General features: G+C 49.6%; 37 protein-coding genes and 1 pseudogene (2 of these 38 running past the window's edge). 5 read left to right on the top strand and 33 right to left on the bottom strand.

Going from position 1 to position 57,671, the window contains the following annotated elements:
- Positions 1 to 855, top strand: the final stretch of a protein-coding gene (locus tag MHI37_RS10595; RefSeq protein WP_076334940.1) for an FtsX-like permease family protein. 1,557 nt of this gene lie to the left of the window's left edge; only the last 855 of its 2,412 coding nucleotides appear in the window; its start codon lies off the left edge, out of view; it ends in the stop codon at positions 853 to 855.
- Positions 856 to 1,513: 658 nt separating this feature from the next.
- On the opposite strand, the gene MHI37_RS10590 is transcribed toward MHI37_RS10595, so the two are convergent.
- The 22 genes and pseudogenes from MHI37_RS10590 to MHI37_RS10485 all read right to left on the bottom strand — a co-directional run bounded on the left by MHI37_RS10590 (position 1,514) and on the right by MHI37_RS10485 (position 35,057).
- Complete coding sequence (locus tag MHI37_RS10590; protein ID WP_076334939.1) at positions 1,514 to 3,325, bottom strand: alpha-L-fucosidase; 1,812 nt, start codon at positions 3,323 to 3,325, stop codon at positions 1,514 to 1,516.
- Positions 3,326 to 3,378: 53 nt separating this feature from the next.
- Positions 3,379 to 4,542 carry a glycoside hydrolase family 88 protein gene (locus MHI37_RS10585; RefSeq protein WP_076334938.1) on the bottom strand — a complete coding sequence of 388 codons (1,164 nt, stop codon included), beginning with the start codon at positions 4,540 to 4,542 and terminating at the stop codon, positions 3,379 to 3,381.
- Between the two features lie 47 nt (positions 4,543 to 4,589).
- Entirely contained in the window at positions 4,590 to 5,621 is a 1,032-nt protein-coding gene (locus MHI37_RS10580) for a glycoside hydrolase family protein (RefSeq protein WP_179090130.1), read from the bottom strand.
- A 16-nt stretch (positions 5,622 to 5,637) separates the two neighbouring features.
- Positions 5,638 to 6,837, bottom strand: a complete 1,200-nt coding sequence (locus MHI37_RS10575; RefSeq protein ID WP_076334937.1) for a glucuronate isomerase — start codon at positions 6,835 to 6,837, stop codon at positions 5,638 to 5,640.
- Positions 6,838 to 6,900: 63 nt separating this feature from the next.
- Positions 6,901 to 8,460, bottom strand: a complete 1,560-nt coding sequence (locus MHI37_RS10570) for an extracellular solute-binding protein (protein ID WP_076334936.1) — start codon at positions 8,458 to 8,460, stop codon at positions 6,901 to 6,903.
- Between the two features lie 210 nt (positions 8,461 to 8,670).
- The gene (locus tag MHI37_RS10565) at positions 8,671 to 10,539 is read right to left on the bottom strand and encodes a sensor histidine kinase (protein ID WP_076334935.1); all 1,869 of its coding nucleotides are present in this window, start codon (positions 10,537 to 10,539) and stop codon (positions 8,671 to 8,673) included.
- The gene (locus MHI37_RS10560; RefSeq protein WP_076334934.1) at positions 10,539 to 11,564 is read right to left on the bottom strand and encodes a response regulator; all 1,026 of its coding nucleotides are present in this window, start codon (positions 11,562 to 11,564) and stop codon (positions 10,539 to 10,541) included. Before MHI37_RS10560 ends, MHI37_RS10565 begins: the two co-directional genes overlap by 1 nt.
- A 150-nt stretch (positions 11,565 to 11,714) precedes the next feature.
- A complete protein-coding gene (locus tag MHI37_RS10555; RefSeq protein ID WP_076334933.1) occupies positions 11,715 to 12,578 on the bottom strand; it encodes a carbohydrate ABC transporter permease in 864 nt (287 codons plus the stop codon).
- Positions 12,579 to 12,595: 17 nt separating this feature from the next.
- Entirely contained in the window at positions 12,596 to 13,489 is an 894-nt protein-coding gene (locus MHI37_RS10550) for an ABC transporter permease subunit (protein WP_076335028.1), read from the bottom strand.
- 179 nt (positions 13,490 to 13,668) lie between these two features.
- Positions 13,669 to 16,062: a glycoside hydrolase family 95 protein gene (locus MHI37_RS10545; RefSeq protein ID WP_076334932.1), complete on the bottom strand. Its 2,394-nt coding sequence runs from the start codon at positions 16,060 to 16,062 to the stop codon at positions 13,669 to 13,671.
- 1,768 nt (positions 16,063 to 17,830) lie between these two features.
- On the bottom strand, positions 17,831 to 19,261 hold the full coding sequence (locus tag MHI37_RS10540; protein WP_076334931.1) for a sulfatase-like hydrolase/transferase: 1,431 nt from the start codon (positions 19,259 to 19,261) through the stop codon (positions 17,831 to 17,833).
- A 3-nt stretch (positions 19,262 to 19,264) separates the two neighbouring features.
- Positions 19,265 to 20,173, bottom strand: a complete 909-nt coding sequence (locus tag MHI37_RS10535; protein WP_076334930.1) for an AraC family transcriptional regulator — start codon at positions 20,171 to 20,173, stop codon at positions 19,265 to 19,267.
- A gap of 27 nt (positions 20,174 to 20,200) precedes the next feature.
- A complete protein-coding gene (locus MHI37_RS10530) occupies positions 20,201 to 21,637 on the bottom strand; it encodes a sulfatase (RefSeq protein ID WP_076334929.1) in 1,437 nt (478 codons plus the stop codon).
- Positions 21,638 to 21,700: 63 nt separating this feature from the next.
- Positions 21,701 to 22,288, bottom strand: coding sequence for an adenylyl-sulfate kinase (cysC, locus tag MHI37_RS10525; protein WP_306010654.1), 588 nt, complete (start codon positions 22,286 to 22,288; stop codon positions 21,701 to 21,703).
- On the bottom strand, positions 22,285 to 23,289 hold the full coding sequence (locus tag MHI37_RS10520; RefSeq protein WP_076334927.1) for a Gfo/Idh/MocA family oxidoreductase: 1,005 nt from the start codon (positions 23,287 to 23,289) through the stop codon (positions 22,285 to 22,287). The genes cysC and MHI37_RS10520 overlap by 4 nt, the downstream gene beginning before the upstream one ends.
- Positions 23,286 to 24,680: a sulfatase gene (locus MHI37_RS10515; protein ID WP_076334926.1), complete on the bottom strand. Its 1,395-nt coding sequence runs from the start codon at positions 24,678 to 24,680 to the stop codon at positions 23,286 to 23,288. Before MHI37_RS10515 ends, MHI37_RS10520 begins: the two co-directional genes overlap by 4 nt.
- Positions 24,681 to 24,714: 34 nt before the next feature.
- Positions 24,715 to 25,518 (bottom strand): sugar phosphate isomerase/epimerase, encoded by an 804-nt coding sequence (locus MHI37_RS10510; RefSeq protein WP_076334925.1) that lies wholly within the window; start codon positions 25,516 to 25,518, stop codon positions 24,715 to 24,717.
- A 43-nt stretch (positions 25,519 to 25,561) separates the two neighbouring features.
- Positions 25,562 to 26,668: a Gfo/Idh/MocA family oxidoreductase gene (locus tag MHI37_RS10505; protein ID WP_076334924.1), complete on the bottom strand. Its 1,107-nt coding sequence runs from the start codon at positions 26,666 to 26,668 to the stop codon at positions 25,562 to 25,564.
- 189 nt (positions 26,669 to 26,857) lie between these two features.
- Positions 26,858 to 27,193 (bottom strand): annotated as a pseudogene (locus MHI37_RS10500) (ABC transporter permease subunit); the annotation flags it as partial.
- Positions 27,194 to 28,429: 1,236 nt separating this feature from the next.
- Positions 28,430 to 29,413: a LacI family DNA-binding transcriptional regulator gene (locus MHI37_RS10495; protein ID WP_076335027.1), complete on the bottom strand. Its 984-nt coding sequence runs from the start codon at positions 29,411 to 29,413 to the stop codon at positions 28,430 to 28,432.
- 78 nt (positions 29,414 to 29,491) lie between these two features.
- Complete coding sequence (locus MHI37_RS10490) at positions 29,492 to 32,884, bottom strand: cellobiose phosphorylase (RefSeq protein WP_076334923.1); 3,393 nt, start codon at positions 32,882 to 32,884, stop codon at positions 29,492 to 29,494.
- A gap of 16 nt (positions 32,885 to 32,900) precedes the next feature.
- Positions 32,901 to 35,057, bottom strand: coding sequence for a glycoside hydrolase family 3 N-terminal domain-containing protein (locus tag MHI37_RS10485; RefSeq protein ID WP_076334922.1), 2,157 nt, complete (start codon positions 35,055 to 35,057; stop codon positions 32,901 to 32,903).
- A 531-nt stretch (positions 35,058 to 35,588) separates the two neighbouring features.
- Here MHI37_RS10485 and MHI37_RS10480 point away from each other — a divergent pair.
- The 3 genes from MHI37_RS10480 (at position 35,589) to MHI37_RS10470 (ending at position 38,686) form a co-directional block, all read left to right on the top strand.
- Positions 35,589 to 36,833, top strand: a complete 1,245-nt coding sequence (locus MHI37_RS10480; protein ID WP_076334921.1) for a sugar ABC transporter substrate-binding protein — start codon at positions 35,589 to 35,591, stop codon at positions 36,831 to 36,833.
- A gap of 97 nt (positions 36,834 to 36,930) precedes the next feature.
- On the top strand, positions 36,931 to 37,818 hold the full coding sequence (locus MHI37_RS10475) for a sugar ABC transporter permease (protein WP_076334920.1): 888 nt from the start codon (positions 36,931 to 36,933) through the stop codon (positions 37,816 to 37,818).
- 19 nt (positions 37,819 to 37,837) lie between these two features.
- Entirely contained in the window at positions 37,838 to 38,686 is an 849-nt protein-coding gene (locus MHI37_RS10470; RefSeq protein ID WP_076334919.1) for a carbohydrate ABC transporter permease, read from the top strand.
- A 115-nt stretch (positions 38,687 to 38,801) separates the two neighbouring features.
- Here MHI37_RS10470 and MHI37_RS10465 read toward each other — a convergent pair whose 3' ends face one another.
- Complete coding sequence (locus MHI37_RS10465) at positions 38,802 to 39,920, bottom strand: cellulase family glycosylhydrolase (RefSeq protein ID WP_076334918.1); 1,119 nt, start codon at positions 39,918 to 39,920, stop codon at positions 38,802 to 38,804.
- Between the two features lie 14 nt (positions 39,921 to 39,934).
- Complete coding sequence (locus MHI37_RS10460) at positions 39,935 to 41,704, bottom strand: DUF5605 domain-containing protein (protein WP_076334917.1); 1,770 nt, start codon at positions 41,702 to 41,704, stop codon at positions 39,935 to 39,937.
- A gap of 260 nt (positions 41,705 to 41,964) precedes the next feature.
- On the opposite strand from MHI37_RS10460, the gene MHI37_RS10455 reads away from it, so the two are divergent.
- Entirely contained in the window at positions 41,965 to 44,340 is a 2,376-nt protein-coding gene (locus tag MHI37_RS10455; RefSeq protein WP_076334916.1) for an alpha-L-arabinofuranosidase C-terminal domain-containing protein, read from the top strand.
- 253 nt (positions 44,341 to 44,593) lie between these two features.
- Here the strand turns inward: MHI37_RS10455 and MHI37_RS10450 are convergent, their stop codons facing one another.
- The 9 genes from MHI37_RS10450 to MHI37_RS10410 all read right to left on the bottom strand — a co-directional run.
- Positions 44,594 to 46,132, bottom strand: coding sequence for an ABC transporter substrate-binding protein (locus MHI37_RS10450; protein ID WP_076334915.1), 1,539 nt, complete (start codon positions 46,130 to 46,132; stop codon positions 44,594 to 44,596).
- An 85-nt stretch (positions 46,133 to 46,217) separates the two neighbouring features.
- Entirely contained in the window at positions 46,218 to 47,096 is an 879-nt protein-coding gene (locus tag MHI37_RS10445; RefSeq protein ID WP_144023589.1) for a carbohydrate ABC transporter permease, read from the bottom strand.
- 21 nt (positions 47,097 to 47,117) lie between these two features.
- The gene (locus MHI37_RS10440; protein ID WP_076334914.1) at positions 47,118 to 48,050 is read right to left on the bottom strand and encodes an ABC transporter permease subunit; all 933 of its coding nucleotides are present in this window, start codon (positions 48,048 to 48,050) and stop codon (positions 47,118 to 47,120) included.
- A gap of 161 nt (positions 48,051 to 48,211) precedes the next feature.
- Positions 48,212 to 49,819, bottom strand: a complete 1,608-nt coding sequence (locus tag MHI37_RS10435; RefSeq protein ID WP_076334913.1) for a helix-turn-helix domain-containing protein — start codon at positions 49,817 to 49,819, stop codon at positions 48,212 to 48,214.
- An 11-nt stretch (positions 49,820 to 49,830) separates the two neighbouring features.
- Positions 49,831 to 51,570 carry a histidine kinase gene (locus tag MHI37_RS10430; RefSeq protein WP_179090129.1) on the bottom strand — a complete coding sequence of 580 codons (1,740 nt, stop codon included), beginning with the start codon at positions 51,568 to 51,570 and terminating at the stop codon, positions 49,831 to 49,833.
- Between the two features lie 98 nt (positions 51,571 to 51,668).
- Positions 51,669 to 54,554 carry an alpha-L-rhamnosidase gene (locus tag MHI37_RS10425; protein ID WP_076334911.1) on the bottom strand — a complete coding sequence of 962 codons (2,886 nt, stop codon included), beginning with the start codon at positions 54,552 to 54,554 and terminating at the stop codon, positions 51,669 to 51,671.
- A 726-nt stretch (positions 54,555 to 55,280) separates the two neighbouring features.
- Entirely contained in the window at positions 55,281 to 56,159 is an 879-nt protein-coding gene (locus MHI37_RS10420) for a nicotianamine synthase family protein (protein ID WP_076334910.1), read from the bottom strand.
- A gap of 168 nt (positions 56,160 to 56,327) precedes the next feature.
- Positions 56,328 to 57,338 carry a Gfo/Idh/MocA family oxidoreductase gene (locus MHI37_RS10415; RefSeq protein ID WP_076334909.1) on the bottom strand — a complete coding sequence of 337 codons (1,011 nt, stop codon included), beginning with the start codon at positions 57,336 to 57,338 and terminating at the stop codon, positions 56,328 to 56,330.
- A 26-nt stretch (positions 57,339 to 57,364) separates the two neighbouring features.
- Positions 57,365 to 57,671: the final stretch of a sugar phosphate isomerase/epimerase family protein gene (locus MHI37_RS10410; protein ID WP_076334908.1), read on the bottom strand. The gene runs 542 nt beyond the window's last position; 307 of the gene's 849 nt are visible here — the last part of the coding sequence; its start codon lies off the right edge, out of view; it ends in the stop codon at positions 57,365 to 57,367.

The following is a 57,671-nucleotide window of genomic DNA, read 5'->3' as shown; positions in this document are numbered from 1 at the left end:
GTACTGAATAAGTCGAATGAAAATACTCCTACTCTCAGCATCTATTTAAGCGTACTGGATGGAGGTTATGATGAGCTTGGTTTTGAGACATTGACGGGCCATAACCCGCGCCAAAAGAATGAAATTGCTATCGGAGTCAATGTTGCGAAGAGCTTGAATAAAGATCTTGGCGATGTTATCGAGGTGTATATCGAAGGCAAGAAACAATTTCTGATCATTACTGGTATCTATCAGGCAATCTCGAATATGTCCAATTCCGCTCGAATGACCATCGAAGGGGTAAAAACAGTTAGCCCTAACTTCAATAACATGGATGTTGCCTTAATTAACGTGAACGATTTGTCACAAGCAGATGCAGTCGTCAGTGATTTGAATGAACAATTCAAGGAGTCAACCTCAGTCGTAACGCAGCAGACTCTTCTCGATTCCGTGTTCAAGGAAGCCGCCAACATACTCATTTACCCGATGAGTCTGATGGGACTGCTTTTTATTATTGTGACCTTCATCATTATTTACAGTACCTGCCGTATCAATATTCGAATGGAGAGCAAAACTTACGGTATTTATAAATCGATAGGCATGACCTCCAATCGAATCCGTTTGTCTATCGTTCTAGGCATCAGCGCACTAGCAGCCTTAGGTGCCCTGCTCGGCATAGCTGCAGGAGTTTATCTGCTCCCGCTCCTTTTAGAGAACATTCTCTCAAGCTACGGTATTGTTCAATTGCCAGTCATTCTCAACTGGGGCGGTATTATCCTCATGGCCTGCATAAGTGTTTTGTCAGCAGCGACCGGCTCATGGGCTTCATCTAAAGTCATTCAAAAAGCATCGCCACGAATTCTCGTGGTGGAATGACAGCTGGAACAGCTAACGAAGGAGGATGGAATTCGCAAAATATGTATAAGAAATTGCTGCTTGCGACCGTTGGCTCAGTAAGCCTTCTGGCTGGCTGCTCTAATTTGGCAAGTCCGTCCGATTCCAATAATGTATCATCGTTATTAGACTAGAGTGAGCAGGTTAGAAACGTAGGTGTCAAGGGAGATCTGGGAAAAGTGATGTCAACGGCGGCGGCCCCCTTATTACACTAACAGCTTCTGTCGGGATGATTACGGTCAATACTGAATAATAGCTATCCCAAAAACGCTATGCTCACTGATAACATAAATTTTTAAAAAAATGGCAGTACAGGAGTCTATTCCTGTACCGCCATTTTCCTTTGTTTATCTACCTCTTAAGCACACATAGGTGCTTATCGCCTGAAAAAAAAGCTGTTTTTCTGCCATAAGCACCTATGTGGTCTTATCGCGCCCGAATGAACGCAGCCCGCCACTAATTCGACCTCATAAGCACATATAGGTGCTTATTGCCCGAGAAAACAAGCTATTTGGCTGCCATAAGCACCTATATGGTCTTATCGCGTCCGAATGAACGTATCCCTCCACTAATTGGAACCAATAAGAGGATGCCCTAGCCAAATTCATGGCTTTTGGAACACCCTCTCTTAAGAAAAGCTTCACACCAGTTTTATACATCTAGGCTGCATCAGATAAGCACCTGTAATTTGTTCTGCCTGAAGATGAATTGTATATTCTCCTGCTGCAGGAAATTGCAGCTCTCCCATATGAAAACATTGGAAGCCAGAGGCTCCTCCGGTAGACTGCACCTTTGCCTGCAGTTTTTGTCCCGCTGCCGTGATCAGGAAGGTTCCACCGCCCCCATTCGTTCCTTCTTCGCTGCGATATTCGATATAGACCTGAAATTTCATCGGTCCTAATGTCCGGACTCTCCAGACCGCTTCATCCTCCTGATCCGTCCAGTCCAGCAAATTATCTCGATCTTTTTTCCCCGTATCATAACGAAGGGTGGGACCGGCGATCTCGCTTTCAAATACCCCCAATTCAAGCGAATCATGTCCTCCCGAATCCAGCAGTTTGACTGGATTGCCTTCTACAGGACCCGTGCAGACGACAGCGATGACCAGCGGCTTGGCGTTAGAAGAATTGCCAGATTCCGTCAAGGCAGGCAGTTCAACCTCCAAATCCTGATCTGACACCTGAGAAAAAACCAATTCCTTGCCGCCATCCAAAACAAACACCCTTTGAACCTCGGTTTTCAATCCGGGAACAATCAGTTTGGAACCCAAGGGACGGTCGAACACATGTAGAAACAGCGTATTTCCTTTCAAGGTGCATCTTCCCCAGAAAGGTCTGGCCGTTGGCGCCGCGCCGGCACCATAAATGCTGTCTCCATTAGCAGTTAGCCAACTGCCAATTTCAAGTAAAATCGATTCGGATACTGGATCCCATTCACCTGACGCCATCGGACCGATATTGATGACCAAATTTCCGTTTTTGCTCACGACATCGATCATCTGCTTGATGATCGCTAGGGGTGATTTCCAGTTATGATCAGATTTTTTGTAGCCCCATGAGTCGTTTAATGTAATAATATTTTCCCAATCCCGCCTAAGTGTACGAGTTGTAAGCTGGTTATCGGAGCTATTGGAATAGTCCCCGAGAGGAGCCTTCCAAACCCGGCTATTGACTAAGCAATCTGGCTGAACGCCGTGAACGGCCGCCAAAAACTGCTCTCCCTGCTCCCGTGTCAGCTTGCCACCGCAGTCAAACCACATTAGACCAACCTTCCCGTAGTCCGTTAGCAGTTCACGGACCTGAGGGATTGATTTATCGTGCAAATAGCGTTCAAAGCGCGTCCGTTTATCCGAATCTTGTATCCATGTTTCAACTTCGTCATAAGCACCGATATTTCCTGGGTAATCCCAAGTATTACCTTGTGAATCCGGATCATGCCAATCCATCGCATGGGAATAGTAAATTCCAAAAACAATTCCTTCTGCGCTGCACGCTTCAGCTAGTTCTCTAAGCGGGTCTCGACCAAATGAATTATGCTTGACGATTGAATAATCGGATACTTTCGAATCGTATAATGCAAAGCCGTCATGATGCTTGGCTGTAAGAATGATATATTTCATGCCTGCCTGCTTAGCCGTCCGCACCCACCTCACCGCATCAAAGGCTGACGGATAGAAGTCCTTTGCCATTTCCTCATATTCGGCAACCGAGATTTGTGCGCGAAGCATAATATGCTCGCTGTAGGAAGCTTGTATTTCTTTCCCCTTCCACTCGCCCGCAGTCAGAGAATAAGGTCCCCAGTGAATGAATAAGCCCAGCCGCGCCTGTCTCCACCACTCCATACGTCGATTTTGTTCATCATCTAGCGGGATTTCGGCGCTTTGTATATTAAACGGATCATCTAGCAAATTTTCAGTCTCCACTTTTGCTTGATCCAAGCTTTTTTTTATCATCGTTTATCTCCATTTCAATTATTGGACGTTAGATTGTCTTCCCGGTCCACCCCTTACCACAGCTGCAGATCTGTTCCCCGTAGCTTGGATACGGCTTCTACGAAGAAAAAATCACCATAGATCAGCGGCGTGTCAATATGCACGCCTCCCGGCAGATTGGATGTGCCGGATAAAATCAAAGCTTCTTCCGGCTGATCCCAGGCGCCATAATTTTCATGAATGGATCGAATTATTTTTTCTGCTGCGCTTAAGTACATCGAAGCTTCTGACTGTGGGACAATCCTTGCCAGCTCGATCAAACCACATGCCGCACAGGCACCTGCCGATGTATCGCGAGGCTTGCCGCCTTCTTCCGGCGCCCTGAAATCCCAATGAGGCACATGGTCTTCAGGTAGATTCGCTAGAAAGAAATGAGCTGCCCTTTTGGCACCCGTCAGGAATCGATGATCTCCGGTATAATGATAAGACAAAACAAGTCCATAAATCATCCAGGCGCTGCCCCTCGCCCAAGCGGATTCTTCCGCATAACCTTGGCCAGACATGGCACCGATTCTCGCTCCCGATTCCGAGTCGAAATTAACAATATGGTAGCTGGATCCATCCGGGCGGAGAAAATGCTCCAACACCGTTTCCGCATGAGCTTCAGCGATATGCCGAAAACGCGGATCATCCGTCACTTCTGATGCCCAGTAAAGCAAGGGCAGGTTCATTACGGTATCAATGATCGACCAGCCAGAGCGGTTCACATTCGCAGTATCATGCCAGGCTCTAATAAATTTCCCCTTCAAGTTAAAACGGCTGGCTAACTGAGAAGCCGCCATCACTCCTCTTTGCTTGGAACTCTCGCTGCCGGTCACACGGTAATTCGCCACAGCCGAGAGCGTCCAAATAAAACCGGAATCATGATGGACGGCAAGAGCATATAGCGGTTCATCTAGTTTTTCCTCAATCCGCTCGGCAATCTCCTGAAGAGCTGCATGATTTCCATCAGCGGAAATCTGCCACAAAATACCCGGCCAGAATCCTGCCGTCCACCACGATGTCCGCATATTGTCGTATACTCCATCGACAGAAGCATGCGGAAAACTGACGCCAATCCGCTTGCTGGTCCGCTCTACTTTATTTACAATTTGCTCCCATGCTTGTTCAGCCCATTCCTGAATGGAATCTGATATTTCCAATCCACGAGCGTTTTGTTTAACTACTGTCTCTCTCATTTGGTTCACTCCTACTTATTTTATTTATATTTATAAAATTTTCTTTTTCAGTTCGTTGTCCTCAGCGGAATGACCATATTCCAAGTGTTTTCCGCATTTCGAAATCCTCCGGAACCATCTGCTACCGCTGCGAATAAATGCGTAGGAACACCATCTTGAAAAAGCAGAAATGGTCGCTCGAAGCTGCCCATCCACTGCTCTGTGCCGTCCTCCCAGCGGACTAGCCTTGAATACGACTTGAGGGATTCGGCCAATCGCCAATCCGTCCCGTCATCGGAAACAGCCAAAATCCCGCCATGCTTTTCTCCGCATAAATGGCCGTCCATATCCTTGGCGATCATACGGTATCCCTCTGCGGTATGCCAAATAAACGGGTCCTCTATATGAAATTGTTCTGGCGGAAAGAGTGGAGAGTCATGAATGACGCGGTACGGTCCTTCAATTCCCGAGGCCTCGGCAACGCCTAGAGTCATCTGTCCATGCCCATTGCTCTCGTATTTGCGAGCTTTATAAATCAGCAGTACGCTGCCGTCTTCCCGGATATGAGGAGCGGGATTAGACGTCAGGAAGCTGTCGAACTTGCCCGGCCTCGTAGGCAAAATAGGCGCGTCAAGCCTTGACCATGGCCCGTAAACGCTATCGGCAACGGCTAACCCAACGCGCTTGTTAGCACGAGCAGCAATGACGCGGTAGTCGCCCTCATCCACCGTGTCACCGGGCTTCGGCTCAGCGAAAGGATGCGTGGTGCCCATATAATACAACAGAAACTTATTTCCATAACGAATGATATGCGGATTATGAGTACTTAGCCCGTCCCAATATTCCGCACCGCGAGCCGGAAAAACCGTTTCCTCGTAAGTATAGGGGCCTTCCGGGGTATCGGACGATGCGCGGACAATCTCAGAGCGGAGCAGCCATCCCGGATGCATCGGCAGCCACTTTGGAAAGCGGGATGCGAAAAGATGAAAGCGCGAGTCCTCTCCGCGCACAACCGACCCGCACCATACCCACCAGTCATCCATGCGGAATCCTCCATTCATCGGAGCCGGAAGCATTCGGTCCATCAGTGAAAAAGTCATCTTCTCCCTCATTCCTTCATCGCGTCGAATTCGTTAACCCATACCGTTTAGCAGCACTTCCATGCAGCCATTCCGAAGCGCTATACAGCGCATCCTCTCGACTAATCCAACCGTTCTCAACCTGTTTATCCAAAAAGTGTGCAAGCAGCTCCTTGACGAGAAGCAGCTTGCCATACGTCCATTCGATGCAGCGCGCATCCGATACAACAAGCGAGCTCTTAAGCGGGGCAATCGCCTCCAGCCGATATTGCATGCTCTGCAAGTAAGTGCTCGGCCGGAAGTTATACCACCACATGCCTCCCACATGCACGTTGGGGAAATTCCATGCCGCCTGTACGATGTCCATATTATTTAATTCAGAAGCCACTACCAGTTCAAACGCAATGGAATAACTTTCGAATAGACCATACAGCTTAACGATCCGCAATGAATTGTTCACAGGAGCCGCCGAGTCTGTTCCCCAGCCTCGTTCGATGCCTAGAAACAGCTGCAGAAACATTCCCCGCTCTTGCAGCTCGGAACAAATCTCATGAAGCAGCATCATCGTGATTTCATCTATACTTGAATTGTCGCTAAGCTCATATGCCTCGTGAGCCGAAGCCTCATAGGCAGACAACGTCGTCATTATTCCGGGCGAGCCCATCGCTTGATAGGACTGCAATTGGTCCGAAATGGTTCTCTTCGTATATTCGAATGCTGACTGCCTGCTTGCGCCGGAGGAATCGGCGATTTTTCGGGCTAGCTCCGGCAGCCACGAATCGATTCGCGGCAGCAATAAGGCATCCTCCCTCATTCCTGCAAAGGCTGCATGATCAGGATGGTTAACGACAAAACGCACGACATTCAAGCGGTCTGCAACATGCTGTGCCCAATCAGCAGTGTTTCTCTTCTGCTTTACCGTTTCATTCGCCTTTAGCACCGACTCTGCATCGGTAAGGGCGATTTCGTATAAATTTTTCATGATCGCTGTAAAGGCTCGGTTCATCATCGTATTGCGGGATCCGTGATAAGCACTCACAAATGCTGCAGCGCGTTCCTCTTGCGGAAGCCGATCCGCGTCGGCAGGGTAACCTGCTGACTGCAGCTCGCGGTTCAACCAGAAATAATCGGAAATTTCCCAAAAATCGTTCGCGCATAGCTTATTTCCCACTAGATGGGTATGCGTATCGATGACTGGCATCTGCATGATCTCGTTATATAATGAGGGTTGACTCATCCTTCTCACTCCTTAATAAGGAGGAAGCACTTCGCACGAAGATGCTTCCCCAGAATACTCCTATTAACGATTTTGCTGCTCAATGATTCCTTCTTTGCTGTTGTAGCGCTCGGTCGCTTCTTTTACGATCTCATCGCCGCCTTTTTGCTTGTATTCTTCGATGACTTTAGGGAAATCACTAATAGGCTCTTTTCCATAAATCATTTTGACCATATGATCGACAACCAGCTTAGGCGCTTGATCCGGACGTTTGGAAGCAAGATCAGGGAATATGCTGAATGATTCCAGATCCGGCACAAATCCGATGCCGCCTATTCCTTCTGTGCTCAGCGTTTCATCCAGCGCTTTCAGAACATCAACGCCGTTCGGAAGTAGTTCAGTCCGTTCGCGGTTGATCGTTCCGTCTCCAACCCAGCGCATTTGATTACGAAATTTCTCTTCGTCTTGAGCAGCTTTGCCTTCAGGCATCTTATAATCGATTTTCCCGTCTTTTTCAGTGTAATTCTCGCCTTCAATACCAAAACTGTAGAATTTTTTCGCTTCATCCGTTTGCATCCATTCAAACATTTGGATTATCCGGACAGCCTTTTCCTTGCTAACCTTGTTGTTGATATACAAAGAGGTATTAACTGAACTGTACAAGCCATAGCCTTTTTGCCCATTGTCACCGATCGGCGACGGAATAATATCCACTTTCGCCTCGGGGTTTGATGCGGCTACTTGAGTACGAAGATCTAACAGGTTTTGTGCGTTAGCCGTCCATATCCCCGCATTGCCCGCAGCAATATTTTCGCCGTACTGTGAAGCTTGAATCGTTGCAAAGTCCTTCTGAATGAGACCTTCGTCATACATCGTTTTGTACACGTTTAAAGCTTTCTCCATATTTTCGCTATTATAAAATTTCGGTACGATTTGTCCGTCCATTTCGGTAAACTGATATCCAAGCGCGTCATACGCACCAAAGACAATATCCGCATATTTAAAATTTTCCCGCATCTGATATGGAGCGCTTAATCCGAGCTTTTTAAATTCGCGCAAAACATTTAAGAAATCTTCTATCGTTTCTGGTACCGGTAGACCGGTTTTTTCCAGCAAGTCAGTACGAATAAAAGTGGCACGGCGGGACGGATTGCTGAGCCAGGTAGGAATGCCGTATATTTTGCCTTCGTAGCTTACCTCATCCCATGCTTCCTTCGGAACGAGCTTCATCAGCTCGGGGGCATGCTCCTTTAACAAATCGTCAAGCGGCATAAAGATGCCTGCCTGCACCGACCCGGCCATCGATTTATCCGTAGCCCCTCCGACATTCTGAACAACATCCGGAATTTCTCCGCCAGCAAACTTGACCGCCATTTTGGAATCAAAATCTTTCAGAGGAATCAGTTGAATATCCAAATCGATATTCGCTCTTTTCTCAAGCTCCTTTATCCACTTGTCGTTATTAATGTCCTTGGAGCTTTCAGCGTAAGCGTTTCCACTTGTGTTCAATGAAATACTGAATTTCAGCGGTTTGGAAGCGTCCGCCGCATCGGCATTTCCACCTGATGTTTCATTACTGCCGCATCCTGCAGAGAGGCCTGCAACTAGCGCCACTGACATCATTACACTAAACCATTTCTTCATCTGAATAATCCCCCTTCATTTGTGAAAAAAAGGTATTTGCTGTACCTGTAATCATCATAAGCCTTTGTTTATGCAACTCCCATGGGGCGGATTATTGTCGTTATGTGTTTTTTTGTGATCGGTTGCTTACAAACAAGAAGGCCATCCTAACAGGGTCATAATCTGACCCCTAGGACAGCCTCAATCCTCTCTTCAGAGGAAAGCAGCTCACTAGCTGCTCTCCGGCTCAGGAAAGAATGCGATTTGATCCGAAACCGCTGCTTGTCCATGATGTTCATTATCTTTGGATATCGGCATCCTCATGATCATTCGAGTTCCCCCATCAGGACTACTCTCTACGGTCACGCCGTACTCTTCGCCGAAAACAAGCTGAATCCGTCGATGAACATTGGGAACGCCGATGCCGCCCGGAATTCCCTTGTCCTTCTCCTCGTCAGCCAGTCGGTTCTCGCTAAGCTTGGCTCGAAGCTCCTCAAGCCGCTTGTGAGTTATCCCGCTGCCGTTATCCGTGACACTGAACCAGAAGATTTCTCCATCCTCTCCAGCGTCAATCGTAATCATGTGATGATCTTCAACGCCGTAACGGAAGCCGTGCTGGAATACATTTTCCACCAGCGGCTGAAGGGTTAGGCGGACCATTTTGCGAAGCAGCAGCTCCGGCCGGATACGCACATCGATCTCAAATGATCGGCCGATCCGGTGATTGATAATAACCATATAATACATCACATGCTTAAGCTCATTCGCCACCGTTATTTCTTCCAAATTGGTGTGTACGGAATAATGAAGCATATAGGAAAGAGCGCCGACGATTTCAGATATTTCATCCGAATCTTGTATAACCGCATAACAAACTACCGTCTCTAGCGTATTGTACAGAAAATGCGGGTTGATCTGCAGTTGGAGAGATTGAAATTCTGCCTTCTGCCTTTCGGCTTGAATTTCCTTATTTTTTAATTCTGTCTGATATACGGTCTCCACCAGCTCCGAAAGACGGTTTACCATTAAATTGTAACGTATGATCAGCTCTGTAATTTCATCCTTATGGTTCGGTAGGGGAATAAATTTCCAGTTCCCCTTTTCTGTCTGGCTCATCCCTTTCATTAGTGCACGGATTGGCGTAGTAATGGACTTGCCAAATCGGCTTGCTAAAATAAGAGCAATCATCAAAGTCAGCACCGCCACGATGATAATGGAGTTTCGGATCGTTATAAGCGGCTTTTGCAGTTGATTATATGGCAGGGATACGACCAGATTCCAGCCCGAGTAGTCCGCTTGACGACTAATATAGGCCCGATCAATGTCTTCCGCCGAACTGCGGAACATCGAGGTACCATGCTGGCTGATCTGCTTGCCCAGGCTAGCCGGGACGAAAGAACCGACTTTGTCTTGATCGTTATGGTATTGAATTCTTCCTTCCCCGTCCACAATGAAGAAGTAGCTGTCTGGACCAAGGTCGATCCCTTTCCATAGCGTCGACAGCTCCTCAGCCTTGACTTCAATGCCTACAAAACCTTTCATCTCAGGCGATTGAAGCCCCCGTATGCTCCTAATTAAGGTAAGCATCGGCGTATCCTCCTTGAGAATACTGTAATTCATGATCGTTAGAGCACCGTTCTCATCCGTATGATCCTTAAAATATTGAATCTGTTCTGCGGTGTCCGCAGGCTTGAATGATGGTGCCGAACCGCCATTGTAATAATATAATGCATTTCCAGAATATCCGATAATGTATAAAGCTGCGATTTCGGGATTTCGAATCCAGACCGGTTCGACGATGGCATCCCGGATATCGGTTGTGAAACGATAATTCTCATATTCCTCCCGATCTGCCGGCAGATCAATATATCGTTTGACTCTTAGATCAGACAGCAGTGCCACCGTGGACCGCTGATAGGAAGACAAATAGAGATTTGTATGATGAACCGCATTGTCCACGATCTGAATCATTTGGCTCTCCGTGCTTTTTTGCAGCTGCTTGGCCGAAATACTGTAAAATGCTATTCCGACCGCAGTCAGGGAAAGCAGTGTGACAATTGTAAAGTAGAAGAGCAGCTTTAAGCTAAGCGTCACTCTCATTATTCAATGCCAAATGAAGCGCGATATTCCGAAGGCGATATCCCAACGAAATTTTTAAACGTCTTCGTAAAATGGGGATAATCCTCATAACCTACAAGGATAGCAATATCTGTGATCGTTAAAGTCGGGATGGCAAGCAGCTTGCGAGCCTCCTCCATCCGCTTTTTGATCCGGTAGTGCACGAAGGTTTCCCCGGTCATTTTTTTGAAAAGCGCACTGAAGTAAGTCCTGGCGAGTCCTACCCGTTTGGCGACTTCCTCAAGCGTTATATCCTCGGCGAGATGACAATCAATGTATGCTTTAGCTTCCTCTATCGGATCCTTAAAGTTGCCTTTTCGATTGAGCTGCAGCTCCACCATAATTTTGTGAATGATCACGGCAAAGGCTGCTATTACCTCTTTCTTCGTGTTAGCTGACCGTTTTTCTCCGAGGCCTTGGGACTGCGGTTTCCATCCCCGTCGCTCCAGGCGATCTACAATCATAGTTAGGCAGTCATGCAGCACCGCCTCCGTACGAATGACATTCAAGCCTTCAAATAAACCGGACCGTTCTCCCTCTTCAAGCAAAAGAGTTGTACCCTCCCGCTGCAGGTGCCAGATGCTTTGTTCCAGCTGCTCTGCGAAATCCACGTATTTATGAACAGGGATAATATTTCCGGTCAAACCCGAAATCAATTCCTTCAGCATATTATGCACATCCTGCTGGACGACGGGTTTCAGCAAAAATCGTTTTACACCGTACTCCATTGCCCGTTGTGCGTATTGAAAGTCATTGTAGCCGGAAATGATAGCCACCTGTATATGACCATATTCACGATGAATCCGTTCACATAATTCAAGACCATCCATCCGCTTCATGCGCAAATCAGTCAGCACCAGATGGGGCTCAAGTTTCTGAATCGTTTCAAAGGCCGATTCCCCATCATCAGCTGTATAAATCGCGGAGAACGTTGCTGGGTACCGCTGGACCATTTTGACCAATCCTTTTTGAATAACTGGCTCATCTTCTACAATCAATACCCGCACTTGTATCAATTCCTTTCCTGAACTATGAAGCCCATACCGCTAAGAGGCATGAGCTTCATCATAAATGCGAAGGCAAATGACGACGCAGGATTCTATCTTATCATATCTCAAAAATCGGAAACGCTCTCTTTTCAAACGTTCTTAGAACGCTTAAGACTTTATAGAACCGATAAGCATCCCTTTGATAAAATATTTTTGAAGGAACGGATAAACGATAATGATCGGTATGACAGAGACGATGATAACCGCCATCTGCACACCAGCTGGAGACACCTCATTTACATTTTCCAGCAGGCTGCCGGCTTGGCCCAGGTCGTTGCTCAACACAATTTCCCTGAGTCGTAGCTGCAGCGGATAGAGTGCTCTGTCATTGATATAGTACAATGCCGAGGAGTAGGAATTCCAATGTGACACAGCATAGAACAAGCCCATCGTTGCCATAACCGGTTTGGATAAGGGAAGAATGATGCTCCATATCGTACGCAGCTCGCCTGCTCCATCTATACTCGCGCTGTCGATCAGTTCTGAAGGAAGCGCTGTGAAAAAGGATCGCATAATGAACAAATTATACGCACTAATGGCCGATGGAATAATCAAAACCCATAAGGAATCAATCAATTGCAAATTTTTGATCACCATATAATTCGGAATAAGCGGCGCCTGAAAAATCATGGTAACTAGAATTAAAATAAGAATAACTTTACGAATCGAATATTCTTGTCTGGACAATGGATATGCCAGCGATGCAGTGAAAATCAAATTAATTAAAGTGCCCACGACTGTTATCAATATGCTCACCATAAATGCCCGCCAGATGGAGCCGTCACCAAGTATAACTTGATAGTTCATGACGGTCCAATCGATCGGAAACAGCGTAACCTTGCCTGCGTTAATCGCTTGAGTACTACTGAATGATTTGGCGAGAACATGAAGGATTGGAAAAACCATCATACAACCGACCAGCGTCAGAAAAATATAGTTAATAACGTCGAATATGCGGCCTTTGTTTTTCATTTTCTTTCGTCTCCTTTCTAATATAGTCCTTCTCCTGAAGCTTTCTTGCTAAGCGTGTTCCCAATCATAACGAGCAGCAATCCAACCACTGATTTGAACAGTCCGATCGCCGTTGTATAGCTGTACTGCTGGTCAATTAGACCGACCCGGTAAATATACGTATCAAGAATATCACCATGGCTCTCATTCAGAGAGTTGATGAAAACAAACACCCGTTCAAAGCCGAAATCGAGGAAGTTGCCGATGTGCAGCAAAAACATGATCGTGATAGTCGGCAAAATAGTCGGGATTGTAATAGACAGCGTTTGTTTCCAGCGGTTTGCGCCATCAATTTTGGCCGCTTCATATAGCTCGGGATTCACGCTGGCCAGCGCTGCCAAATAAATAATCGTGCCCCAGCCGCTGTCCTTCCATATTCCCGTTCCAACCAGAATGCTTCGAATATACGACTCTTCACCTAGAAAATAAATCGGATCGAATCCGAATGAATTTAGGATTTGATTAATAATGCCCGTCGTCGGGGACAGAATGCCGATCATAATTCCCCCAATAATAATCCAAGAGAGAAAATGAGGTAAATAAACGACCGTTTGCAAAATCCGCTTATAGACCGCTTTCCTTACCTCATTAAGGAGAAGAGCAAAAATAATAGGTATAGGGAAAGCAAAAACCATATCATATAAGCCAATCAGTACGGTATTTTCGAAAATCCTTAAAAATTCCGGATAGGTAAACATTCGTCGGAACTGGTCGAGCCCGACCCAAGGACTTCCAGAAAACCCTTTGAAAATGTTGTAATTTTGAAAGGCCATCACGGAGCCCGCAAGGGGTAGATATTTGAACACGATAAAGAAAATAATTCCCGGCAGTGAAATGAGATACAGCACCTTATATTTGCGCAGATTATTCATTCGCTTCTTGAACGGCGAGAAGGCCGGTGTGCCTGAGGCAATGGCGGCTGGCGCTTGTTGTGGCAATAGTATCACTCCTTTGTATGAATAGCGTTTGCTCTTACATCGTTAATGTTAATCCTTTGGAAGGAACATCAAAATGGAAATTTGTCGCCTTGTATGTGTTTTATTACGATTGACTACCGCGAGCGAATGTGAAAAGTTTCACCAGGATCAGAAAAAATGGCATACACGAATCCATCCCCGCTTGAAGAAACTTCCGAAATATCGATGTCCCGTTTGCCGCTTACCGATATCGTGAGCGGAACGGCAGACCAAAGAACAAATTCTCCCTGAAACGATGAGTGAATCGTTCCATCGGAGAGCCTTCCATTGCTCCAGGAAATATCGACAGTATATCCACCTCTTGCTCGAAGTCCTCTTACGCTGCCGGAACGCCATTCTTTCGGCAGCGCCGGCAGCAGACGGAGCTCTCCCCTATGGGATTGCAGCAGCATTTCCGCCACCCCTGCGGCTCCGCCGAAATTGCCGTCAATTTGAAAAGGCGGATGACAATCCAATAGATTCGGGTACGTGGATGAGGCAAGCAGCTTAATCAAATGCTCATTAGCGTTCTCTCCCATTCCGAGGCGAGCATAAAAGTTAATGATCCAAGCTCTGCTCCATCCCGTATGTCCACCTCCTCCAGCGAGACGGCGTTCAAGTGTTCTGCGGGCTGCTTCGGCAAGCTCAGGCGTGTGCCGTAGGTCGATCTGTTCTCCTGGATGCAAGGCAAAGAGCTGTGAGATATGCCGATGTCCGGGGTCCTGCTCCTCATAGTCGTGCAGCCACTCCATAATCTGTCCATGCTTGCCCACTGCCGGAAGCGGTATACGATTAAGTGTCTCATGCAATTCGGAGAGAAATGCTTCATCATCCTCTCCAATGAGTGCCGAAGATTCCACACAAGCTGACAGCAGGGCATGCGCGATTTGTGAATCCATCGATGGACCCATGCATAGGCTGCCGCTGACTCCGTCCGTAAGCATAAAACGATTTTCCGGGGACACCGACGGTCCCGTAATCCGCATTCCGCCCTCCTCGACCATATAATCGATGAGAAACAGCGCAGCTTCCTTCATGACTGGATAGGCGCGTTCCTTAAGGAAGACAAGATTTCGCCCAAAGCGGAAGTGCTCCCACAAATGAAGGCATAACCAGGCAGCACCCATGGGCCAGACGGTGCAGGTAGTCAGAATCCCTTCTGGCCTTGTCTCTGCCCATAAATTAGTATTATGATGTGCTGCAATACCGCGACAGCCGTACATCTCCCGCGCGGTTGCCCGACCATTCACACGCATCCGCTCGATTAAATCAAACAGCGGCTCATGACACTCCTGCAAACCGAGCACTTCTGCTGGCCAATAATTCATTTGCACATTAATGTTAATCGTATATTTCGACTCCCAGGGCGGGATAAAGCTGTCGTTCCATATTCCTTGCAAATTGGCTGCTAGAGTACCCGGACGAGAACAGGATATGAGCAAATATCGCCCATACTGAACATACAGCGCGATTAGACCTGGATCACCAAGCTCCTCGGGCAAGTCCATTTCGGTTTGGCTTGCCTGATTTAATGCTTGCTGCAGCCTCAGCAGCCGCTTATCGGTTGGCAGCGCGGCGTACAGATCCCGGTCCTTTGTCAAATGGATGGAAAATCGTTCGAAGCGAGATCGGTATTCCTTCCTATGCCTGTTGAATAAAGCTTCAAACGGCTGAGCCGCTGCCTGATTCAGCTGATCCAGACAGACCTTTTCTGGCTGATCCACGCGGAATGTGCTTTGTCCCGCCAGTAGTATGGTAACGGCGTCTGCACCCTCTATTGAGACAAAGTCCCCAATTACCCTCTGCTGTCCTCCTTGTATAACCGCTCTGAATGCTGCGCAAAACCGGACACCATCCGTTCCGCATTCACCGTTCATCAGAATGGTATTGGAAGGACCCGTTCGACAGCCGGAATCAAACGGACGCCGCATTAAATTAGCGGCTAGTGAAATTTTCCCTGGTGCATCAGCCGTCAAACGTATGACCAGCACCCCATCCGGTTCGCTTACTAAATACTGTCTGTAATAGCGGACACCTTGGGAGAGATACGATACATTAACGACCGCGCGCTCCAAATCAAGCTCACGCTCATAATCAGCGATCGTCTCGCCGGCATCAAGAAATTTCAGTAACAGATCGCCAAGCGGTTGGTACGGCTGTTCATATTTGGGGGAGGAGGTCATTGCCATTCGTGCCAAATGCTCCGCTTCTGCCTGCCTGCCTTCTTTCAGCAGCTGCCGAATCTCAGCCAGGTAGGGCTGAGACGAAGGATTGGCCGCCCGGTCTGGCCCACCGTACCAAATGGAATCTTCATTAAGCTGAATTTTATCCAGACCAATTGCACCAGATACCATAGCCCCGAGCCGCCCATTGCCTATCGGCAGAGCTTCATTCCAATTTGCTGCTGGACTCGTAAACCATAATCGAAGCTGCTCTGCTGCCTTTTCAACTGCTCGCGCTTCTTGCTCCGTTTGTATTTGATCGATCAACTCTTGTTCACCTAGCCTTCCTTGCGTTGTCCCTTCAGAAATGATTGGGTTTTTTCACCTTCATCTCTGTCATTTCGGCGTTATTACAATCTCCATGCTACTCTTGATCATTCGATCACTCCATGGCATAGATTGCTGACGGTTGTGTTTTTTTATGGTGACAAGGTGAAACCTATACTTTCTTATATTTCAAAAAAAAAACCATGATCGTCTTGTCCACTTTTTCAAAAAAGTGACAAAGGCATCATGGCTTTTAATATAAAAAAACCACTTCGGATGAAATGGCTGACGAAGCGTATTCGTCGATAAATTTTAGCGTTAGATTCAGACGCCGTGCTTCTCCGCATTCGCTCCGTCCGCGCCGACTGAAGCCCCTGACCGCTTGCATGCCATGCAAGCGGTCCCCCAGCTGAGCTAAGCCCCCGTGATCATTCTAAAATTCAGCTATTCATTTTTTCTTGGGGCGTGTAACCAACCAGCTCGTACTCGTACTAGCAAACAGATCGCTTCCCTATCAATCCTGTACTCACGCATGATAGCTCGCCGTTTCAACTCATTTCCAGCCGTCTTGTCTCTATTGTTGGCAGCTATGCTGCAAATGCGCAGGAGAGTCTACTTTATTGGCTGTCACGGGCAGAGCTCGTGCTGCCGCTGCCTTTGTTCTAGACATGTTGGTATATCCCCCCCTATACTTCACAAAACGAACACACACATCGTCTTTTTCCTCAACTCTCCCCACACTCGATGCCGCTCCTCAAATCCTCACTTCCCCTACTCCCAGCGCGGAAGCTATCCTGCACTTTTGCAGTAACTTCGTGCTATTGGGACGCTCTTGCTAACCTATCCTGTACTCACGCATTATAGCTCGTCATTTCAGCTCATCTGCAGCCATTTTATCTCCATTGTTGGCAGCTATCCTGCTTACGTGCAGGATAGCTGCCCTAAACCATCAAAAAGAGTAGGCTACCCTGCAAATATGCAGGATAGCCTACTACTACTCATTCTTATGATTGACTGTCACGGCAAAGCTCGTGATGCTGCCGCCTTTGTTCTAGGCATGTTTGTGTAGGCTCCCTATCCTTCTCAAAAACGAACACACGCATCGTCTTTTCCCTCAACTTTCCCCACGCTCCATGCCGCCCCTCAAATCCTCACGTCTCCTACTACCTACTCCTACTCCTAGCGCGGAAGCTATCCTGCACTTTTGCAGTAACTTCGTGATATTGGGACGCTCTAGCTAACCTAATCCCCCCGCGATCTTTTTCAATTCCCCATGACAACTCTCGTAAATCGACTATAAAAAGTTCAAGCATAATGAACAAAACCATCCTTACAGGTGATTGGAAATCGCAGACGCGTCAGCTCACACTTCTAACGGAAACCACAGACGCTAAATCGCCTTTATTTTTCGTTTCAAGATTGTAACGGAAACACAGGCCTCTATTTGTACTCTACATGCCCGATCTCGCTTCATTTCTGCGGAATAGCGTCTCCCACTTCCGTTAAAATGTGAGACTAACCCAAAATGGCAGTTTAGCGTCTCTGGCTTCCGTTAGCTTTCGTTAGCCGCTCTCCGACTGCTTCCGCAGCATCGTTATCAGCATCATCGGAGAATGCATAGTTTCCTAAACAGTGAAAAAAGCAGAATTCCCAATTATGGATTCTGCTTTATTTATTTTATGTTATGAAGGGCAATTGTTCCCAAACACTCCAACAGCTGCTGCTTATCTAAGCTCTGCAACGTAATGCGCAGAAATTTCTGCAGTCTTCATCCTATCCCGCCCAGCTTCGCGCCTTGCAGCAGCTGGCGGCGTGTCCATTCGTTGGCGACGATCGCATCGCCATCAGCGGACAATTGCTCGTACAGCCGTTTCCTGAGCATGGCGAGCAGCTCTGCATGCTCAGCCTGCCCGCTCAAATTCGTCAGTTCGCCAGGATCGCCCGCCAAGTCGTACAGCTCATCGACGTCTGATAAGTTCCAGATGTATTTCCAGTCTGCCGTGCGGATCATTCGAAGCGTGTACAACCCGAACTGTTGGCCGTTATAGGTCGACACGATAGCGTCCCGCCACTCGGCCCGCTCCGCCCCTGCCAGCAGCGGCACAAGTGAGCTGCCCTGCAGATCCCCGGGATCACGCGTTTGCAAATCAAGAAGCTCCAGTAATGTCGGCGGCAAATCTAGAAAATTATAGACGAACTGGTCACAGTGCAAGCCAGCTTCTGCCTCCTGGCTGCCCGGCATCCGAATAATGAGCGGTACCCGCACAACATCGTCGTACATAATGTAGTGCTTATCCATCATCCCATGGGAACCGCACATGTCCCCATGGTCTGCGGTAAAGATCACAATGGTGTCGTCCGCCATGCCTAGCCGCTCCAGCGTCCCCATTACCCGCCCGATAGCATCGTCGAGTTGACTAATGACAGCGTAATAACGAGCAACGATTGGTGCCCAATCCTGCCAAACATAATCGGCGACGCCCCAGCTATGAAGCTGCTGGCGCTGAATGTACGGCTTGCCAGCAAATGTTTCGCGGAATCCTGCCCATTCTGGGATGTCCGCGGCTTCGTACATCTCTGCAAAGGGTAGCGACGGTCGGCAGGGCAAGTGGGGTTCGCTAAAATGCAGCGCCAGATGCCAGGGTCTCCCATCGCCTTGCAGCCGCTCCAGCGTTTCCTCCGCACGGGCGGCGAACCAATGCGTCTGCGCGTCCGCAAGCGGCAGCGGGCTCTTTTCGCCGAAGTAGCCCTTCTCGTAAAAGACGTCCGGGTGCTTCTCCGAAACGAAGTCGTAATATTCGGACTCGCTTATGTACGACTCGTAACCATAAGCCGTAGGGTCATGCACCGGATTAACGCCCCATTTGCCTAAATATGCCGTCGCATAGCCGCTCTCCGCAAGTGCTCTCGTCCACGTATAGGATTCCGGCGGCAATGCCATCACAGGCAGGGCACCACTGTAATTCCAAAGGGCACCGAATGTCTCCGGCCGCCTCCCCCGCAGCAGTGACTGCCTAGCCGGCGCACACACCGGCAGCACGGAGTAGGCGTGTGAGAACGAGACTGCCTGCTCAGCCAGACGATCCAGATGTGGCGTGCGAACCGGATATTTGTTGCTGAAGCCAACGCAATCCTCTCGCAATTGGTCGGCTGTGATCAGCAGTACGTTAGGCCTCCGCTCTTTCACCCTGTCTGTCATGCGCTACCCGCTCCTTTCTTTCCGGCTGATATGTGAGCCGTTTCGGTACTCGCGCGGCGAGCAGCCGGCATAGCGGACGAACAGTCGACTGAAGAATGACGGGTCATCGTAGCCGACTATAGTCGCGATACAGATGACCTTCTCATCGGATTCGAGCAGTATTCGTTTCGCCCGTTCGATGCGAATTTCGTGCAGCAGATCGAATACACTCTTGCCGAACTCCTCGCGTATCAGTCGATTCAGCTGCCGGGTGCTGACATTGAACAAGCCGGATAGCGCCTGAAGCGTAATTTTTTTGTCAAAATGGCGTTCAAGATAGCCGGAAATCCGTCTAGCCATCATCACTCGTTCCGATTGGCGCGAGGATCTTTGGACACGATGGCTTTGCATATAGGCGTAATAGCGGGACAGCAGCACAAGCAGCTCCACCATCTGCAGGCGGATCAACGTTTTGTGCCCGGAGCTGCGGCTGCTGAGCTCGCGGATCATGTTATCCAGCAGCGCCAGCACGGACGATGCCTCCTGGCCGTTCAGATTCAGGTAATGGTTGAAGCGGACATCCTGCTTGAGGAAGGGATGCACGTAGAAGTAGTCCATGGATGCCGTTATTTCAAGCTCCTGAAGCAACGCATCGGGAATAAAGGAAGGCATAAACAAGCAATTGACGATTTCCATTTGCCCGCCAGACTCTACGGAATAAGCGTGCGTCTCGCCGGGATTGATAATAAACACGTCGCCCGCATGAATGTTGTAATGGTTGCCTTCGAAGATATGGACGCCCTGTCCTTGCACCACATAGACGAGCTCAATGAACTCGTGCCCGTGTTCGGCAATCGTAGTTTGTACCGTCCGAGTGATCCAGAACGGAAATTCATCCTTCATGTAAGCATTGCTTCCCACTATTCGTTCCATCCTTCATCCCCCCGCGTCGTAATCGGATCAAGATCCGCTGATCGGTTCATTCAGCCCGTGTGTCGCCTGATCGAATCGCTCACGGCGCGGATCCTGAAACCAATCGTCCCATGTCATCCCTGATTCCGCCAGAATTTGCTCTATGCGCCTTCGGAACGGAAGTCCCGCTTCGCGGAGCTGCCGGTCCTTCGGGTCCTCGCGACCGCTCAGCTTCGCTTCTACCCAATCTTCCAGCTGCCGTTCCAGCTGGTGAGCCAGCTCCGGCTCCAGCTCTGCGAGATTCACCAGCTCTTCCGGATCGACATCTAGATCATACAGCTCTCTTGGCGGTCTAGTAAACGGTCCCGCGTCGTATGTGCGGATAAACTTGTAGCGGTTCGTCCGTACGCCGCGCGCCGCCTGCCAGGCACATTCACTCAGATAAACGGCGTCGTGCGTACCTTCCGTCTCGCTGCGAATAGAGGGCCATAAGCTTCGTCCGTCCATAGCCGGCGGGTCTGCAACCTTCACAAGGTCGATGCCGTCTGGCTTTTCGCTGCGTATCGCTTCCATCACTGTAGGCATAATGTCTACCTGCTGCACGAGGCCCGATACTCTGCGTCCCTCTGGAATACGGCCAGGCCACCGCATAATAATCGGTACATGGACGGTCGGCTCGTACAAGCCGCAATGATCCCAATAGATATCGTGCTCCGTCAGACTCTCGCCATGATCGCCGAACAGAATGAGCAGCGTATCCTCTTTGATACCCAAATTCTCCAAATGAGCGTCGAGTTCCTTAAGATGATCATCAAGATAGCGGATTTCTGCGTCGTATAGCGCGTCATAGTAGGCGCTGTCGGTCACAGGACCGACAAGATCGTAATGGTGGTGCTTGAAGAAAGGGTAAGCGGGATGATTGTAAGCCTGCTCCATGCTTCGGTTGTCAGGATCATACGGGTCCCGCCCTGCTTCATAAAAGTCCGGAATATAGGATTCCGGCGGCAAATAAGGCGTATGAGCGTCCCAATAATGCAGGAACAAAAAGAATGATTCGTCCTTGTGCTCCGTCAGCCATGGAAATGCCAGATCGTTGACAGTCTGGCCGTCGATCCAGCGCTTGCCGCCAACGCTATTCGTATAGTAGCGGTAGCCGCGCGCAAACCATTCCTTAAGCTGATATAGATTGTCTACCGCAGACGTCGTGAAACCGGCGCCGCGCAGCAGGTTCGGAAGCCACGGAGTCGATTTAGGCAGATGCGTAAGCTCGGAGCCATGGGAGACAATCCCTGTCGTAAGTCCGACTTTGCCTGTAAAAATGCCGGTATGCGCCACTTCGGTCGGAATGTCGGCGGCATAAGCGCGCTCGAACAGCACGCCTTCCCCCGCAATTCGGTCCAAATATGGGCTGGTCGGTTTCGGATAGCCGTACCCGCTGAGCCTTGAGGCGCGAAGCGTATCCAGCGATATCAGTATGATCTTCATAGTATGCCGTCTCCTTCGGGATATTCGGTGATCCGGTGATCCCGTAATCAATCGCCTCTCGGGTTATGCTCTCTGCGCTGCTTGCAAAAAGCGCAAATTAGTATGCAGCCAGCCAATCACAGCCTTGCTGTTATCCTGCAGCGAGGCTGCAGCAGTATCGATCACAAAATCAGGGGACTGCGGCACTTCGAACGGATCAGAAACACCGGTAAATTGGCGCAAGTCGCCGTTTCTCGCCTTTGCATATAAACCCTTCACGTCACGACGCTCGCACTCGCCAAGCGGACACTGCACGTAAATTTCCACGAATCCAGGCAGCTGCGAGCGGGCGTAGTCCCTCATCTCTTGATAGGGTGTAATGGCGGAGACGAGCACATCCACGCTATTTCGAGAAAGAAGCTTAGCCACATAGACGATCCGTCTAATATTCTCAATCCGATCCTCGCGGGAGAAGCCAAGCCCTTTGCAGATCGTCTCTCTTAGCTCGTCACCGTCAAGCAGCTCTACATGCCGTCCTTGCTGCAGCAGCTCCGCCGCTATATGCCGAGCCGTCGTCGTTTTGCCCGCTCCCGACAATCCCATGAACCATATAACCGAGCCATGTTGTCTGTCCATGCTGATCGTCTCCTCTCGCCAAGTTCTTTCGCTTATCCTCTCACGGGTACGTCAACAGGCATACCGCCGGACTGATGCGATTGGATCGCGGCTTCGATCACTTCCTGTGCGGCAAGCGCATCCGCTCCGGACGCCTCGATCGCATCCGGCGCATCGCCTGCCTTAATCTGTTCGATGAATCGGTTGATCCGATGTGTAAACGTATCATTGAAGCCCTGCATCCCGCCAAAAAGCGAATTGCGGACCACGGTCAACTCGTCGGATTGATGCGGATAATACGTCATGCTTTCGTATACGTTGTCGATAACGAATCGGCCTGCATTACCTGCCACCTCGCAATATTCAATCGGATGGCGCATCGACATATCGTAGCTGCCGGTCAAGTGGCCGACCGCGCCTGATGCAAACTCCAGATTGACAGATGCGGTGGACCAGCTCTGTCTCCCCGGCGCCTTGGTCATAAACGCCTGCACCCGCTTTATATCACCGGCAAAATAGCGCATGACATCGATGGAATGGGGATGCAGAGCACGCATATGCAGCCACTCCGTATCCTCCTGCGGATTCTGAATGGTCAGCCGCATATTGAGAAACAGAAGGGAGCCTAGCTTGCCCGCGTCCATTAATTCTTTCGCTTTGTAAGCAGCCGGCGTAAAGCGGTGATTTAAATTACAAGCAAGCCGGACGCCCCTCTCCCTGGCGGCTGCGACAAGTGTCCTCGCTTCCTCGATCCGGTTGGAGATCGGCTTCTCCACATGGACGTCCTTGCCCGCTTCGATTGCGATCATCGCCGGCTCGAAATGGTGGCTGCCCTTCTCCACACCCGCGGTTGCCACCGCAACTACATCGATCTGCTCTTTAGCTAACAGCTCTCTGAGATCGGTATAGGCGGAGACGCCATGTTCAATTCCTGCCGCCTCCGCGCGTTCCGGCATCAGATCGCAGACAGCCGCAAGCTCCGTGTCCGGATGCTGCCGGTAGGCGCGGCAATGGATTTTTCCGATATTGTTGACCCCGACCACCGCAACCCGAATCATTTGGATGCCGCCTCCTCCTTGGTTTGGAGGGAGCGTGCGCCGATCACGTTGCCGATATGCAGCGATTCGTACGCTTGCTTCGACGAGGTGAACGCCTCGCCCTTGCCGTGCCAGTTCAAGTTCGTATAGATCGGATTCGTACGGCCCGTCTGCTCTTCGCGCCTTGCGATATGGTCTTCCATCCGCTTCGTCAGCAGTGCCACGACCTCCGGCTCCTGGTCCGCCACATTAATGTTCTCCTCCGGATCACGGATCAGATTGTAAAGCTCTACCTCCGGCTTGAAATGGAAATCCGGCTCAAGGGCGCGAATCAGCTTCCATTCTGATGTCCGCCAGCCGTGCTTTCGCATCCATGTGCATTCCGTCAGATACAGCTCGCTAATCTGCTCCTTTTCCTCGCTCTTAGCCTGCTCCGTGAGGCTGCGGCCGTCGAAGGAAATACCGCTGTCGATGCCAATCAAGTCCAGCAGAGTCGGCATAATATCCGAGATCACCGAGACAGCCTTTATCCGTTCTCCCGCAGGCAAACGGCCGGGAAACTTGATGATGAGCGGCACGACAAGCGTACAGTCATACAGGCCGTGATGGTCAAAATAACAGTCGTGCTCATACAGCGTCTCGCCGTGATCCGACGTGATCACGACCAGTGTTTCTTCCTCCAAGCCGAGCGTAGTCAGCTTCTCGAAGATGCTTTGGATACAAGCGTCCATATAAGCGATTGCGCCGTCATATTGCGCGCTGACGTATGCTTCGTCGGTAACGCCTTCCGGAATCCATGACTTCAGAAAGTCCGCGAACGGCTTGAAATTATAAACCGGCTCCATTGAATCGTTAGCCGGGTCCTTCTCGTTCTTGCCATAGAACATCCGCTCGAACGGCGCAGGCGGCAAATACGGCGAATGCGGATCCATATGCCGCATGAACAGCAGGAACGGCTTATCTTCCGCCGCCAGCCGCTCCAGCTCTGGAATGGCGACGTCATTCAGGTTTTGCGCCTTGGGCGTGCGTCCCGACTCATCGGGGACCCAAGATTCATAATCGAGATACGTATGGAAACCGCGCGATGACGGATTGCCCGTGAAGCCGATGCACGTTGTATTATAGCCGTTCTCAGCGAGAACCTCTGGCAGTGTCCTGACGTGACCGCCGAGCGGTCCTTCGTGGCGCAGCGCCACAACGTTGGTGCCGAACACATCCATGCCTGTCAGCATCGATGCGTAAGCCGGCGTTGTCGGAATGCCCGGACTGAAATGCTTCTCGTACAGAACGCCCTGAGCTGCAATTTTATCAAGATGCGGCGTAGTTAGCCTCGAATAACCGTACGCACTCATATGATCCCGGCGAAGGCTATCGATGCCGAACAGTAGAATATTAGGTTTCTTACTGGCCATATTAAATTCCTCCTTTTGGATGAAAATAATGCTATTATCGCGCGTTCAGCTGCTTAAGGACGGCATTCAGGTAACCGTACGACTCAGCGGCTACGATGGATACTTGCGCAAGCGTGTGCTCCGGTGCTGAGCCGATGACCTCAACGACGACCGGTCCTTCGTAGCCTCCGTCCACCATGGCCTTGCAGTAGCCGTACAGATCGATGTCGCCGCGTCCGCACGCCTGCAGGGCGATCGGCCCCGGCCCCTGCTCTCGTCCCTTGCAGTCGCGGATATGAACATGCTTCACGCGGCTGAGTACGGCAGGCAGCGCCTTCTCGGCATTTTCACCGGCACGGTGGATATGGCTAGGGTCCATGTCGATGCCGAATGCCGATGAGGCGATGGCCTCCATCGCTCGCAGCGTCGTCGGCGTATTGTGAATGGCGTTGCCGACATGTGCTTTCACGCAGAGCGTAATGCCAAACGACGCGGCCCTCTCCGCCATCCGCGCAAGCATCTCAATCGACGCCTGCAGATCTTCTTCGACTCCCAGCTTCCCGCCAGGGCCAACGTTGACAATGGGAATACCGATCTCAGCAGCAGCTTCGAAGGCCGGAAGCAGCCGTTCCTCTTTGAGCGACGCAACCTCAGTGGAGAGAAACGTCAGTCCGTTCTCCTGCACAATCGCCTGCAGTCCGCTCTTCTGCTGCTTCCAGCGGCTGAGGTCCAGATGCTCGCACATTCCTTGAATTGCTGCGATCTCTACGCCATCGTAGCCGCAAGCTGCAATATGCTTCGCCGCTGTGGCAAAATCAAACTCTTTGAACAGCACGGAATTGACACCTAATTTAATCATATATGAAGTCCCCCTAAATGATTGATTAGTAAAGCCACTGTGATTATTTCAGATAAAACGGATCACCGTGCAGCGGAGGAAGCGGCTGCGGCCGCACAACCTCGCCACCCCGTTCGTACGATTCCTGCACCGCGTGCACATACTCCAGCACAGCAAGCGCATCTCGTCCGCTGGCGCGCAGTGCATCGGGAGAAACCTTGCCATTAACATCCTCTAGAAACGCATGCAGCCGGTTGTTGAACGTCCGGTTGAAATCGTTCGTACCGAAATCAGTCACCTCAGGCTCAGGCTGAACGCTGATAGCCGGAATGCCTTTATTCGCTTTCCAGAACGACACCTTCTCAACGCAGTTCTCAATGGTGAATGTCCCCTTCGAGCCCGCTACCTCCAGACTCCACCAGCCGCCTAGACCGTAGACCGCATCGCCGCGCTGACTGAGCAAATAGCCGACGCCGCCGTTGGCAAACTTCATATGGATGCTGTTGATGGACACCATAACGTCGCCTGCGCTGCGCCGGAAGCCGGGACGATCGGAAAACGTCTGGATATGCGTGATATCGCCGCAGAAATGGCGCATCACACTGAATGGGTGGGTTAGAAACGCCCGCATATGAAAATAGGGATGGCCTTTGATTTTGTCCGAGCCGGCAAGGGCATAGTTGAGCTCACCGCCGTTGAATCCCATTTTGGCCAAACAATAGACCAGTTCACCCACCTCGCCGCTATCCATATATTGCTTCGCCTTCTCCGCCGGCGGCGTGAAGTAATGGTTCAGGTTGCAGCCCAGATACACCTTCTGCTTCTCAGCAAAAGCGACCATTTGACGGCCTTCGCGCACATCGTTGCACAGAGGCTTCTCCACCAGCACATGCTTTCCGTAAGACATCGCCTCCATCGCCGGTTCAAAATGCCAGCTGCCGTTGTCAATGCCGCCTGTCGTCACATCGACGACCTGAAGGTCAGGCTCATTCTCGATCATGTCCTTAAGCGTATAGTACGCCTTTACGCCATGCTTCTCCGCAGCCGCGTCGGCGCGCTCCTTGATGACGTCGCATACCGCAACGACATCAGCCAATTCATCCTCCTTATAGCAGTTCGCATGGTTGTTTCCGATGCCGTTCATGCCTACGATTCCGATTTTGACCGCCATGTTCAACTTCCTTTCATCCTCGGTTTGGGATAATGATGTTGCTAGTTAAGAGCAATAGCCAAATCAACAAGTCATCCTAGTTGTAAACGCTTTATGTTTCCATCATACTGTCTTTTTCCGCCTTATTCATGGCGGTTCGGGACAAAAACCTTTCCGATCGAGACAGCTTTCACAAAAGGAATGGCTCAATTACCCTTTAATGGCGCCTGCCGTCATGCCGGCTACAATTCGTCTATTAAAGAAGATGAACAGAATGAGCATCGGGATCGAGATTAGAACGATATCGGCGAACAGCAAATTCCACGATGTCGTGAACCGGCTCATGAAGTTATACAGCGTTAACTGCACCGTCGCGTTATTCGAGCCTGGGAAGAAGTAAAGCGGATTGACGAAGTCATTGAATACATTTATCGATTCAAGCACAACGATAGTGGAAGTGACGGGCTTTAACAGAGGAAATATAATGCTGATGAACAACCGCCCTCCGCCAGCGCCGTCAATCATCGCGCTTTCATCGATTTCGCGCTGACTGCCCCCCCTGACCTCTTGCATGCCATGCAAGCGTTCCTCCCAGCTGAGCTAAGCCCCCGTGATAATTCTAAAATTCAGCTATTCATTTTTTCTTGGTGTGTGTAACCAACCAACTCATACTCGTACGAGCAAACCAACCCTGCACTCACGTAACATACACATCGTCTTTTCCCTCAACTTTCCCCACGCTCGATGCCGCTCATCCAATCCTCACGTCTCCTACTCCCCGTGCTGAGGCTATCCTGCACTTTTGCAGTAACTTCATGCTATTAAGACGCTCTAGCTAACCTATCCTGCACTCACGCACTATAGATCGTCATTTCAGCTCATTTCCAGCCATCTGATCTCCATTGTGGGCAGCTATCCTGCTTACGTACAGGATAGCTGCCCTAAACCATTAAAAAGAGTAGGCTACCCTGTAAATGTGCAGGATAGCCTACTACTACTACTCTGTCTGATTATTCGCTGTCACGGCAAAGCTTGTGATGCTGCCGCCTTTGTTCTAGGCATGTTTGTGTAGGCTCCATATCCTTCACACAAACGAGCACACGCATCATCTTTTCCCTCAACTTTCCCCATGCTCCATGCCGCTTCTCAAATCCTCACGTCTCCTACTCCCCGTGCTGAGGCTATCCTGTGCTTTTGCAGTAACTTCATGCTATTGGAACGCTCTCCCAGCTGAGCTAAGTCCCTATGATCATTTTCATGCCATTCTTTAGGGTAGGGTAACCAACCATACGCGCACTCCCACCGCTCGGTATTACACTGCCCAAAACCGGCTGGTTTAGAACTTTTCTTATTCCCCAGGACAACTCTCGCAAATCGACTATAAAAAGTTCAAGCATCATGAACAATAGCATCCTGCGGGTGATTGGAAATCGCAGACGCATCAGCTCACACTTCTAACGGAAACCACAGACGCTAAATCGCCTTTATGTTTCGTTTCAAGATTCTAACGGAAATACGCGCCTCTATTTGTACCCTGCATGCCCGATTTCGCTTCATTTCTGCGGAATAGCGTCTCCCACTTCCGTTAAAATATGACGCTAACCAAAAATAGAGCTTTAGCATCTCTGGCTTCCGTTAGCTTTCGTTATCTGCTCCCCCGCTGCTCTCCGGCTGCTACCGCAGTATCGTTATCAGCATCATCCGAGAATGCATAATTTCCTAAACAACAAAAAAATCCCCTATCCATTGGATAGAGAATCGTTTATTTTCTGCCATTTTGTTTTATTTCGCCGTGTTGACTGAATTACCTTTGATTAGCGTAACATATATCCGTTCATTTTCCACTGAATCGCCGCTTATCAGCTTGATCAGCTGCTCGGCTGCAAGCGCGCCCCATTTGCGTTTCGAATAATCAATCGTAGATAGGCGCGGCTGCGTATACGAAGCCAGCTCCATATTATCGAACCCAACGATATGAATTTGTTCTCCGATCCGAATGTTCGGATGTTTCCCCGCCAAATAATTAAACATGCCGATCGCCATCTCATCATTGAAGCAAAACACAGACGCAGAGACCAAATCTCCGCTGTTTTCCGCCATTATTCTTGCAGCTGCCCGCTCCCCCGCCGACTTATTGAAGTCGCCTTCTATTACGATCAGCTTAACGCCAGTTGTCCGTTCTACCGCTTGCTTGACTGCCTGCAGCCGCTGCTTCGAATCATACGAGCCGCTAGGTCCCGTTACGACGTAAAGCGTTCCGTTACCTTGCTCGATCAGATATTCCGCCGCCAGCATAGCTCCCGCCTTGTTGTCGAGCAGCACCTGATTAATATTCGGATGCAAAAGCTCCCGATCCAGCACAACAAGCTTATGCCCGCGCTCTGCATAGCTCAGCAGCTCTTCGTTGCCGAATGTCTCGTCCAATATAATGGCTCCGTCAATCATCCGCTCAGGCAGCATTCGATGGGACTGCTTGCCGCTGCACACAATTAGGTCATAGCCCTTTTGCGTCAAAATCTCCTTCGTTCCTTGTAGGAGATCGCCATAAAACGCGCCGCTGAAGTCCGTAAGAAAGACACCGATAATTTTCGTTTCCCTCGTCTTGAGCGATCTTGCAGCAGCGTTCGGGACATAATTCAATTCCTTGGCGATAGCACATATTCTTGCTGTCGTCTCATCTGTCACCTTAGGGCTGCCGTTAAGCGCGTAAGATACCGTCGAGATCGAGACCCCCGCTTGTTTAGCGATATCCTTAATACTAACCACAGCACTCGCTCCCATCAATCATTTTCCGTTCATTATAGCACAAGAACTGGCGGTACTTGGATACCGCCAGTTTGCTTGTTACATAAAAATTTCTATCTGGTTGGATGCCGCATTCAGGTTCGCTTTAAATTGCTCGCCAGGCAATTGCATACCGCCTGTACGATAGCGGTTAGCAGACGGCATTAACGGCATTTCTTTGCCGTTAATCGTTACTTTTGTTATCTGCTTTGCATCGCTGATGCGATAGACAAAGGTAATCGGCAATCCGTTCCACATGAATTCGAATTGCATGCCGTCAAGCTTGGCAGGCAGAATCGGATCGATGACCATCTCGCCGTCTGATTGGCGAATGCCGAGTGCATTCGAAATCAATTGGTTCATATAAATGCCTGGGCCGCTTGAATAAATTCGCCAGCCGCCCTTAACCGGCACCGTGCCTTCTCGAAGCTCGCCGAAACGCTCCTGTGCTTCATAACGGTTATTGAACTTGCCGTCTGAGCTGCTGAAATACGAGTTGCTTTGGCGCAGCTCTGCATTTGGCACGACATCGCGCAGTCCGACTGGATTAATCATTAGCAGGCTTTGCCACACTTCATCGGTCTTGCCCAGCTTCGCCATTGCCTCTGCATAGCGAATATGAGCATGGACGTATTGCAAGCCAACCTCACGGCCGAAGTTCGCTGCCTGCTCCGCCCGCTTGAAGTTTGTGCTTACGCCGCCTGCATACTGCGCAGGGCGATCCATGAGCCGCACGCCATCCGGGCAATACAGCTGCTCTTTAATAATGCGGTAATGCTCCGCTGCTTGCTCCTCCGTCAGCAGCTCGCTGATCATGCTGCGCGTCATTGGGAGCAGTCGATAGTGAATGCCAGTAGTCGTATCCGTAGGGTGAAGCATCAGCTTCGCATCGCCCGGCTCCTCCATATAGATAAAGCCCGGAATAACTTCCTGCTGAAGCATATATCGGTTGAAATCTTCTTTGATTGCGGATGCAAGTTCCGTAAGCTCAGCTGCCTGCACCGCATCTACGGACTCCAGCACTCGTCCAAACTGTGCAATCACCTGATACGTCAGCGCTACGGTCCAGCTGCTGATCATATATTGCTTCAACTGTGCATTTGCCGGTTGAAGTGTATCATCCCAATCACCGTCGCCATACGAAGACAAATGCGTATCATGCAGGAAGTGATCCTTCATATAAGCAATTTCCTTCAACGCATGCTCAAGCAGCGTTACCGATTCCGTCGTAAATTCACCCTTGTGGCGTACCGTATATGGAACGCGTTCCTGCAGAATGCTGTAATCCTTCGTCGCAGCGAGGTAATCGCCCAGCACCTTCAGCGGCCATACAATAATATCGCCATGGCTCTCCTCCTGCTGAATGCGGAAGTACCGGTCGAACATGAACCATTGGGGCCAATTGCCGTCATCCTCGTATTGATGCGAATAAACCGTTTTAAGAATCTCCGCGACCTGCTCGTATTTGCGCATCGCCATGAAATATTCCGTCGGCCCTTGGCAGACGTCGCGCGTTCCCCATGCTGCGCCGCCGTATTGCTCCAATCCATGCGGAACAGAATAATGGACGAGCATATTGTGCGTGTACCACCATGCCAATGCGTTTACTTTGTCCAGCTCTGCCGCAGCTTCCACAGTCCCTTCCCCGGATAAGCGGAAGCCGTTCATCACATTCCGGAAAAATTCACGGTAGCGCTCGATTTCCAGCTCCGATTTCCGTTCTGTAAACGGCAGATCCTCGCCATGCAACAGTCCTTGCATGGTAATCGTCCATTCTGCGCTCGCGCCAAGCAAAAGAACTACTAACGATGCTGCCCCGGGCTTAACACCGCTGATAAGCAAGCCTTCATCGCCTGCCATCATATCCGCTCCATCAACGCTCATCCGATATTGCAGATCAGGGAAAACGGAGGTGCTAAACGATTCATGGTCCGCTTTAAACGTAAGCACGCTATCCGTTTGCTCCATACGGAATGGAAGCTCAAACTCATTGTTGTTCATCGACACTTGGTTCGTAACGAGGAAGCGATAAGCTTTTCCGTTCACCGACCGCAAGTGGAGACGCACTTCAGGCGTATCAACTGTCGTGAAATTCGTAATCATCAGCGTATCGTCTGCCATTTTGTAATACCAACGGGCATAGTTGAACCCGATCTCGAACATCGAAGGCATCGTGAGTAGGCGGTACGTCCCTTCAAGCTCCACATAGATGCGCTGACCTGATGTCTTGAGCGTATTCAGAGCGCTGCGGGCATTTGTAAGCATCTTATGGAAGTTTGTATTGCCAGCCAGCAGCTGTGAATTGAAAATGCCGTACATATATGAAGTAGTTGTCATTACGTTCTCAGTCATCTTGTCGTTGCCGCCGGACATTAGAATATGACCATGCGGACGCTCAACAAGCAACTCCTTCTCCTTCAGCACAACATGCTCATGGCTGTCAGTGAAGAAAGAAAGCAGCTTGCCGTCCTGCCATTCCTCTTGGTGGCGGAAAGGAAAATAGGCGTCAATCTCCGCCGTTGTAATCGATGCCGTACGTAACGGTGAACCGATGGCTGCTGCGAACTCAACTTTAGCTTCAGGCTCAGAAGCAGCTGCAAGATCAGCCTCTTTGGTGCGTTCAGTCTCTTCCCAAGCACTCCGAACTTCCGAGCCAAACGCCCGCGAATCGACAGCAGCAGGGTGATTTACCTTGAACAATCCGTAAAATACGAAGCGCGCTTCCCCCTTAAGCTGGGTAAGTTCCGATTGCAGCGCTGCATATCCAAATTCGTATTGGTATACTTCATTTGCCAGCTGAGGCTTGCCAAGCGCTTCAGGCACATCCGTTTCCTTATAGCTGAGGCCGAAAAATTGGAAGCCGTCCGTCGAATAGCCAGCCGCCCCTGTAAGCGAGCCATGCTGCATATAAGGGAAGGCGCCGCCTTGCATCGGCTGATTCTGACGGAAGCACAGCACATAGCCTTGTTCCTCGTCTTTAAACGCCTTATGATCGATATACTGCGACATATAAGCCTCGTTAGTCCGCACCGCGCCGATATCGGCGAGTCCGATGTCCTGACCATAAATGATATCGATCTTCGCTTCGCTTCCTTGCGAATCAACCGTTACATCCCAGAACCAAATGCCATGTCTTGTCGCGGTGAAAATAATCCGGTAGGAGATGGCGCCAAATGCGGTCCCCTCCCATAGCAGGCGTCCGCCTGCAGCCGACATCCGGCTCGTTGAACGAATGCCCAGCAGCGGCTCGTAAGCAATGCCTTCTGCGCTATGCATGCGCAAATAAATATTATTAAGCGAACCGTCAACAGAACTCGACACCACTTGATTCAGCATCGTTCCTTGATAAACGGCTCTCGAAAGATCCCCGCTGTTTAGAAAATCAAACGACAGGTGTCCTGCTTTTATCTGTACCAAATCCATCGCCTTCAGCGTATCGATTACAGCTTCCATGCTTCCCACTGCCTTTCTACTTGCTTAGTTTGAATTTAAGCGCGGTTACATCCCGGCTATTAGGACCGATATAAAGTTCAAATTCGCCAGGGTCGCTGGCAAAGGTAAGATCAGCATGATAATAGCGCAGCTGTTTCTCCTCCAGCGTAAAGGAGACTTCTTGGCTCTCGCCCGGCTGCAGCATAACCTTGCGGAATGCTTTCAGCTCCTGCAGCGGACGAACGACATCGCCTGCCATGTCCCGCACGTACAGCTGCACGGTATCCTCGCCAGCGCGAGCCCCCGTGTTCGTCACGGTTATGTTTACATGCAATGGTTCCGAAGCACTCATCGTATCCCCAGCCATCACCGCTTCGCTGTATTTAAAGGTTGTATACCCTAACCCGTAGCCAAACGGCAGCAGCGGCTCATTCGGAATGTCCAAATATTGCGATACGTATCTCACCTGCGCATCCGGCGCACCCTGCGGTCGGCCAGTATTGAACCGGTTATAATAGACCGGCACTTGGCCGACGGAATAAGGAAATGACATCGTCAGCCTTCCGGTTGGCTCCGATTCACCGAACAGCAGCGCAGCAATAGCTGCTCCTCCTTCTGTTCCTGGGAACCAAGCTTCCAGCACCGCATCTGCTTGATCGATAACGCCGTGCAAATCAAGCGGTCGCCCGTTGAATAAGACAGCGACCATCGGCTTGCCGAGCTGCTTCAGCTTCGCAACCAGCTCCACCTGCACCCGCGGCAGCTGGATATTGGACCTGCTACCCGCTTCCCCGCTCATATCGGAATGCTCGCCAAGCGCCAGCACAAGGACATCTGCATGGCTCGCCGCTGCAAGCGCCGCTTGCCACTGCTCATCTGTCGCCGTTTCAATGCCGCAGCCCTCAGTCACAGAGAGCAGCGACGCATCAATTTGGCTACCGATACCTGCTGCGAGCTGAATAGCCTCGTCCTTGGAGCCTAGCCAAGACCATGGACCAAGAATATCGCCGTTAGCTGCAAACGGACCGATTAATGCAATTTTCTGTTCCCGTCCAAGCGGAAGAACAGCATCGTTTTTCAAGAGAACACAGGATTTAAGCGCCAGCTCCCGCGAAACCTTCAGATGAGCTGCAGAGCCTACGATTTCCTGCTCAAGCTCCGCATTTGCACCCCGATATGGCTGTTCGAACAATCCAAGCTTTTGTTTCAGCTCTAGAATACGCAGCACAGCCTCATCGATCAGCGCTTCGTCCATTTCATTCGACTCCACAAGATGCTGTAGATGATCCATGTAACAGGTCGTCATCATCTCGATATCTACGCCCGCCCTGAGCGCTTTCATCGCCGCTTCCGCCTCATCCGCCGCAACACCATGCGGGATCAGCTCTTTTACCGCGCCCCAATCGGAGATCATGACGCCGTCAAACGCCCATTCTCCGCGAAGCAGATCACGCATGAGCCACTTGTTGCCAGTAGCCGGTATGCCGTCTACCGTATTGAATGCGGTCATAACCATCTCGCAGCCTTCATCCAACGCAGCCTTATAGGAAGGCAAATAAAACTCGCGAAGCTGGCGCTCGGATAGATCGACCGTATTATAGTCGCGTCCACCCTCCGCAGCTCCATATGCAGCAAAGTGCTTTACGCAGGCTGCGACGCGGCTGACATCATTTGCAAGATCCTTCCCTTGGAAACCTCTTACGAACGCTCTCGCAAACTCGCTATTCAAATAAGGATCCTCACCGGTCGATTCCATCACTCTGCCCCATCTTGGGTCGCGCACGAGATCGACCATCGGAGCGAAAGTGACATGAACCCCGGCTGCCGCCGCTTCCTTGGCAGCAATCTCCGCGCTCTGTTCAGCCAGCTCCAAATCCCACGAGCATCCGATCGCCAGCGGAACGGGGAAGATCGTCTTGTAACCATGGACGATATCCGCCATAACGAGCAGTGGTATTCCTAAGCGATTGGACGCCAAATGCTGCTTCTGGACGTTAATGACATCATCAGCCCCTGTTAAGCCGAGCACCGAACCCGTATTGCGTACCGTACCTTCCGTTATGCCCATTTCCGCCATCGGCCCAGTTATTTGTCCATCCGCACCTTGAAAGAAAGGCGCCGCCAGCTGCAGCAGTTGACCAATCTTCTCCTCAAGCGTCATGAGCTTTAGAAGTTCCGCAGGTTGTTTCACCATATCCGTGTTCCTCCCTCGTTGTATCCATTCTAGCTATCATTCTAATCATTAATGTTTGCAGGCCCGTTCATCTTTATAACAAAACGATAGTTATTACCTTATGATTTATGCAATCGAAACGTTTCTATTGATGCCTATTTTGGATTATAAACAATTAAAAATGAGTCGTCAATGACTGTTTCAGATAGAAATAAACATAATTTTCACTATTAATATCCTATTTTCTTTCTAAAAAAGGGCTTGAATACGATTACAGATTGATCTATAATGAGATCGAAACGTTTCGAAACACAATTACCGTCTAGTTAAAAGAGAAAAATGGGGAATGTTTTTGCTGATCGAAACGTTTCACCACATAAAAAGAAATTCTAAAATAGATGTGGCGAACGTTTTTGCTTCATCAGATGTGTCAGCAGCATACTGCTTGTCCTGTTCAGCATTAGGGTTGAAACGACACCCGCCTTCGTGCATAACTTGCACATCTTTACTGCATAGTACTTACTAGAATCATTTACTCGGGAGGAATATTTTATGTTTAAAAAATCGGTAGCAACCGCGCTAGCCAGCACTATTCTGCTTAGCGGAGCACTCACTGCCTGCGGAGGCAATGGAAATGGCAAAGCTGGTGACAGCAAAGTAACGATCAACGTATGGGGCATGGGTGAAGAAGCCAAAGCATTGCCAAAAATCGCTGAGCAATTCGAAAGCGAGAATCCTAACATTAAAGTCAATGTACAGGCGCTTCCTTGGGATACGGCGCATGATAAGCTGTTGACGGCTGTCGCTTCCAAGAAGGGACCTGACGTGCTTCAAATGGGAACGACATGGATTCCTGAATTCGGCTCCGCCAAGGCGCTTATGGACCTGACTCCATACATCGAGCAATATCCGGAACTCGCTGAAGAGAATTTCTTTCCTGGATCGATCTCAACGACCAAATACGAAAATGCTACAGTCGGCGTGCCTTGGTATATCGATACTCGCGTGCTTTACTACCGTACAGACCTTCTAAAGGAAGCCGGCTATGATCAAGCGCCGCAAACGTGGGACGAGCTTAAGGATGCAGCAACAAAGCTCAAAGCTCGCGGCAAAAACAAGTACGGCATCAGCCTTGATGTAAATGAGCAATCGCTTCTATTCATGTTCGCTCGTCAAAACGGCTCGAAGCTTATCGAGAACAATAAGCCGTTATTCAACCAACCGGAGTTTATTGAAGCGGTCAACTACTTGAACAGCTTCTTTAAAGACGGCTCTGCGCCGATTGATCTTGGCCTTGACATCATCCCTGCGTTCAAGGGCGATGGCATTCTGCCAATGTTCATAAGCGGCCCATGGATGATTAAACTGATCAACGACCAAGCTCCTGAGCTTAAAGACAAATGGGCTACAGCCGTTCTTCCTAAGAAAGAAAACAACTTATCTTCCCTAGGCGGCTCAAACTTGTCCGTGTTCCAATATACAGAGCATAAAGAGGAAGCCTTGAAATTTCTAGCTTACATGAGCAAGCCTGAGACGCAATTAAAATGGCTTGAGCTGTCGAACTCCCTTCCTTCCACGAAAAAAGCATGGAAAGACGAAGCTTTGACGACTGACTCTAACTTGAAAGTCATTGGCGAGCAATTGAACAGCTCGGAGCCCATGCCGGTTATTAAGCAGTGGGAAGAAATTGCCCAAAGCGTTCTATCCACATTCGAGAAAATTTATAGGGGCAACGCAGACGTACAGAAGGAACTGGACAGCTTCAACGCTAAATCAGAGCAAATTTTGAATAAATAATGATCGCTGGTGTCGGCAGCGCTCCTAATACGGAGCCGCTGCCGGTTCCATTAGGAATGGCTGAAGCCAGACGCTCATAGCAAAGGAAGGGTCGTATATGAAAGGAATCTCCCAGAGCAAGGCACCTTATTTTTTTATCGCACCAACGCTTATTTTACTTACCTTATTCTCATTGTTGCCGATCCTCGTAGCCTTGATAATAAGCTTTACGAATATGGACTTGGCTGGCCTCGCTGATTGGTCCAATATTTCTTTCGTCGGATTCAAAAACTATGTAGATGTGCTGGCCGATCCTGTTTTTGTGAAAGCCATATTGAATACGTTGTTTTACGTTATTATCGGTGTTCCCCTCGTCATCCTATGTTCGCTCGCCATAGCGATCATGATTAATTTTGGCGCGAATCGTGCGTTCAAAGCTTTCCGCGTGATTTATTACATGCCTTCGGTTACGAACGTTGTTGCCGTTGCGGTCGTGTGGGGTTTTCTCTACAACCCTGCATTTGGTTTGCTTAACTTTGCACTCGACTCCATCCATCTGCCTACCGTCCCATGGCTTCAAGATCCGATCATGGCGAAAATATCGCTTATTTTGATGGCGGTATGGAGAGGGATCGGTCTAAATATGATCATCTTTATCGCCGCTCTGCAAGGCATTCCGAAATCATATTACGAGGCAGCCCAGCTCGATGGCGCAAGCACATGGCAGCAACTGGTCCATATTACAATTCCAATGCTTCGCTTCGCGATCTTCTTCGTATCGATCACGACAATGATCGGCTGGCTGCAATTTTTCGAGGAGCCATTCATTATGACAAACGGCGGGCCGCTTGACAGCACGACCTCCGTAGCATTGTTCATTTACCGCAACGGATTCCAGCTTAGCAACTTCGGATATGCGGCAGCGGGATCGTTCGTCCTGTTTATTGCCATCATTATGATTACGCTGGTTCAATTCAGATTTCAGAACAAAGAAACGGATCTATAATCTAACGGAGGTGTAATGGATGAGTTCGCAAACAAAAGCGTCAAGCGCCTCAAACGGCGAAAAAGCGCTCAAGTGGATACTGGGCATATGCCTCGCAGTCGGCGGGGTATTGGTCATCCTTCCTTTCGTATGGATGATCCTTTCTGCCTTCAAGCCCGAGGGCGAGATTCAGAATATCCCGCCTACCCTGCTGCCTGAGCGATTCACGACAGAAAACTTTAAAAACTTGTTCGAAAATATGAACTTTGGCGTCTATTTAAAAAACACGCTCATAATCGTCTTTTTCTCCTTTATCGGCTTATTCATGAATGCGATGGCCGGATTCGCTTTTGCGAAATATAAATTCAAGGGCAGCAATAACTTGTTTTATATCGTGCTCGCTACGATGATGATTCCAGGTCAGGTTACCATGATTCCGGTCTACCTGATCCTAAATGAGATGCACCTAACGAATACGATGATCGGTGTCGTGCTGCCTGGCCTTGTCGGAGCTTTCGGCATCTTCCTGTTCCGTCAGTTTATGTCCACCATTCCGGATGAGCTGCTTGAAGCGACTCGTCTTGACGGCGCGAGTGAATTCCGCACCTTCCTGCAGATCGTGCTTCCAATCTCGAAGCCTATTCTCGCAGTACAAGGCATTCTTGCCTTCATCGGCGGGTGGAACAGCTTCCTATGGCCGCTCATTATCGCCAATGATGAGAAGCTTTACACCCTCTCCGTCGGCTTGTCGCTTCTTAAAGGGCAATACGGCGGCAACTATGCGCTTCAAATGGCCGGCTCTACGTTTATGGTCGTGCCAATTATCATTATATTTATCTTCTTCCAGAAGCATATTATCGAGAACTACGCCATTTCAGGCATTAAGTAATACGCAGGGGCTGTCCTACAAGGTCTTTATTGACCTTTGCAGACAGCCCCTTTCTCCAAATTAAAGCTGGCCCTTTTCTTTCAAATTCAGATAATCGTCAACCACTTCGTTTACTTCAATACCGATCAGGCAGCCACCCCTGCTCAATGCTTTTGCCCATATCCCAGCTGTCCCAGCCTTCTAACGCTGAATCGCCGACCGTATCCAGCAATAATTTATAGCTCCAGTAAAACTGGCCTTGCCCCTTCTCCCACGCTTGCAGTTGTGCATTAGCAATTTTCATATATAAGTGCTTCCGCTCTTCTTCTTTCATTTCTTTCAGGCCCTCAGTATTGTTGAAGAGGCACCACTCTCCAACGATGACCGGGAAATAGGCCTGCATCTCGGCAACATCTTTAGCGAAGTTGTTATCGATATAATGGATGTAGGCATCCAAATTCTTCTCACAGCCCATTACTTCTGCTATCATTAGATATAAATGCGTATCAAGAACAACATTCACAAACTCTTCTTCTCTCATGAAGTCCTTCCACTCATGGAGCCGGAATCCATCATGAAATACAATTACCTTTTCTGTCGGTAAGTACTTCCTCATTCTATGGTACGCCTCAACATAGAAGATTCGCAGAAACTCGCTCGGTACCGGACCGGAGCCCTCCGCCTCTTCCTTATCCACTGCGGGATAGCGATCGGGGATATTGACGAGATTCCACACTTCTTCAGATATAGGCTCATTGAGGATCTCAATTCCCCATAATCCTTTCCTAGTTCCATAGCGCTGCGCCAGACGCTCCAGAAGTGTCAGCGTAAACTCCACTGCCTCCGGATTTTGACTCCATTTGCATACTCCGCAAATTCCACCGTTGTCAAAACCATTCTGACTTCCCGGAACCGTATGCAGGTCAATCAGAATCTGAAGATGGTATTTCTCTGACCAGTTAAACGCCTTGTCTAGATACTCTACGCAGCCTACAAATGGTTCTACATCTCCGAAAATAAAATAGGGGACTGGGATACGTACAGTGTTTAATCCTTTGCTTGCAATATAAGCAAAGTCCCGTTCCGTAATGTAAGTAGCTCTGTGTTGGGTGTATCTGTCGACCTTTATATCATGTGGCAAAGTTCTGCATAGCCATGTCTCATCTTCGCATTCTGTTCCGGAGAACATAACAGGATTCATCCATTTTTCTAAAACAAGCCAATTCCCTAGGTTAACACCATTGATTTGTTTCATTTTCGTTCTCCTTTTCATACGTGTTTTGTGTCAACCTTTATTAGTCTCACTGCCATGTATGCTTTCCCCGGAAGCTCAATTTGGAAAGAACCCTCATAAGTACCCGGAAGCTTCTCTATGGACATCATCCACGTGTCAATTACTTCGACCTGGTACAGGATTCCCGGCTTGCGGTTGAATTTCCTGAAACGAGGCTGGTTAAATCCGAAATAATACAAGTAGTAATCGTCCTTGATTCCCGCGCAAGGCACATCCCAGTCAGACGGCAGCGGATTGAGCACGCCTCCAGGACTTTCTTCCGTAATTCTGCGAAGAAAAGCAATCCGTTCCGGACTAGTTCCCGTAAGTTTACCGCCTTTGGACCACCATAGAATTTCATCCGTATTGAGATAGGTTTCGCCATGGCCTACGTATCCCCCGCGAACCGCGCCTTCCCAAAAACGGCGGGTCATCTCTTCTCCGCTAATATTGCCCCAACCTTGATCGATATCCCCCTCGTACGCACATTCGTCGATTATGATGGGCTTTTTCCACTTCTCGCGCCATTCGTTCGTTGCCTCCGAGGTTTTGTAGACGTCTATGCGCTGAATGCTGCAATGCGTAACCCACGGCTTGCTATAATCGTAAAAGCTTAGGCAATTGTGGTTCGAAATGAGATGGTCGACCGGATCGTTTTCTTTGATTATTTTTGCAATCCGCTCCCAATCGCCCTCCTCCTTGGACCACATTAGATCATACTCATTTGCCAGCGACCACCACACGTTGCGGTATGCGGAAAGCCGCGCCGTGATATAGCGAAGATAACGGTCGTCCGCTGCCGGAGGCATTTCCGAATAGCTCCAGCGGTCGTAAGGATGAAACAGAATGAGATCCGCCTCGATACCCAGCCTGCCCAAATCCGCAATCCGTTTCTCGAGATGCTCGAAGAATGCTGGATTGGGTCTTGTGTAATCCCAGCCTTCCGCCAAGGAGCCTTCAAAGGGATCATAGACAGGTTCGTTCTCGTTGAACAGGTACGATTTTGGAAAAACGCACATCCTTATCTTATTGAACGGGGAAGCTTTTAACGTTTCGAGCGTCTGTTCCTCCAAATCGTCCCCTTGGTGAGTCCAAGCGTAACAGGTTGTCCCCACAGGAATGTAAGATGTTCCGTCTGCGTAGGCAAAATGGAAAATATCCTTCACACGCAGAGGGCCGTGGTTGCCTGGGGAAGGCTCCACGCTCCGGAATACTCCTTCAATCCCATCGAGCGACCGCGCATTGCTGGATGTACGGAACTTCCAGTCACCCTGGATATCCGGCATGAAGCGAATGCGGTATATCCCATCTCCGTCGTAGAATCCCCCCATTCGGACGATCTTGCCGCCTGAACTGAACTCGGCATGAAGGGAAACTTCCGTGAAGGGATTGCCGTGGCTTGGGCCCTTAAGCTCGACTTCGTAAACGCCCCATTGCTCGGCCAGAGCAGGCGCCTGAACGACAGCGGAAGCGGACGGGACACCGGCAGGCTCGTAATCGGCGGACGGAATCGTTTCGGGTTCCTGCTCTCCGCTTAACCCTTCATAAGGTATATCAGCCAGCTCGGACAGCGTTTCCGCTATCCAATTCGACTGCGACAGCTCTTCTTGATTAAATTGGTAGTATTGATCCAGGGACAGGCTCTTAAAGAGGGACGCGATATGCGGCGCAGCTGTGTGCAGCGCCGGTATCCGGCGCATGATAATCCCGCGGGCCGCTTCATTTTTGTAGATCGTGCCAATGCGGGTCTTCTCGGTAAAGGTCATGTTCATTGCTCTCCCTACTGTTCTGTTTTTGCCTTGCTGGGTATAATCATTTTTATACTAGTGCTTTGATTCTCATTCTAAAGAAGTATCCGGCAGAACACCTACCAATAATACGACTTTCCGCTTTCGATAATCTGACTTTCGCAGCATTTCAGCATGTCATCAAAACACAAGCGCAATGTCGTCATATTGAAAGCTTTGAGGAACGTCCTGTTCTATAATGGTAGCAGTTTTAGATAACCGAAAAGGAGTGCCTGCTCATGCGCAAATCAGCGAATGTAACTATTCATGCGGATAAAATCCGTTTTCCGGTAAGCTCAACTCTGTACGGGCTATTTTTTGAAGAAATTAGTCATGCCGGAGACGGAGGGATCTACGCGGAGCTGATCCGTAACCGGTCTTTCGAAGATACATTGGTTCCGGACAGATGCCATGTCGAAAATTGCAAGCTTCATTCTCCTGCCGGCTGGATCTCGCCTTTTGAACATACCGATCCCATTCCCGGCTGGTATACACAAATTTCAGAAGGATGCGAAGCTGAAATCAAACTCGACGATGAGCTTCCGCTCAATGAAACAAATCCGATTTCCCTGAGGGTTGAGGCGGCATCCGTTCCGCACGGCAGAGTATCCGTCTGCAATACCGGTTTTTGGGGCATTCCCGTTCGATCCGGGGAGACGTACAACCTTTCGTTTTATGGGAAGAAAGCCGACGGATTCCAGGGAGATCTCGAGATCACCCTAGAAGATCGTTCGGGAAACGTTTATGCCTTTGGTTCGGTTACTTTAACCTCCGGTGAATGGCTGAAGTATGAATTGACGCTGGAAAGCGACCGAGATGACGCCGAGGCGATACTCGCGTTCTCCACGCAATCAGCGGGAACGTTCTGGCTGGAGCTCGTTTCCTTGTTCCCCGCGACCACCTTCCTTCATAAAAAGAACGGGCTGCGTCCTGATTTGGTCGGCATGCTTCAGCAGCTGAAGCCTTCCTTCCTGCGGTTCCCCGGAGGCTGCTTCGTGGAAGGATTCTCCGTCGAGACTGCATACAGATGGAAAAAAACGATAGGAGACCTATCCGAAAGAACCTCTCATTGGACGTTGTGGCAGTACCGAACGACGAACGGCCTCGGGTATCATGAGTATCTTCAAATGGCGGAAGATATGGGATTGGAGATGATGTTCGTGGTGAATTGCGGATTAACCTGCCAAGGCAGGCCCGGTGAAATGATCCCGATGGAGGATCTGTCCGAATGGGTGCAGGATATGCTCGACGCCATCGAATACGCGAACGGGCCGGTCACCAGCTATTGGGGCTCCTTGCGTGCCAAGCACGGCCATCCCGAACCTTTTGGACTGAAATACTTAGAGATCGGCAACGAAAATTTCGGACCCGAATATAACCTCAGATACCGGGTTTTCTATGAATCCGTAAAAGAGAAATATCCGGAAATCGTGACCATATGGAACACGCATTGGGAAGTGGGGACGGAGACGAAGGGGCTGCCGGTTGAGATCGTGGATGAGCACTTCTACGCGGATAACGATTTCTATCAGCAATACCATGACATGTATGACCATTATGACCGCAGCGGACCTAAGATCTATGTTGGTGAATATGCGATGATCGTTGACAATAAGACCGGCACCCTGCTCGGTGCGCTCAGCGAGGCGGCTTTTATGACGGGCATGGAAAGAAATCAGGACCTGGTTACCATGTCGTCGTATGCTCCGCTATTCGCCAATATTCATCACACCGTGTGGGATCCCAGCTTGATCTATTTTGACGGAACGAGAGTGTGCGGCACGCCTTCCTTTCACATTCAGAAGATGTTCGGCGAGCATCGCGGAGAGTACGTGGTAGATAGCTATGTCGCTACAGAAAGCCGTTCGGCCGACCTTTACGGAGGCTTGGGCGTCGAGGAGAAGGCGCTTGATCGGATTCGGGATCTCATCGTAAGCAGCGGCAGTGAAACCCTGCTGCGCCTGAACCGTTTATCCGGCAGTCAGCCGCAGTGCAGGGAGTTCCACGGCACGCTGTGGATTGGCGATCCTTCTTGGAGCCAGTATGACGTTTCCGTCAAAGCGCTACTAGGTTCAGAAGGGATTCGGCTTCGCCTGCTCGACCGCCATCTGCCATGGGACAAGCAGAATTATCTCTTATGGGAATTAGATTCGGATGGGGAAAGCCGCCTGGTACGCATCGTCGGCTGGTCTCGCGTCAAATTGGCGCCCAACAGAAAGATCACCGTCCAGGAATCGGATTGGCAGCATATGCAGGTGACTATCGTCAATGACACGGTAAAGTGTTTCCTAAATGGAGAGCTCATCCACGAGTACCAGTCGGCACCGATTCCGTATTTAACATCCGTTTCAACTTTGGACCGTACAGCAGGCGAACTGATTATCAAACTGGTTAATCCTTCTCCTTATCTATTGGAGACGGAAATCCATATTCACGGCGCTGGAAACGTTCCGGTGCAAGGCATACAAACGGTGCTGACCTCCGGGAATCCGAAGGACGCAAATACGATCGACCTGCCTGAATCGGTGTCGCCCAAGGATTCAGATTTCAAATGCGATAACAACGTTTATCCGCTGCCGCCGTACGCCGCCGCGATCCTACGTATCAAAATATAAACAATGTCACCAAAAAAACACCCCGCGATCAGAGGATCGCGTTAACCTCGATCGCAAATGACATCACATTCATCCTCCTCGTCATAAAAAGCCCCCTTCGTCGAAACGCTGTTTCGACGAAGGGGGCTTTCACTTGAAATATAGAAAAGCAGATCATTTCACCCTACTATCTCTATATTTCTCCGGAGTGAAACACGCTGGCGCCGCCAAAGGACGGCGACAGCCGTTTCACCTTGCCAATCCTTATATCCGGTTATTGCACGTTGTTTTCTACCGCCCACTGATCGAGCTGCTTCTGCTTCTCGGCAATGATCTTGTCGAGGCCCGCAGATTTCAGCTTGCTGATGAATTCATCCAGCTTGGCGGGATCGATCGTACCCGACTCCAGACCAGCCTTGTATTGGTTGTTTACGTTGGCTACCGCTGCGATCTCGGTCTTCACAGGAGAAGAATCGAACGAGAAGCCGAGCGCTTTGGAGAAGGTCGATGAATTGTTGAACTCCTTCGTCTGCTCCCAGATATCGGGCTCCGTGCCTTCCCATACTTTAGCCAGCGCGTTGTTGCCGACTTGCCATTGGTTGAAGACGTAGTTGCTTCCGCCTTCCGGCGCTTTGATCTGTCCGTTGCCGGCATCTACGTAATGCTTGTCTTCGACGCCATTAGCAATCAAATTAGCGATGTCCTTGTCGGTATAGAGCAGGTTCAGCAGCTGTGCAGCGCGATCCGGATCCTGTGTATTTTTTGGAATCGACATCATGAATCCCGTACCGGAGTCGGAAGTGGAAATCGGAGGCACGAATCGGGCAGCCACCATTTCATATCCGTTAATCGTTTTCTCCTGTGCTTCGAAGCCGGGTTTCATGTTGGACAGGTAGCTGAAGCCTTTGCCCGCTTTCAACAGACTATTATTGCCTTCCTGCGTCGTAGCGGCATCCTGCATGGTGTATCCAGCCTGGTACCATCTGCGTGCAAGCTGCAGAGCGTCCTTATATATTTGCTGTTCGTATAGGTTCAAAACTTTCAGATCCTGATTCTCGACGATTAGAATACCTGGCGTATCGCCCAGCGTATCGATGTAACCGCGTACGATTTCAGACGCAATCCCCGAAGCTTGGGAACGCTGAACCAGCGGATACATCCCCGGCTCGTTCTCTTTGATCTTCTGGAAGATCGGATCAAGATCCGCATACGTTTTTATATTATCGAACGTCAGGCCATACTTGTCCATCAGGTCTTTCCTAGCCACGAAGCCGTGGTCGGCCGCCGTATCACGCACGCTTGGCACGCCATAGCTCTTGCCGCCAACTTTCGTTGCGTTGAAAATTGCTAATTCCATCGTATCTTTAATGGTCGGTGCGTGTTTCTCCACAAGCTCGTTGATCGGCAGCAGCTGTCCTTTGGCTACCTGCGAGCTGAAGTTGAAGAAAGAAGAAGTAACAAGGAGATCCAGAGGCTCGTTGCCTGCTAGCAGCAGGTTGACTTGCTGTACCCAAGCGCCAATATCGATCGGCATCAATTTGACCGTCGCGTTGATTTTTTCTTTAGTAATTTTGCTGATTTGTTCCTCAACAAGAGCGACTTCATTCATATTCCCGAGTCCAATGAACGCAATCGTCAACTCCAGTTCTTTCTCGTTAGATGAGGAAATGGCTGCTGCGCCGTCATTGCCAGCCGGATCGGAAGAAGCGGCATTATTGCCCGAATTGTTCGATCCTGAGCAAGCGGAAACGAGCAGTGACAGGATGAGCAGAACGGAGAGCAGAAGTGTTGCGGTTTTTGAATTTCTTGGCATGTATTTTCCCCCTAGATTATGTTGGCACTGCAGCTGCAATCTATACCAACCGGGCACAAAGGCCCGGAACTGGCTTATCCTGGAATTAACCCTTGACCGCCCCGATGGTGAGGCCTTTGACAAAATATTTCTGGAAGAACGGATAAATTAGGATCAACGGCAGGATTCCGATAACGGCCATTGCCATCCGCACAGAATTCATCGGCGGGTTGGCCGCTATCTGTTGGCCGCCCAAATTGTTCTGCTGGAGGAACTGAATGTTAACCAGCATCCGGTTGAGCAGGTTCTGGATACTGAACAGTTTCGGCTCCGTGATATAGATGAGGCCGTTGAACCAGTCGTTCCAGTAGTTGATCGTCAGCATAAGGCCGATCGTCGCTAGAATTGGCAGCGACAGCGGCAGCACCATCCGGTAGAAAATCTTGAACTCCGTAGCTCCGTCGATATAAGCCGATTCGATAATCTGGACCGGAATCGAATTGGCGAAAAAAGTCCGAATCAGCAGGATGAAGAAGCCGTTGGTGAGCAGACCGGGAATAATCAGGGCCATCAGCGTATTCTTCATGTGGAAAACTTCGGTATAAATCAAGTACGTCGGTACAAGGCCACCGTTGAACAGGAGCGTGAAGAACACCAGAAAGCTTAGAAGGCTGCGCATCGGCAAGTCCCGCCTGGATAAGGGATACGCGAGCAAAGCGCTGATCAGCAGGCCGACGAAAGTGCCGATGATCGTGATCAGTATAGTGATCCCGTAGGAGTTGAACATTGCCGCCTTCTGTATCCAGAGGTACGAATAAGCATCCAGGCTGAACTCGCTCGGCCAGAATGAATATCCATTACTTACAATCGCGCTTTCCTCCGTGAACGAGGACATGATGAGCAGTACGAATGGAAACAGGCACAGCACTACAAGAATGATGAATATCGCATGGACGACAGTCTGGTTCATATCGTTGGTTTTCATAGTCATTTCCCCTCTTTCCGCTTAGAACAAGGCGTTTTCTTTGTTGCGTCGGCTGACAATGTAGTTGGATAGCAGGACCAGGATAAATCCGACCAAGGATTGGTACAGACCAGCTGCGGATGACATTCCGATATCCCCGAGCGTCATCAGCCCGCGATAAACGTATGTGTCGATAACGTCCGTAACCGGCTGCAGCGGACCGGAGTTGAGCGGCACTTGGTAGAACAAGCCGAAATCCGAGTAGAAAATGCGCCCAATCGCCAGCAGCGTCATGATCGTAATGGTAGGTGCTATGAGCGGTACCGTAATGGTGCGGATTTGCTGCCATTTCGACGCGCCGTCGATCGTCGCCGCTTCATAATACTCGTGGTCGACACCGATGATCGCTGCCAGGAAGATGACGCACAGGTATCCGGTAGACTTCCAGACCTGAACGATGGTTAGGATGTAAGGCCAGTATTTCGGTTCGAAGTACCAGGATATCGGCTCCATTCCAAACATTGGAAGCAGATTCAGGTTCAGGTAACCGCTCTCAGCGCTTAGCATCGAGAGTACTAGATAACCTACGATAACCATAGAAATCAGAAACGGAAGAAGAATGACGCTTTGATAGAAACGGGCCATGAGTTTGCTTCTTATTTCATTGAGCAGAATCGCAATCGTGATGGCCATTCCCGTATTCAGAATAATGAATGATACATTATAAAGAATGGTGTTGCGGGTGATGATGAAAGCATCCGCCGTCTTGAACAGATACTCGAAGTTTTTGAACCCCACCCAATCACTGCCTAGTATGCCCTTGGCATAGTTGATGTCCTTAAAGGCGATGACGACTCCGAACATTGGCAGGTAATTGTTGATAATGAGGTAAGCGATCCCTGGAACCATCATCAAAAACAAGGCCCGGTAACGCTTGAGCTTCTTGAAAAACGGAGTCCATCCTGTTTGTACCATCTGCTGTCCCCTTCTTTCTTGCAGTTGTTATATTCTCATTCTAAGGGACAAGACAACGTACCGCTTACCAAAAAAACGACTTCCCACTTTCAAAATCCCGACCATCTCCGGGTCCATAAAAGATAAAAGCCGATTCCGCTGGTACGGAATCGGCTCAAAGCCTATTTTTGCTGCGACCGCTTGCGATAATCCACCGGATTCACTCCTGTTGCTTTCTTGAAGATCGTCGAGAAGTAGGACAAATTCGAGTACCCGGAAGCGACCGCTATGTCGCTGACCGATTGACCAGTATTGGCGAGCAGCTCCTTCGCATATTCGATCCTGCTTTGCTGAAGGAAGTCCGAAAGCGACATTCCCGTCTCTTTCTTGAAGATTCGCGACAAATAGTCCGGATTGAGATAAACATGTCTAGCGATATCTTCCCGTGATAAATCCTGCTGTCCGATCTGTTCCGCAATAAAACGTTTAGCCTTGTCCACGACGGATAAGTTTTCTTCTATGGCGTGAATATGGTTCATCGCGACTTCGATGACATACCTTACCCACTCCTGAAGGGATGCGAGCGAGCGGAGCACGGATTCCGGCTTGTCCGTCAGCAGATTTTGGGCGAATACTTGATTAGCCTGCAGACCTTTCGACTGAAGGACAAAAAATATCATCTGGAGGAAGTCCTGATAGAAGGCATGCAGTGCTTGGGCATCGACAGAGCCGTCGAAAGCTTTCCATGACTCCAAATACTTCGATACCTGTTCCGACAGCTTATCTCGGGCGCCCTGCTTCATCCATTCCGCCCATCCCGCAAGAGGTGCCGGATCCAGCCTTGACCCTTTTTTCTTGGACTCACTAAGAATGAACGTCCGGTTGATCTGGGTCACGTTATTCTCGTCGAGCTGTTGAAGGGATCGCAGCATGCCAACCAATTCGTAAAGCGGCACGCGATCGCCGACGTAACAGCTGATATCGCAATACAAATACTGATTGCAATTGCGAATAAACGCATCGCAATGCTCGTATGTTTCCGCATTGTTCACTGGCAATTCCAAAGGAATCACGGTCAGAAAAGAACCATTAGCTACCGGAATGACTGCCGCGCCGGGCGTTGTTTCCATTGCTTCCTGCAGCACGTTGCGAAGCGCATACTCCATGATTCGTTGATCCCGTTCCGACAGCTCTTTGTGCCAGCGCTGGACGCGGGTATAGACAGTCAGAAATCGGATATTTTCGGAAAATGCAAGCCCAGCTTTCCGCAAGTGCCCGCAGAGCGCTTCCGGATTTGAAGGGATTTTCCGCTGAATCAGGTCCTGCCAGAAAAGCTCTGCCACGACCGGCTGATGCGATTCCCATAGCCGTCTGTAATGATGATGGGTTTCCTCGAAGGAGCGCAGCTCCCTTGCTTTGGCCATCTTGTCGAACGCCCTGCCGATCACTGTTTCAAGCTCCGAATAATCAACGGGCTTCAGCAAGTAATCAAAGCTATCAAGTTGAATGGCTTGTTGGGCGAATTGAAAATCCGAATGGCAAGTCAAGAAAATGGTCTCGGTATCGGGATAATGCTCCTTGACCCAAGCGGCCAACTCCAATCCAGACCCTAGAGGCATTTCGATATCACAAACCATCAAATGCACCGACTGGGAACGGAAAACTTCTTGTGCCTGCTTCAAACTATGCGCCGTATACACAGACCCTACATTCAAGCGTTCCCAATTAACGCCCGCCTGCAGTCCTCTCACCGCGTGAACTTCATCGTCAACAAGCAACGCGTGATACATGAATCATCACCTCAAGGATCTTTTGTCTTTATGGGAATGGAAATCCGCACAACGGCTCCCGATTCGTTTTCGTTGTAGAAACCAATATCCGCCTGGTCTTCATATAGCAAGCGAAGCCTACGCCTAGCGTTCCAAATCCCGATCTGTTCCCCGGTCTCGTTGACTGGTTCCCCTTCGTACGCAAGCCGCTGAAGCACCTCCTTCGGAAACCCGGGACCCGTGTCCTTAACGTGAATGACAAGGCGCGAATCTCCTCTGGTCTCTTCTATGCGGACTTCAACCGATATCAGGATCAGCTCCTCCATGTTGACCGCGTATTTGATCGTGTTCTCCACCATGGTCTGAACGATCAAAGGTGGAACCTCCGTATCGAGCAGATGATCGGGCATCTCGACATGGTATTGGAAGATATCCGGGAATCGAAGCTGCTGGATCCTCAAATAGTTTGCCGTGTGGGCTAGCTCGTCCCTAAGCGCCACAAAATAGGAATTGCTTCGGAACATGAACCGGAAGTAGGACACCAGACATTTGGACATTTCCTGGATCAGGGCAAAATCCTTTACCGTTGCTAGATTATAAATGATATTGAGCGAATTCAAAAAAAAGTGAGGATTAATCTGAAGCTGCAGATGACGCAGCTCCGCTCGTTGATGGTTTAATTTTTCCTCATACACATTAATTTTAAGGTCATGAATCTCGGTGATCATGCGGTTGAACGTTTCGTTTACGATTTCGAACTCTGTTGAGGTCGGCACCTGCTCCATCCTGGAATCCCAGTTGCCGTCCCGAAGCTTACGCATAGCAATGACTATCCGCTTGACCGGATTCAGAAATACTCTTCTCATCATAAAGATGAAGAGAAACAGAAATAGGACAGCTATCAGCGAAATGAAGGAGGAGATCCGCTGCAGATAGGGAAGCTTCTGAAGGATCGTGCTGTCGGGCACTGCAACTACTAAATTAAATTTGCCCTGCGCGGAAGGCTCGCCCATCACGAGATACTGATCCTTGCCTTCCCCTGTGATGGTATAGGATTCTTCTGGGAATTCCAAATTGATTTCCTTGTCCTGAATCAGGCTCTTATGGCTGATAGGCTGGTCGTTGTCCGTCGTAATAAGCGCAACGCCTGATTTGCCCAGATCAATCAGATTGAGCGGCACCATCAATTTATCGCTGCTCATCCACGCCCCCATATACACATTGCCGGACTTCAACAGATGGAACAAATAATAATCGTTTTTGCCTTCCCAGAGATGCCAGCGTGCGTAATCGATTGAATTAGCGTTAAGTTCAATCATTTCCAGCATTTCGTTCCGCGCCGACTCGCGTGCTTCAAAAGTATCTAAGGAGGATTGCATCACGATCAGGTCGTGGTTGATCTCGGAAAAGACAAAAAATGAATCCAAAATCGGATAGTAGCCGAGATCCTCGCGAATCATATTAAATAGGCTGATTTTTGCGATGTTATAACGATCCTCATCCATCTCTTTGGGAAATTCGAGATCAAGCACGTTCAGATCGCTCTCCAACGTATTAGCCAGGTACTTGTCCACTTCTTCGAGATTGCGGTCGATCTGGTCCTTGTACAGACTCAACATATTTTTGTTAGATTGCGCCACCTGGTTTCGGACTACGTCGACGGAATAGTAATTATTGACGATAAGAACGGTAACCAGCGGAATAAAAATAACGAGAACGGCGGCAAAAAATTTGAAGCGGAGTGAGTTGACTACCGGTTTGATTCTGCGCAATGCCGCCGTTCCTCCTTTATTATGGTTGACTTTCCTTGTATTATATCTTTTCTTTTTCATTTGCGATACACGCCATAGGATGAGAGACGTCACTGCCTTTACTCACGGATTTGAGAGAGCTCCCGGCTGATGGCTTCGTATTGCTCTTTAGAAATGGCCGTACCCATAGGGCTATTGGCAGCCGCTTCAAGAGGCAGGTTGGCAAAATGATTCAAATGATCGGAAAAACCCGGCGCATGGCGGTCCAGGATTTGTTTAACCGTTTCCCATTGAACGACCTCGCTTAGCCGCATATCAGGCGTGTAAATCCGGTAAGTAGAATCCGTCCTTGCGTATGTGAACACGTAACGGCCCGACCCGGTTTCTACCCGGACCCCCTCTGCTTCTTGTCGGATGGACAAGATTCCTTCGTCCTTTATGCTGCCTTTCACCTCGTCCGCATGCGCTCCGCGCAGCAGAATCGACGCGGCTGCGTTAGCTGGAACGACGGCCTCGATCCGGATTTCCCCGTCCTGAAACGTCCATCCAGCTTCCACAGTCCCGTACATCGATTCATACGACGCCCGAGCATGGCTCAGCCTACCGCCTGTGAAGTCGGGCTCGATCCGGACTTTTTTGTAGCCTGGGTGTTCCGCATCCGGCGAAAGACCGGCAATTTTGCGGTACATCCATTCGCCTACCGCCCCATAGGCGTAGTGATTGAAGGAATTCATATCATCGCTCCAGAACGAGCCGTCTGGCTTAATCCCGTCCCAGTGCTCCCAAATCGTAGTCGCTCCCTTGGAAACGGAATAGAGCCAGGAAGGATACGTTTTCTGGAGAAGAAGCTTAACAGCCGTTTCGTGGTATCCGTTATCCGAGAGCGCGAAGCAAAGATAAGGCGTACCAACAAAACCGGTGGTCAGGTGATAGTTGTTTTCCACGATCATTTCGTTCAGGTCGCACGCGATTCTTGCGCGGTCCTTGGATTCAGCAAGATCGAAGACAAGAGCCAGTACATGGGCGGTTTGCGTTCGAGCGGCGACCCTCCCGTTCGGCGTGATGAATTCATCGCGGTACGCTGCAGCGATCCGCTCCGCCAGCGCCCCGTAATAAGCAGCGTCCTCCTCGAAGCCAAGCACTTTGGCCGCATTCCGTATAATTCGCGTAGAAAGTACGAAATATGCCGCCGTTACCATGTGGCTCGGAGTGGCGCCCATATAGCTTCCTTCCTTGGCGTCCAAGGCCAACCAATCTCCGAAATGGAAGCCAGTGTCCCAGATATGCTCGTTATCGCCCTGGGAGCGGATGTAATCCACCCAACGCTTCATACTGTCGTATTGCTCGGCGAGAATTTGTTCATCAGCCAGACTCGTATACATAGCCCATGGAATTACTGTCGCGGCGTCGCCCCAAGCAGCTGATGAATATCCTTGAATAATATTTGGCACGACGAATGGAACCTGGCCGTCAGCTAGTTGGTCTGCTTTCAGATCACGCAGCCACTTGGTGAAGAACGGACCGCCGTTGTAATTGAACAAAGCCGTCCCGGCGAATACCTGCGCGTCACCTGTCCACCCAAGGCGTTCGTCGCGCTGCGGGCAGTCCGTAGGAACGTCGAGGAAGTTGCCCCGCTGGCCCCACACAATATTCCTCTGCAGTTGATTCACCATTTCATCCGAGCATTCGAACGCTCCCGTCTGATCCATATCGGAATGAATCACTTCTCCGGAAAATGCTTCAGGCGGCAAACCCTTTTCTTGATCCGGGTAGCTTTCAACCTTGACATATCGGAAGCCTTGGAATGTAAAATGCGGCGCATAGGTTTCGGTTCCTTCGCCTTTGGCGATGAATGTGACCAGCTGTTTGGCGGTGCGAATGTTGCCCATATAAAAGTTGCCTTCTTTGTCCAAAACCTCGGCATGGGTCAACTTAATTACCGTTCCCTCCATCGCCGAGACGTTAAAGCGGATTCGACCCACCATGTTCTGGCCCATATCCAGCAGGGTATCGCCGGATGGCGTAACGATTACAGCCAGCGGCTTCAGCGTTTGCGTCACGCGTGTCGAAACATTCTCTTGCGCGACCAAATGAGTGAGCGGCAGCTCCAGCCGTTCGACAGCCCCCCAAGACAAATCGTCGAATCCTGGCTCGCTCCAGCCATTTTGCTCCAAACGGGCGTCATACGTTTCTCCATCATAAATCTCGGAGAACCGTATCGCTCCTGTCGAGGCTTTCCAAGTGGGATCGGATCCCATCACCTCTTCTGTTCCGTCGTTGTATCTAACATGCAGCTGTACAAGTACAGCACGGCGATCGCCGTAATGATTCGCCTTGTTCTCCCAGCCCAGCCGCCCTTTATACCAGCCGTTGGCTACCATGATTCCGATCGTGTTGTCGCCCTTCTGAAGCTGCGCCGATACATCGTAAGTCTGATAGGCTTGGCGGGAACGATAGCTTGTCCATCCAGGCGCAAGCTCGTCGTCTCCGACCTTCCCCCCGTTGAGGTAAAGCTCGTACACGCCGGCAGCGGTTGCATAAATGCGCGCCGAAACGATTTCCGCACCCTTCAGCGAGAACGGCTTACGAAGCAAGAATGCTGGCTCTGCCTGCGGATCGATCGATTCGGAAGTAGGCGTAATCCACTGCGCCACCCATTCCTTCGAGTCGTAGAACGCCGTTTCCCACCATGCCGGCTCGCTCCATTCAGACTCCCGCCCGAAATTATCCCATACTTTCACCCGGTACAAATACCGGGTACAGGATGAAAGCGGGGGCCCATCGTACGGAACCAGAACGTTCTTGTCCGACTCGCAAAGACCAGAATCCCACAGCGGTTCAGCGAAATTCCCGTTCTCCCCGGCCGTCTGGATTCGATAGCCCTTTTGCGCGGTCCCCTGACGGTCGGATTCAATACGCCAGCTCATTCGCGGATGAGTAACATCCGTCCCGAGCAGCTCACGGCGGTATTCCGCGGTTAGATGAGTTGCCTTCAGTTCTGCCATATCAGTATTCTCCCTTTCATTTACCGTAATGAGTCTAATATCCCATTTTTATTTTACCGAATTCCACCCTCTGTCCGCTTTCGGTATAACGACTTATGTTTATGGTTTTCCGACCAAAATAGCCGCCTTCCAAGCTGAATGGACTCGGTTGCAGAGGCGAACACTTCGTTTCTAGAGAAACGATCTTCTCGCTTCGCTGTAACTTCATTTTTTAAGATCAAGTTATATATGACCAAGACCGATATAAAAATCGGTCTTTTTTTCGCAAATTACACCTCTCGTAAAAAGAACAAGGTCACCTGACGAGTGATTGAAAATCGCAGACGTATTAGCTCACACTTCTAACGGAAACCAGAGACGCTAATTCGCCTTTATTATTCGTTTCAAGATTGTAACGGAAGTACGGGCCTCTATTTGTACCTTACATGCCGGATCTCGCTTCATTTCTGCGGAATAGAGTCTCTGGTTTCCGTTAAAATATGACGCTAACCAAAAATGGAACTTTAGCGTCTCTGATTTCCGTTAGCTTTCTTTATCCGCTCTCCGGCTTCTGATGCAGCATCGTTATTAACAGGTTCGGAGAATTCATAGTTTCCTGAGCAAGAACAAAGAACCACGTCTAATAGACGTGGCTCAATTTAATTATTGAATTAAATTTATTACAGCCTCCGTGCCAAGGATATCGATCAACGTAATCTCTCTTGCCGTTGTGGACACAATCTCCTATCAATCCGGTATGGCAGGAGTAGTAAAGCGATCCAGAAACAAAGTCGAATTGATGACCAAATTATCTTCAGGACAAGTACGTCCCAGAATCCGCCAGCCCTGCTTATTCAGCTGCGATTCATCAATTGCTTCGTACATGATTTGCCTCATCCCCTCAGCTGTACGAACAGCTACTAGAGGATCTAGGGAAGTACGACTGATTTGTTCAAGCACCGCCCGCTTATTTCTCACGAGACTAGCCACAAATATCCGGTTATAAGAGCTATAATCAAACTCCGCTCCATTTTCCATAATGACATTCACTTTAGTTCCTAAACCCATTTTTTCGAGGAAAGAGCAGGATGCCTCACAGGCCACTGGGTCGATATCCAGGCAGACGACCTCCACATCACCGAATAGATGAAGAATAATTGGACTTAGCGGCATCGGCCCGCTGCCAACAAATACAATCGGCAACTTCTCCATCTGACCGTCTTGCCGAATCAACTGTCGAAGCATGGACAGCTCCTCGCTAACCAAGGCCATGTATATCGTCCAGTAAGGCAACCGTGTGACGATATCCAAAACGGAATCCTCCGCTTTGCAAATAGGTTGAGAATCAGCCAGCTCTACTTGAAATTCAGCTTTTGACAACCTATCCTGCAATATTCGCTGATTCGTTACAATATATTCATTGTTTAGAACGGCCTTGACTTCCTCGGGCGAGTAGTAGGCGCGCAATTGCTTTGAAAGACGCCCAATCATGTTGGTCACCCGCTGATTAGCAGGAGAAATATCTTCTTCTTTTTGAAGAAGTTCATTTACTTCACGGATAAAATCAATAAAATCATCAACCTTTTGCATTGTATGTATATTAGTAGCGGTAGAAAAACTCTCCATTGCCTCAATTCCTCCTTCATTCTACATCCGTCTTCTCTCTACAAATATATTCGTATGGTCAAAAATGTAGACGAGTGCTCGGACGAGTTATCCAGCGAATCTGCTTCAGCACAAAGAAGCTGTGCCCCGAAGGACACAGCTTATTCCTGCTACTACCATCCTGCCATTTTATAATTCTACGAAAACCCCGCCCTGATCTGCCGAACGCAGCTCGGCTTCAATGATCTCAAGCGTGCCTACCGCGCTCGACGGCAAGCATGTCGTTACTGCTTTACCTTCATTCACGGATTCAATAAAATACTTAATTTGGTGGTAATAGCCCATATCATCAGATAGCTCGGCAACAAAGCCCGGCGCGTCATTTGGATTTACCTTCAGCTGTCCATTCTCAAACACTAGATTTCCGCCTTCGAAATTGACGCGGAACGTCATTGAAAAGCCGTAATCCCCTTCTAGCGTCCAATCAGCCTGTGCATTCAGCACTTTGCCGTCGGGATAGACATAATGAGTGGAGACCACGTCATAGCCGCTGCCCGGAATAACATTACGAGCCAGTGTGGACACCTTCTCTGGCTTGCCGAACAGCCAGTGAATCATATCAGTATCATGAATATGCATATCTAGCAAGCAGCCGCCGCTTTTGCTGCCATCGAGGAACCAGCCCTTGGGCGCAGCCGAGCCCCTAAAGAAGTAACCGCCAGTAACCGCTCCGTAACGGCCATCGGATACTGCAGCCTTTAAATATTCATAAACAGGCCAGAAGCGCAGGCATTGGCCGATCATCAGCGTTTTTCCCGTATTCTCTGACGCATTTACCATACGCCATCCGTCTTCCGATGTTCCGGCTACCGGCTTTTCGCATAAGACATGCAGCCCTCGCTCCAGCAGCGAGCATGTCAGATCCGCATGAAGAAAAGTAGGTAGTGTAATATCCACGATATCCAATTCCTCATTTTCAAGCATTGCCGCTATGTTGTCGTATAGGCGGTATGGTTTTAGATCGTATACCTCTTGCTCTGTCGCCATATTTCCTGATGCCTTGCCTTCTTTAAGCTCCTCAATGAGCAGATCGCAGATCGCTACAAGCTGCATGGGCGCCCCCTCCGCCGCTAAACGGACATAATTGTCAAAATGCATGCGTCCCATAAATCCAAATCCGATTAATCCAACCTTTAACATTTTCATAACCTCCGTTTCCTTTTTAGTTAGTTGTTTTGACGTCCTAGTATCGCGTCCATTGCTCTGGATGTATTAAAAATGATTTGCTCAGTATGATGCGTATAAGGAGGGATCATTTCTCCAGTAACATAGTTGTTGTAATCAATCGCTCGAAGCGCCGCCATGACCGCAGGATAATCGACATCTCCAGCCAACAAATCAACAAAGCCATGCAAACCGCCTGCTTGGCGGCGATAATCCTTAAAATGCACCTTTTTGATCCGGTGTCCTAATATGCGAATCCATTGCTCCGGATAACCGTTTTGCAGCGCATTCCCTACGTCAAAATAGGAA

The organism is Paenibacillus sp. FSL H8-0548, assembly GCF_038630985.1.
Lineage (GTDB): Bacteria > Bacillota > Bacilli > Paenibacillales > Paenibacillaceae > Pristimantibacillus.
This window is presented reverse-complemented; position numbering and strand designations above follow the sequence as displayed.

Bases quoted from the DNA above. Each gene is read 5' to 3' on its own strand.
- MHI37_RS10575 (WP_076334937.1), bottom strand. From the start codon at position 6,837: ATGAGTCAACCCTCATTATATAACGAGATCATGCAGATGCCAGTCATC.
- MHI37_RS10535 (WP_076334930.1), bottom strand. From the start codon at position 20,173: ATGGAACGAATAGTGGGAAGCAATGCTTACATGAAGGATGAATTTCCG.
- MHI37_RS10590 (WP_076334939.1), bottom strand. From the start codon at position 3,325: ATGATAAAAAAAAGCTTGGATCAAGCAAAAGTGGAGACTGAAAATTTG.
- MHI37_RS10580 (WP_179090130.1), bottom strand. From the start codon at position 5,621: ATGACTTTTTCACTGATGGACCGAATGCTTCCGGCTCCGATGAATGGA.
- MHI37_RS10570 (WP_076334936.1), bottom strand. From the start codon at position 8,460: ATGAAGAAATGGTTTAGTGTAATGATGTCAGTGGCGCTAGTTGCAGGC.
- MHI37_RS10465 (WP_076334918.1), bottom strand. From the start codon at position 39,920: ATGAAACAAATCAATGGTGTTAACCTAGGGAATTGGCTTGTTTTAGAA.
- MHI37_RS10510 (WP_076334925.1), bottom strand. From the start codon at position 25,518: ATGATTAAATTAGGTGTCAATTCCGTGCTGTTCAAAGAGTTTGATTTT.
- MHI37_RS10445 (WP_144023589.1), bottom strand. From the start codon at position 47,096: ATGAAAACCAACGATATGAACCAGACTGTCGTCCATGCGATATTCATC.
- MHI37_RS10425 (WP_076334911.1), bottom strand. From the start codon at position 54,554: ATGGCAGAACTGAAGGCAACTCATCTAACCGCGGAATACCGCCGTGAG.
- MHI37_RS10460 (WP_076334917.1), bottom strand. From the start codon at position 41,704: ATGACCTTTACCGAGAAGACCCGCATTGGCACGATCTACAAAAATGAA.
- MHI37_RS10475 (WP_076334920.1), top strand. From the start codon at position 36,931: ATGAAAGGAATCTCCCAGAGCAAGGCACCTTATTTTTTTATCGCACCA.
- MHI37_RS10470 (WP_076334919.1), top strand. From the start codon at position 37,838: ATGAGTTCGCAAACAAAAGCGTCAAGCGCCTCAAACGGCGAAAAAGCG.
- MHI37_RS10440 (WP_076334914.1), bottom strand. From the start codon at position 48,050: ATGGTACAAACAGGATGGACTCCGTTTTTCAAGAAGCTCAAGCGTTAC.
- MHI37_RS10485 (WP_076334922.1), bottom strand. From the start codon at position 35,057: ATGGTGAAACAACCTGCGGAACTTCTAAAGCTCATGACGCTTGAGGAG.
- MHI37_RS10415 (WP_076334909.1), bottom strand. From the start codon at position 57,338: ATGTTAAAGGTTGGATTAATCGGATTTGGATTTATGGGACGCATGCAT.
- MHI37_RS10540 (WP_076334931.1), bottom strand. From the start codon at position 19,261: ATGACAGACAGGGTGAAAGAGCGGAGGCCTAACGTACTGCTGATCACA.
- MHI37_RS10550 (WP_076335028.1), bottom strand. From the start codon at position 13,489: ATGAATAATCTGCGCAAATATAAGGTGCTGTATCTCATTTCACTGCCG.
- MHI37_RS10450 (WP_076334915.1), bottom strand. From the start codon at position 46,132: ATGCCAAGAAATTCAAAAACCGCAACACTTCTGCTCTCCGTTCTGCTC.
- MHI37_RS10585 (WP_076334938.1), bottom strand. From the start codon at position 4,542: ATGAGAGAGACAGTAGTTAAACAAAACGCTCGTGGATTGGAAATATCA.
- MHI37_RS10555 (WP_076334933.1), bottom strand. From the start codon at position 12,578: ATGAAAAACAAAGGCCGCATATTCGACGTTATTAACTATATTTTTCTG.
- MHI37_RS10565 (WP_076334935.1), bottom strand. From the start codon at position 10,539: ATGAGAGTGACGCTTAGCTTAAAGCTGCTCTTCTACTTTACAATTGTC.
- MHI37_RS10530 (WP_076334929.1), bottom strand. From the start codon at position 21,637: ATGAAGATCATACTGATATCGCTGGATACGCTTCGCGCCTCAAGGCTC.
- MHI37_RS10455 (WP_076334916.1), top strand. From the start codon at position 41,965: ATGCGCAAATCAGCGAATGTAACTATTCATGCGGATAAAATCCGTTTT.
- MHI37_RS10435 (WP_076334913.1), bottom strand. From the start codon at position 49,819: ATGTATCACGCGTTGCTTGTTGACGATGAAGTTCACGCGGTGAGAGGA.
- MHI37_RS10420 (WP_076334910.1), bottom strand. From the start codon at position 56,159: ATGGAGAGTTTTTCTACCGCTACTAATATACATACAATGCAAAAGGTT.
- MHI37_RS10480 (WP_076334921.1), top strand. From the start codon at position 35,589: ATGTTTAAAAAATCGGTAGCAACCGCGCTAGCCAGCACTATTCTGCTT.
- MHI37_RS10490 (WP_076334923.1), bottom strand. From the start codon at position 32,884: ATGGAAGCTGTAATCGATACGCTGAAGGCGATGGATTTGGTACAGATA.
- MHI37_RS10505 (WP_076334924.1), bottom strand. From the start codon at position 26,668: ATGGCGGTCAAAATCGGAATCGTAGGCATGAACGGCATCGGAAACAAC.
- MHI37_RS10515 (WP_076334926.1), bottom strand. From the start codon at position 24,680: ATGGCCAGTAAGAAACCTAATATTCTACTGTTCGGCATCGATAGCCTT.
- MHI37_RS10520 (WP_076334927.1), bottom strand. From the start codon at position 23,289: ATGATTCGGGTTGCGGTGGTCGGGGTCAACAATATCGGAAAAATCCAT.